Genomic DNA, 57,671 nt, shown 5'->3' on the forward strand with positions numbered 1-57,671 from the left:
ATGAGCAGTCATCCAGCGCCATCCGCGCTGCACAATGGAGATGCCCTATGGGCAGCGCTGTGCGTGCAGTTGCAAGAACAGACCACCGCCCAGCAGTTCAACACCTGGCTGCGCCCTCTTCGTGGCGAGCTGCATGGTAACGAATTGCGCCTGTTCGCACCCAATACCTTCGTCATGGAGTGGGTGCGGGAAAGGCTGATGGACCTGCTGGAAGCGGTGCTTGCCGAGCTTGCGCCAGGGATGCTGCTGCGCCTGGAACTCAGCCCCGACCAGGGGCTGTCGCCGGTCCCGGCGGGACCGGCGACGCCGTCCGCCCCTTCCACCACCGAGCCGCGCAACGGCAACCGGCTCAACCCCGGATTTTCCTTTCAGTCCTACGTCGAGGGCAAATCCAATCAACTCGCTGTAGCGGCTGCCCGACAAGTCGTAGAAAATCCGGGAAAATCCTACAACCCCCTGTATATCTATGGCGGCGTCGGACTGGGCAAAACCCATCTCATGCAAGCGGTGGGCAACGCCATCCTCCAGCGCAATACCGACGCCAAGGTGCTCTACGTGAGTTCAGAAGGCTTCATCATGGACATGGTGCGCTCCCTGCAACATAACACCATCAACGACTTCAAGCAGCGCTACCGCAAGCTGGACGCGCTGCTCATCGACGACATCCAGTTTTTTGCGGGCAAGGATCGCACCCAGGAAGAGTTTTTCCACACCTTCAACGCCCTCTTTGACGGCGGCCGGCAGATCATCATCACCTGCGACCGCTATCCCAAAGAGGTGGACCGGCTGGAAGAGCGCCTGCAATCGCGCTTCGGCTGGGGACTGACGGTCGCCATCCAGCCCCACGATCTGGAAACCCGCATGGCCATCGTTCTTTGCAAGGCGGAAGAAAGCGGTGTCGATTTACCGGAGGAAGTGGCCTTCTTCATCGCCGAGAAAATCCGCTCCCATGTCCGCGAACTGGAAGGCGCGCTGCGCAGGGTCGTCGCCCATGTCAACTTCACCCACAAGCCTTACAACCTGGATACCGCCCGCGAGGCCCTGCGCGACCTGATCGACGTACAGAAACGCATGGTCAGCCTCGACAACATCCAGAAAGTCGTAGCCGAGTATTTTCACATTCGCGGCTCCGATATGCAGTCCAAGCGGCGCAGCCGCAACATTGCCCGTCCCCGGCAGGTAGCCATGTGCCTCACCAAGGAACTCACCAACCACAGTCTGCCGGAAATCGGCGAGGCCTTTGGTGGACGCGACCACACCACCGTCCTCCATGCCTGCCGCCAGATCGACAAACTCCGTCTGGAAGATGCTCAGATGGACGAAGATTACCGAAACCTGTTGCGGATTCTTGGCGCATGATCCGATACCCGCATAAGCTGTGGATAAGCCGCTGCATAACACCTGTGCTATCCCTGTATGAAAAATGGCACAATTTTTTATCCCTGGATATACCCACTTACCCACAGCTTGTCGACCGCCAGCCAAAACCGGAAACTTCATACCGGACGATGCGTTACCACACCTTTCCACAGGCCATGTGCCCATTAATAGTATTAGTAGTTAAAAGAAAAAATATAAATTATTTTTATAAAAAGACGCCATCGATCCCTTCTCAGCCCTGGCATTGTAGGAGCACCCCCCGATGAAAATCACCATAGATCGCGAAGATCTTCTCCCCATCCTGGCCAACATGGCCAATATTGCCGACCGACGCCCGGTACAACCGATCCTGGCCCATGTCCTTATCGAAGCCGCAGGCCAACACTGCCGCTTCGTCGCTACCGATCTCGAAGTCCAGCTTTCTGCCGACCTGGATCACCCGGTAGAGGCGCCGGGCACCTGCGCCGTCCCCGCTCGCAAACTCTATGACATCTGCCGGGCATTACCCGAACACACCCCCATAGAATTTCATAAAGACGGCGAAAAGCTGCTCTTGAAGGCCGCCAAGAGCCGCTTTACCCTGCACATATTGCCATCCGATCAATTTCCGTACCTCAGTACCCACAGCAGTCTCTGTAAGGGCAACGGCAATGCCAAAACCTTTCGCGAAGCGCTCGCCGTCGTCGCCAACACCATGGCACAGAACGACGCAAGGCTTTTTCTGAACGGCGTCCTCGTCGAGGTGGAAGGTCAGGAACTGCGTCTCGTAGCCACCGATGGCCATCGTCTGGCCATGATGACCCTGCCTTTTGCCAGCAGCCTGGAAAGCGGAAGCTACCAGGCCATTCTGCCGCGCAAAGCCGTCCTCGAACTGCTGCGGATTCTCGATGACGGCGACATCGTCCTGGAAATGTCGGATGCCAGCTTTCTGCTCAATGATGGTACACAACAGTTCGCCTGCAAGCTCATCGACGCCAAATATCCCGATTACCGCCGGGTCATCCCCCAGGGACACCCCCGCTTCGCCATACTGGACCGCCAGGCCTTCAAAAGTGCCTTGCAGCAGAGCGACGTCCTGGTCAGCGACCGTAATCCGACCACCCATCTACATCTGGAAAACGACCAGATGACCCTGCGCAGCCGCAATGAGGAGCAGGAGGAAGGCGAAATCCAGATTCCCGTCGAGTATCAGGGCGACGCCCTGGACATCGCTTTCAACAGCCGCTATCTGACGGATACGACCCAGATATTCCCCCAGGAAAGTTTGCGGATGCGGGTCAAGGACAGCGACAGCAGCGCCGTTTTTACCCCGGTAGACGGCAATAATCCCCTGTATATCATCATGCCCGTCCGTCTTTGAGATGTCCCTGGAGGCGCTGCATATCCAGTCCGTGCGTTGCATAGAAACCTTGGACCTGAAAGCGGACCACCAGTGGAACTGGCTGATCGGCGCCAACGGCGCGGGCAAGAGCTCGGTGTTGGAAGCCATCCACCTGCTCGGTACGGGGCAGACCTGGCGACACGGGTTCCGCCATGTCCAGCGGGAGGGAGACGACGCCTATCTGGTCAGCGCGCACCTCCCCGATCATTTCCTCGCCCTGCGCCGACGTGGCGACGAACGAGAAATACGCTATGATGGGGAGCCGCTCGGCTCTGCCTGGCAGCTGCTGGATATTTTGCCTCTGCAAAGCCTGCACGATGACAACAGCCACTTTGTCTCGGGGACAGCGGAGGACCGCCGGCGCGTGCTGGACTGGGGCATTTATTACGCAGACCGGTATTATGGCACGGTATTTCGCCAATACCGGCGGGCGTTGCTGCAACGCAATGCCTGGCTGAAAAGCGATCATAATCATGGTCGGCAACCTTGGGACGACGCTGTCATCGTCGCCGGCGAAGACATCCAGCAGCGGCGGCAGGCCCATCTCGCCGCGGTGCAGCCCGAAGTCGTGACTCTCTGGGAACGCTGGTCCGGATCATTGACCGGGCTCAGTCTGCATTTGCACAGCGGTTGGAAGGAAGGCATGGCGCTGGGCGACTGCTTGCTGCGGGATCACGAACAGGATCGCGAGGCGGGTTATACCCACAGCGGCCCGCATCGCGCCAATCTGGCATTTCGGATACGCGGCAAACCGGCACCGGATATTCTTTCGCGGGGCCAGTTGCGGGTGTTGGGTCTGGCCTATCGTCTGGCGCAGGTGAAAATCCTGAAGCGGGCCGGGTTGCCTCTGCCGACCATACTGATCGACGATTTCGCGGCGGAGTTGGACGCTTCGGCACGGGATTGGTGGGTCAACGAACTCGATCTGCTGGGTGTGCAGATCTTTGCTGCCGTCACCACCGCCCGGCAGATTCCGGCGACGGTAGGCGGCAGTCATTTTTGTCTGGCAGCAGGCCAGCTTGAGAAGGAAACGGCATCATGATGGAAACATACGATTCTTCCAGTATCCAGGTGTTGAAAGGTCTGGAAGCGGTACGCAAACGCCCCGGCATGTATATCGGCGATACCGATGACGGCAGCGGATTGCACCACATGGTCTTCGAAGTAGTGGATAACGCTATCGACGAGGCGCTCGGCGGGTATTGCGACACCATCATCGTGACCATCCATGAGGATGAATCTGTCAGCGTCAGCGATAACGGTCGTGGTATACCGGTGGACATGCACGCCGGGGAGGGTAAGTCCGCAGCCGAAGTCATCATGACCGTGCTGCATGCAGGCGGTAAGTTCGATGACAACGCCTACAAGGTTTCCGGCGGCCTGCACGGGGTTGGTGTCTCGGTGGTCAACGCCCTTTCGGAAACGCTGCAATTGCGTATCTTCCGCGACGGCTATGTCTGGACCCAGGAGTATCACGACGGCGAACCCCAGGCACCCATCGCCCGCGGCGATGCATCACGCAAACACGGCAGTACCATCCGCTTCAAACCCTCGCCCCAGGTTTTTGCCGATACCCATTTTCACTTCGAGATCATCGCAAAGCGCTTGCGCGAATTGGCCTTTCTCAATTCCGGCGTACATATCACCCTGCTGGATGAGCGCGCCAGCCGGGAAGAAATCTTTCATTATGAAGGCGGTATCCGCGCCTTCGTAGAGCATCTCAACCGCAGCAAAACCGCCATTCATCCCAGTGTGATCACGCTCACCGGCGAGCGCGACGGCATTGTCGTCGAAGCGGCCCTGCAATGGAACGAAGGCTATAACGAGGCGGTGCTCTGTTTCACCAACAATATCCCCCAGGCCGATGGCGGCACCCATTTGGCGGGCTTTCGCGGTGCCCTGACCCGTACCTTGAACCAGTATATGGAACGGGAAGGCATCCTCGCCAAGGCCAAGGTTGCGGTGAGTGGCGAAGATGCACGTGAAGGACTGACAGCAGTGCTTTCCGTCAAGGTACCGGACCCTAAATTTTCTTCACAGACCAAGGAAAAACTGGTCTCCAGCGAGGTCAAGCCGATAGTCGAGTCCTCCATGTCCGAGGCGCTGACCATGTTTCTGGATGAGCACCCCAAAGAGGCGCAGGCCATCGCCGCCAAGATCGTCGAAGCCGCGCGAGCGCGGGAAGCCGCCCGGCGGGCACGGGAACTGACCCGCCGCAAGGGCGCGCTGGACATCGCCAACCTTCCCGGCAAGCTGGCCGACTGTCAGGAGAAAGACCCGGCCCAGTGCGAAATCTATCTGGTGGAGGGTGATTCCGCAGGCGGCTCCGCCAAACAGGGCCGGGATCGCCGGCATCAGGCCATCCTTCCCCTGAAGGGCAAAATCCTCAACGTGGAACGGGCGCGTTTCGACCGGATGCTTTCGTCCGACGAAATTGGCACCCTGATTACCGCGCTGGGTACCGGTATCGGTGTCGAGGATTTTGATGTGGCCAAGCTGCGTTATCACCGGGTCATCATCATGACGGACGCGGACGTGGACGGCAGCCATATCCGTACCCTGTTGCTGACCTTTTTCTACCGGCAGATGCCCGAACTGGTGGCGCGCGGCCACATTTACATCGCTCAGCCGCCCCTTTACAAGGTCAAGAAGGGCAAGGAGGAACGCTACCTCAAGGACGACGCCGAACTGGCCGCCTATCTGCGTGAAATTGCCATGCAGGGCGCGCAATTCCGTCCCGCGGCGGATGCCGAGCCGGTAACGGGCGAGCAACTGGCCGGCATGATGCGTCAATACCAGAATATCGAGGCACTGGTGCAGCGCCTGGAACGGCGCTATCCCGGTACGCTGCTCTGGGCCTTGGCCACGTTGCCACCCATCGCTGCGGAGTCGGCGGATAGCGCCACCTGGGACGATTTCGCGCGGCAGCTCCGCGCGGCGTTGGAAGTGAACGCCCTGCCCGCCGAACATTACACGGTGGAGCGGGTGGGTGAAGCGGAGGCCCTGCGCCTGGTGGTACGCCGCGAACATCACGGCAGCCTGGAACTGCGTTTCTTTGATCAGGATTTTTTTGCCGGTGGCGAATATCGGCATCTGGCGGACTATGCGCGGCAGATCGAGGGCAAAATCGGCGTGGGTGCGCGTATGGAAAGGGGCGAACGAGGGCTTGCCGTCAGCCGTTTCCGCACCGCCATGGACTGGCTTCTGGCGGATGCCCGCCGTGGCGTCGAGATTCAGCGCTACAAGGGGCTCGGTGAAATGAATCCGGAACAGCTCTGGGAAACCACCATGAATGCCGAAAACCGCCGTCTGGTGCGGGTGGATGTGGAGGACGCTATCGCCGCCGACGAAGTCTTTTCCATGCTCATGGGCGACGCGGTGGAGCCGCGCCGGCGCTTTATCGAGGAGAATGCGCGTTTTGTATCCCGACTCGATATCTGATCCCGGGGCGGTCTCCTGATCAATGCGCAGGGACACGGTCAGCGGATGATATTTCCATGCGGCCATCCTGAAAAGATGACAGAATCCCATATTGCCAGCAGAATATGACCGTTTCATGAATACTGTCGCAGCGCAGTCGCTGGTATGACTCGGGAGATTATAGTGCTTAATTTGCTAAACTTTGAATATAAAGAACTTTTTACTTCTGAAGGGCTCGCGCGGCTGGATGGGAAATTTCTTCGTGTCCTGGCGGAAAAAGACCAGACCCTGGTGGAAGGCCTGCGGGTATATCGTGCCGCCGGAGCGCAGCCTGCGGATAAAGCCCAGAGCGAGTTTCTGCTGCGGCTTGCGCCGCACCTGGAACTATTTGTCGCGCAACTCTTCCACCTGGAGCCGGAAGTGGCGGTGTTGCAGGCCCGGACCCGCAGCCATGATGTCGTCATGGAGTTCAAAAAGCATTTCGTGTTGCGCCGCGCGCGCCGTTACCGGGGTGAATTCCCGGAATCCTTTGCCGATCTGGATCAGTGGCTGGACAGCGAAATCCAGCAGCGCGGCTGGCCGCTGGAAGATCGCGAATGGGCCATTGCCCGCCTGGGTGAAGCATGGCTCGGGGATGAAGCGGCTCATGCCGCGGCCATCGACCGTCTGACCCGGTGGTGTGCCCGCATCCTGAGTGATCCGCAGGCCGCCCTGGCGGTGCGGGGCTGGTCCAGTTTCCGTCTGCCCCAACGAGTGGACCACGAGGCACTGGTACCCTTGAAACGCCGGGAGGATCTCCCCGGTACGCCCTTCGTGGCGCCGGACGGCACCCTGCGGCGCCGCGACAGCTTTCATCTGACCGACCTGCGCATGGACGCCCGCAGCGTCCAAAATGAAGTTCATTATTGTTTGTACTGCCATGATCACGAAGGGGATTTTTGTTCCAAGGGCTTTCCGGAGAAAAAGGGCGTGCCGGAACTGGGTCTCAAGGTGGACCCCTTGGGCGTCACCCTGACGGGCTGTCCCCTGGAAGAAAAAATCTCCGAGATGCAGGTGCTGAAGCGGGACGGATTCCATATCGCCGCCCTGGCCATGGCGATGGTGGACAATCCCATGGTTCCCGCCACGGGACACCGCATCTGCAACGACTGTATGAAGGCCTGCGTCTACCAGAAGCAGGATCCGGTGAACATCCCGCAGATTGAAACGCGGATCCTCACGGATGTGCTGAATCTCCCCTGGGGAGTGGAGCTCTACGATCTGCTGACCCGCTGGAACCCGTTGCGTGCCGTGCAATATCTGGCGCAGCCCTACAACGGGCGCAAGGTACTGGTGGCGGGCATGGGCCCGGCAGGCTTCACCATGGCCCATCATCTCCTGCAGGAAGGCTGTGCGGTAGTCGGTATCGATGGTCTGAAAGTCGAACCCCTGCCCCGGCAGTGGCTGGAGCAGCCCATCCGCGACTGGAGCCGTCTCCAGGAGGACCTCGACGAACGCATTCTGCTCGGGTTTGGCGGTGTGGCCGAATATGGCATTACCGTGCGTTGGGACAAGAATTTTCTCAAGCTGATCTACCTGACCCTGGCACGGCGCTCGAATTTCCAGATTTTCGGCGGCGTGCGGCTGGGCGGTACCATCACCCTCGAAAACGCCTGGGAACTGGGTTTTGATCATGTCTGCATCGCTACCGGCGCGGGTCTGCCGCGGGTGGTGCCCATGGGCGAGAGTCTGGCGCGCGGTATGCGGCAGGCCAGTGACTTCCTCATGGCCCTGCAGCTCACCGGAGCGGGCAAGCGGTCCAGTCTCGCCAATCTGCAGGTGCGCTTGCCGGCGGTGGTGATTGGCGGTGGCCTCACGGCGGTGGATACCGCCACCGAGGTACAGGCCTATTATGTGCGGCAGGTAGAGAAGGTGCTGACGCGCTACGAGGCGATGGTGACGCATTCCGGAGAAGAAAAACTTCGCGCCGGACTCTCCGCCGAGGATGCCGGGATTCTCGACGAGTTCCTGACCCACGGGCGCGCCGTGCGTGCCGAGCGCGAGCGCGCCGCAGCAGAGAACGAATCGCCCAATTTCGTGCCGCTGATCCAATCCTGGGGCGGCGTCACCCTGGCATACCGGAAGGGGATGCAGCAGGCACCCGCCTATACCCGCAACCATGAAGAACTCATCAAGGCCATGGAAGAAGGGATCTATTATGGTGAGGGTCTCGATCCTCTCCGGGCAGAATTAGATAGCTATGGACATATCGCGCACATGGTCTTCCGCCGGATGCGGGAGGTGGAAGGGCGCTGGCTGGCCAGCGATCAGGAGATGCGGCTTCCCGCGCGAGCCGTCTTCATTGCCGCCGGCACCGTCCCCAACACCATCTATGAAAGGGAATATCCGGGGACTTTCCAACTGGATGGGGACCACTTCCTGACCCATGTGGCCCACGATAACGGGCCGTTGCAAGCGGTGCAGGTGGCCGAGCACTGCAAGGCCCCCGAGGCCGGTCCCTTTACTTCCTACGGTGATGCGCAAGGACATCGGATCAGCTTTATCGGGGACACCCACCCGGTCTTCCACGGCAGCGTGGTCAAGGCCATCGCCTCGGCCAAGGCGACGTATCCGCAGGTCATGCAGAGCCTGGGGGCGCTGGATACCGCCGTCGATCCGGATGTGCAAGGCTTTCAGCAACGGTTGCAGCATCTGCTGAGCATGCGGGTATTGCGCATGGATCGCAGCAACCCCGCCGTCACCGAGATGTGGGTGGAGGCCCCGCTGGCGGCCCGCAATTTCCGGCCGGGCCAGTTTTTCCGTTTGCAGACCTATGAGAGTCACAGCCCGATCGTGGACGGCACCCGTTTGCAGATTCCAGTGCTGACGGTCAGCGGCGCGGGAGTGGAAGGCGACGCGGTGCGCCTCATGATCCTGCAGTGGGGCACCGGACCGCGTTTGGTGGGACGTTTGCAGCCGGGTGACCCCCTGATTCTCATGGGACCGACCGGCGCACCCACCGACATCCCCACGGGTAAAACGATTCTAGTGGTCGCCGGACGCTGGGGTGCGGCGGTGATGCTGGATATCGGCCCGGCCTTGCGGGCGGCGGGCAACCGCGTGCTCTATGTGGCGGCATTGGGCAAAGCTAGCGAACTGGATAACCAGGCGGAGCTGGAAGAAGCCGCAGATCAAATTATCTGGTGTACGGGCAGCGGCCCGTTGATCGAAGCCCATCGCCAGCAGGACCTCAGTGTCGAGGCCAGCGACATGGTGGCCTTGTTGCGGGCCTATGGGGCCGGGGAGTTGCCGGGGCAAAAGGCCCATGCGACGGAGATCGCCCTGAACAGTGTGGATCGCCTGATGGTCATGGGCTCCACCGGCCTGCTCAAGGCCTTTCAGCAGGCCCTCCAGGGGGAGCTACAGCCCTATTTCCGGGCCGATCTGGAGGCTACGGCGACGGTGGGCAGTCCCATGCAGTGCATGCTCAAAGGCGTCTGCGCCCAGTGTCTGCAATGGCAGATCGATCCGGAAACGGGACAGCGCACCAAGGCGGTATTTTCCTGCGCCCAGCAGGATCAGCCCCTGGCCTGGGTGGATCTGGACAACCTCACCGCCCGCCAGAGTCAGAATCGCCTGCTGGAAAGGATTTCCAGCCAATGGCTGGATCATGTCATGAGTGGGGGAATATGAAAAAGTTATATTATTTATCCGATCTAAATCCACTTATGCTGTGAAATTTGTGTTATACTTACATTTAGGTAGCACAATAAATGGGAGGTGTATCGTGAAATTGCTTCGGGAACAGCACAAAAAGTTATTCGTCGGCCTCAGCGCGCTGTCAACGCTGACGCTTGGTCTGTTATCTGGTCAGACCGAGGCCTCTACAGCCACTGCCACGTTTACGGTTACCGCGACCGTTGCAGCCACTTGCACGATTTCCGCCACCAACCTGGCTTTTGGCACCTATAGCGGTGCGTTAACGAGCGCCAACTCCACTGTTACCGTCACCTGCACCAATACTACACCCTACAACGTTGGTCTTAACGCAGGGACGGCCACTGCCGCAACCGTGAGCACACGGGCAATGACCGGCCCTAGCTCGGCAACCCTGTCATACGGACTCTTTCAGAATGCCTCGTACACCACTAACTGGGGCAACACCGTGGGCACAGATACGGAAACCGGAACGGGGAATGGCAGCGCCCAGGCACTGACCGTTTATGGCCAAATTCCGGCTGGGCAGTATCCTGCACCAGGAGCCTATACCGATACGATCACCGCAACGATCACCTACTGAAGGGAGGTGTGTGATATTGAGCGGCGCTGCAAATATCCGGCGACTTATTGTCGGCGTCGCGAGTGTATTTTTGATCTCGTTTGCCGTCGGCGTAGCCAACGCAGTATCCATGACCGTGCTGCCGGTCACTATTCAGATGGCGCCCGGGCAGAAGGCGACGACGTTGACGGTCATCAACCATGGGCACCGCGAGATTGCCTTTCAGGTTCGTGCCTTCGCATGGACACAGTTGCATGGCCGCAATAAATTGACGCCCACCGCCGAATTGCTGGCAAGTCCACCCCTTGGCACTCTTGCGCCAGGTGGTCGCCAGATTATTCGCATGGTGTTGCGCGGACCCCCACAGGGAAGGGAGGCCAGTTACCGAATCTTGCTGGATGAAATCCCGCCGCCGGCGGCGCCGGGGATGGTCCGGATCGCACTACGTATGTCGATCCCGATCTTTGCCGAGCCCCAGACTCGGGTGGCGCCCCATGTGCTATGGCAGGTGGAAAGACGCAACGCACAGACTTTTCTGGTCGGTATTAATGACGGTACACGCCACGAGACTCTCCGCGACATCAAACTCCAGGCCCCTGGCGGGGGAACGCTGAAAGTGGAGTCCAATATCAACCCCTATATCCTGGCGGGGGCCACAATGCGCTGGCATATCGTTACACCGTCCTCTCCACTGGCCCCCGGCGCAGTCCTGCAACTAACGGCACGCACCAATACCGGGCATATCGACCAGTCGGTCCGGGTTGTTGGCAGTCCGTGATCAATCGCGCTCCTTCGCGATACGGTTTGCCGCCGCGATCGTCGTCGCGCTGATCTTGATGGGTGCGGCACAGAGGGCAATAGCTGGCGGTGGTGAGACACTACTGCTTGCAGTAGTGGTCAACGGCTACCATACCGGCAAGATTGGCGAGTTCCAGTTGAACAAAGGCACGTTGCGCGCCCGGCCACAAGCGTTGCATGATCTTGGCTTCAAGGTTCCCAAGTCCATTCCGGTCAGGCCGGACGGCCGCATCGCCTTGTCTGAACTTCCCGACTTTGAATGGCATATTGATCAGGCCACGCAGACGCTTTACGTCACCGTGGGCACCAAACGTCTCTTGCCTCAACTCCTGCACACCGAAACAAGCCCTGCCAGCGAGCTTCCGGTGCAAAGCGGCCTTGGGGCGACCCTCGACTACGATGTCACAGGCACTTCGGTCACAGGCCAGAAACTGGGTGCCGGGCAATTCAACTTCCGGGCCTTCTCGCCATGGGGTGTCGCAAGTTCGGGTTTGTTGGCCTATGTCGGCGGCGGCCCTCAGGGCCTGGGAACAAACTCCGTAATACGCCTGAACAGCACCTATACCTATTCGGATCCCGAAACACTGCGCCGCTATCGCGTCGGGGACTTCATTACCGGCGGTTTGAGCTGGACCCGTCCGGTCCGTTTGGGCGGCATACAAATCAGCTCAGACTTCTCCATGCGACCTGATCTAATTACCTTCCCGTTGCCGGGCGTCAGCGGAACCGTCGCCGTTCCCTCGACGGTCAACGTGCTGGTCAATGGCATGCAGATGCTATCGAGTCAGGTGCGGCCCGGGCCTTTCGAGATCCCGCAGATCCCGGTAATTACCGGTGCCGGAACGGTGGTGACAACGGTGACCAATGCGCTCGGGCAACAGGTCACTACGACTCTGCCGTTCTACGCCAGTGCGAATCTACTCGCGCCTGGACTGCAGACCTTCTCGGCCGGGATCGGGTTCGTGCGGCTCAACTGGGGTTTCCTCAGCAACGACTATGGCCCATTGGCAGGATCCATCACCTTTCGCCGTGGCCTAACGGACGCGCTGACGGTGGAAGCCCATGCCGAAGGTACGCGGGGAGTGGCCATGGCAGGCGGGGGTATCGTGGTGAATATCGACAATCGCGGTGTACTGAATCTTTCCGCCGCCGGCAGTACATCTCAAGGGCACACCGGTGCGCAGTTCTCTGTCGGGGTCCAGCGCATCGGCCGTGTTTTCAGCGCTGGCGCCGCGGCGATCTTTGCTGATCCCGACTTCCGCGACATAGCCGCAATGAATGGAGACCCGGTTCCAACGCGCCAGATCAGTGCCAACGTCGGTTTGTCCCTCGGCCGTTTTGGCTCCTTTGGTATCAGCTATGCCGGTATCGACCGCAATGCCGCTTCGATGCCAATCCCGGTCTACGCTCCACCCGGTACCGTGGTGACGGAAGGCGGGGCGCCCGTAAGCGTATATTATTTCCTGCCTGCAGAACACGCACATATCCTTTCTGCCAGCTATTCGCTGCAGATTGGCCCAGTGTCATTCTACGCCACGGGCTACCATGATTTCGCCAACAGTGGCGACAGCGGTGTGCAGGTGGGCGTGACCATTCCGCTCGGCAGCCGTAGCTCGATCGGGGGCAGTCTGGCATCCTCTTCGGGAAACGGTTCCGCTCAGGTGCAACTAATGCAGTCCCCGGTTTCGATCGGGGACTGGGGCTATCAGGCCTACGCCACCACTGGCCGGACCAGCCAGGAATTCGGCCAGTTGCAATACAGGTCGCCCTGGGGACTTGTTTCGGCTGGCGCCAGCCGGATCGACCGGCAAACCATGGTGCAGGGCGAGGTGCGGGGTGCGCTTTCTTTTATGGATGGCGGATTGTTCGCGTCCAATACCATCAACAACAGCTTTGCCATCGTTGATACCGATGGTTTCGGAAATATTCGCGTCCTGGACGAGAATCGGTTGGTTGGGCGAACCGACTCGGCTGGACAACTGCTGGTTCCGGACCTGCGCTCTTACCAGGTCAATCATATCGCCATCGATCCCAATGATGTGCCGATTAATGCCACCCTACCCTATGCGACCCGCGACGTGCGCCCACCGGACCGGTCCGGTGTTGTCGTGAAGTTCCCCATACGGGCGAGCTACGGCGCGCTGTTACGTCTAGTGGATCCATCGGGCAAGAATCTTCCGGTCGGTAGCGTCGCTACACTTCAGAAAACCGGTGTCAGTGTCCCGGTCGGCTACGATGGTGAGACCTACGTAGTGAACCTGAGCCCCCATAATCTGCTGCTTGTCGAGCGACCGGACGGGCAACGCTGCGTCGTTACCTTCACCTATCATCCCATAGCCGGCACGATTCCATCAATCGGCCCCCTAACCTGCCGGAAGGACGGACCATGAAACGGAAGCTCGCTTTGGCCGCACTGCTGATTCTTGCGCCGACGGCGGCCGATGCGTCCTGCAGCGTTACCGCGACCGGCGTTGCGTTTGGAACCTATGTGCCGTCCGCCGCCTCGAATTCCACCGGTACAGTGACGGTCAGTTGCAGCGCTCTCGTTGGGCTGTTGTTCAGCTGGACGATCGCGCTCAATGCGGGCGTCAACAGTGGTGGCAGCTTTTCCAACCGACGGATGGCCTCCGGGAGCTCCTATCTATCCTACCAACTCTATACCAATTCCGGGCATACCACGGTGTGGGGAGATGGTACCGGTGGCACATCCACGGTCCCCGGCAGTTGTTTAATTAGCCTTCTGGGCTTACTACATTGCTCTGGCAGTGCTACCGTCTACGGCCAGATTCCCGCCCTGCAAAATCCAAGCCCTGGCAGTTACACCGATACCATTACGGTAACGATCACATACTGACTGGGGATCCTGAATTCGGCAGTTATCCCTGCCGCTCCATGCTCACTTCGATATTTTCCTTGTCCATCGGGATATATTTGGCGATTACCGCCAGGAGTTCTTCCTGCAATGCCGATCGTCAGCAAGTCATGGCATGAACTTACGGAGTTACCACGTCGGTTTCGGGCCACCGACCTCTTGTTGCTTATAGGTTTTGAGTTGCGCAGTGCTCAGTGCTGATCCGGGAAAAGAACGTTCAATTCCAGCACTTCAAAATCCCCCCGCCGCTCCATGCTCACCTTGATATTTTCCTTGTCCACCGGGATATATTTGGCGATCACCGCCAGGAGTTCTTCCTGCAATGCCGGCAGAAAGTCGGGGCCGTCGGCATCCCGCTCGTGGGCGAGGATCAGTTTCAGGCGATCTTTCGCGACATGGGCAGTTTTCTTGCGGGAGCCGAGGAAGTAATCGAGAAAGGACATGTCAGCCTCCAAAGAGTCGTTTGAAGAAACCCACCTTGACCGGCTGAATAAAGCGCAGAGGGCGCTCTTCGCCAAGGAAGCGGGCGACGACGTCCTTATAGGCCTCAGCCACGTCGCTGTTTTCCATGTGAATGGCGGGTATGCCTTGATTGGAGGCCTGGAGGATCACTTCGGATTCGGGGATCACGCCCAGCAGGGGGGTGCGTAGCAGCTCCTTCACGTCGCCCAGGGAAAGCATTTCCCCATCCTCGACGCGCTTGGGGGAGTAACGGGTGAGGAGGAGATGCTCTTTCACCGGTTCCTCCCCCAGTTCCGCCCGCCGCGAGCGGGCCGCAAGAATGCCGAGAATACGATCGGAATCGCGGACGGAGGAGACTTCCGGATTGGTGACCACAATGGCTTCATCGGCATGGTAGAGCGCCATGAGCGCACCCGACTCGATCCCCGCCGGTGAATCGCAAACGATATAATCGAATTCTTTGCGCAGTTCATCCATGACCGCCGTTACGCCTTCGGTGGTCAGGGCGTCTTTGTCGCGGGTTTGGGAAGTGGGCAGCACGTAGAGGTTTTCACAGCGCTTATCCTTGATGAGCGCCTGCTGCAATTTGGCCTCACCCTGGATGACATTGATGAGGTCGTACACGACCCGTCGCTCGCAGCCCATGATCAGATCGAGGTTGCGCAGACCCACGTCGAAGTCGATGACGACGGTACGATAGCCGCGTAGGGCGAGGCCGCTGGCAAAGGCGGCACTGGTGGTGGTTTTGCCGACCCCACCCTTTCCGGAAGTGATGACAATGATTTTGGCCACGGTGCTTTTCTCCAGGATTTATATGTATAAAGCCGTAATATGCAATTGCTCGTCGCGGCTGTAAATCTGTGCCGCTTTGCCCCAGAGGGGATAACCAGGTTCCAGCGTCCGGTAGAGACCTGCGACGGAAACCAGTTCCGCCTCCAGGCTCATGCAAAAAATTCGCGCCGCCTCCTGCCCGTTGACCCCGGCAAGGGCGCGGCCACGTAACGGGCCGTATACATGGATGTTGCCGTCGGCCATGATTTCGGCGCCGGCGTTGACGGCGGCAAGACAGACGAGATCGCCACCCCGGGCATAGCTGCGTTGGCCACTGCGTATCGGGTGATCAATAATCAGACCACCCGGACTTGCGGGGACGGGCTGCGCTGGCGGGAGCGTCTCCGGCTGCGGGGCGGCGTTACGCTCCTGGCCCCGTAAAACAGGAAGGTGCAGTGTTCGCGCCAGTGCCTGGTGGCCGGGCGCGGCATTACGCAAACCGACTGGGAACCAGTTGGCGGCGCGCAATACCTCCAGGATTTCAGGCAAAGCCAAAGGCGCTTCTTCGGGGATGGCACTCAGATCCAGGACCACCGGCGCATGGCGATGGAAGTCGGCGGCCGCTGGGTGGCGCCGATACTCTTCGGCGATGCGTTGGGCGAGCTGCTGTGGATCATTGCTTTCCAGATGGAGGATGGAGAGGGTGAAAACGCCCCCGGCCACGCGTAAGGGTACGCTGGATTCCGTGCCGGGGGAGCGGGGGTTAGCCATGTTTCACGTGAAACATCGCCGCGCATCGCTTCATGAGCGTCGCAGCAAAGGGCGCTTGTCGCCCTTGCCATTCCAGGTTTCTGCATCCGGCAAAGCGGCTTTTTTACGGAGGATGACGGGCCAGTCTCGGGCAAGCTCCGCGTTGATGGCGGTAAAGTCCCGCTGATCGGCCGGTACCTCGTCGTCTGCGAAGATCGCATCGGCCGGGCACTCGGGCACGCAGGCAGCACAGTCTATACACTCCACGGGATCAATGACGAGGAAATTCGGCCCTTCGTGGAAGCACTCCACCGGGCAGACCTCCGCGCAATCGGTATATTTACACTGGATACAGTTTTCGGTAACGACGTAGGTCATGAATCGCTAACACTTTTCGCGGCGCGTTTACGGGATGGGGGCGTCTTGCCTTCGCCGGCTGACGGGGCCTTGCGTTTGGAAGCGGTGGGCTTTTTTGCCGCAGCGGTCGTCGTTTTGGCTTTCGCCGGTTTTTTGGCTGTTTTCGCTGTCGTTTTGCGGGCGGGCGCGGCCTTCTTGGCCGGGGGCGCGCGCTTTTCGCGGGGCGGAGGCGGGGTGTAGTCGGGCAGCATGGCGGCGATTTCCGCGTCGCTGGCGTTCACCGGGAAGTGGAAAGCGCATTCGCTCTGTGGGCAGGCGAGTTGTTCACCGAGCCGCTTGCCGCTTTTCTCGATCATGATGGGCCAGCCGCAACGCGGACAAGGCCGCGCCACCGGTGGTCCCCAGACGGCGTAAGTGCATTTGGGGTAGGTATTGCAGGAATAAAAAACCTTGCCGTAGCGGCTGCGTTTTTCGACCAGTTCGCCCTCACCGCACTGGGGACAGGTTACGCCCGATGACTTGGGCTGGGTCAGTGGTTCGATATGTTTACACTCCGGATAGCCGCTGCAGGAGATGAAACGGCCATAACGCCCGGTTTTGTACACCAACGGCTTGCCACAATCGGGGCAATCGCGGCCTACGGGTTCGGCTGGTTCGCGCGGCCCGTCTACCGGACGGGTATAGTTGCATTCGGGATAACCGGAACAGGCCACGAAACGCCCATGGCGCCCGAGGCGCAGGAATAAGGGCTTGCCACATTGCGGGCAGGCTTCCTCCAGCGCCTCGCTGGTCGCTTCGGCGCGGCTGACGTTGGCTTTTTCGTCGAGCAGCGCGCGGAAGGGGCTCCAGAACGCGCTGAGGACGGGTTGCCATTGCTTTTCGCCGCGGGAGACGGCGTCAAGCTCATCTTCCATGCTGGCGGTGAAGCCGTAGTCCACATATCGTTCAAAGTGGTTGGTCAGGAACCGGCCGACTACCCGGCCGAGGTCGGTGGGATGGAATCGGCGCTGCTCGACGGCGACGTATTCGCGGTTCTGCAGAGTCTGAATGATGCTGGCGTAGGTGGATGGCCGGCCGATGCCGTGGGCTTCCAGGGTTTTGACCAGGGTGGCGTCGCTGTAACGGGGGGGAGGCTCGGTAAAGTGCTGTTCGGGATCGACGCCGAGCACCTGGGGTTCATCGCCGACATCGAGGGGCGGCAGGATGCGGTTGCTCTCATCCTCGTCGCCGTCGTCCTTACCTTCCTGATAGACGGCCATGAAGCCGGGGAAGGTCACCGTGGAGCCGTTGGCGCGCAGGGTCCAGTGTGTCCCGGCATCCATATCCACGGCGACGAGGTCGAGGCGGGCAGGCGCCATCTGGCAGGCGATGCTGCGCTTCCAGACCAACTCGTACAGGCGCCAGAGATCGCGTTCCAGCACCCCCTGGAGGGATTCCGGGGTGCGCGCGATATCCGTAGGACGGATGGCTTCGTGCGCTTCCTGGGCGTTCTTGGTTTTGGTCTTGTAGCGGCGCGGCGTCTCGGGGACGAATTCGCTGCCGTAGTAGCCATCGATAAAAGTACGGATCGAGGCAATGGCCTCTTCGGCAAGATTGACGGCATCGGTACGCATATAGCTGATGAGGCCCACGGTCTCGTTGCCGATATTGATGCCCTCATAAAGCTGTTGCGCAACGCGCATGGTCCGACTGGCGTTGAAGCCGAGCTTGCGCGACGCTTCCTGCTGCAGGGTAGAGGTGGTGAAGGGCGCGGCCGGCTGGCGTTGCCGGCTTTTGCGCTCCACTTCCCGGACGCGCAGTGCCCGGTGACCGAGGTCGTCTTCCATACCGCTACGAATGGCCTGGGCCTGGTCACCGTCGGCGATGTCGAACTGTTCGAGCTTTTTATTCTGCCAATGGGTCAGGCGGGCGGTAAACGTGCTGCCCGCGTGTTGCAGGCGGCTGGCGATGGTCCAGTATTCGCGGCTGACGAAGGCCTCGATTTCGTTTTCGCGCTCACAAATCAGGCGCAGGGCGGCGCTTTGTACCCGTCCCGCGGAGAGCCCCGGACGCACCTTGCGCCAGAGCAGCGGTGACAGGTTGAAGCCCACCAGATAATCGAGGGCGCGGCGCGCCTGCTGGGCGTTGACCAGATCCATGGCGATTTCGCGGGGATGGGCAATGGCCTCCTGCACGGCTTTTTTGGTAATTTCATGAAAGACCACGCGTTGCGTCGGCTTGTCACCGAGCAGGTGGCGTTCGCGCAAGAGCTCCACCAGGTGCCAGGAGATGGCCTCGCCTTCGCGATCCGGATCGGTGGCGAGCCAAAGTTTATCGGCACCGCGTAGGGCCTTGGCGATGGCATCCACATGGCGCTCGTTGCGCTCGATGGCAGTATAGCGCATGGCGAAATCACGCTCCGTGTCCACGGCGCCCTCTTTGGGCTGCAGATCACGGACGTGGCCGTAGGACGCAAGCACCTGAAAATCATCCCCCAGATATTTCTGGATGGTCTTGGCTTTTGCCGGTGATTCTACGATAACGAGCTGGTGTGCCATAGGTTAGTGGAGAATCCGTGCGCCGTTGTCGCCCAGCAGGGCATCGACCCAGAAGGCCTCGGGACCGGGGTCGTTGGCCATCACCATGAAGGTCACCCAGTCGAGGGTTTCGAGATCGGTGTCGTCCAGTTCCAGGGCGAGCAGGCGATCGATGATGCGTTCACGCATGGCGCCGTTGATGACGCCAAGCCGCTCCCAGTCGTGTAACTGCCCGCGGGCGGCCACCGAAAGATTTTGCAGTTCGTAGGGATGGTAGGCGCGCAGTGAGCGGGCGCTGGTCGCCTCTTGTTCCTCTACCGCAAAGCCTTCCATCCAGTCGAGGGCACGCTGAATATCGCCATCGGCAAAACCTACGGCGCGCAAATGGTCTTCAACCATGTCGTCGTCGAGATGGTCGAGCAAATAACTGATGATGTCTATGACGTCTTCCATACCTTGGCCCTAGGAAGCAGGTGGGAGGCGACAGAAACGGCCGCCGGGACAGGCCGCGAGGTAACCTTGTAATTCCATGTCCAAGAGGATGGCCGAAAGCTCGGTCAGCGTCAATCCGCAGCGGTTGGCGATTTGTTCCGGGGCGAGGGGGTCAAACTCCATGGCAGCCCAGACTCTGGCCTGGGCCGGATCTTCGGGCCGCCAGTCTGCGGCGGGTGCGATCGCCTGACCGTCCCGCAACACGGCGTACAGGGGACCGAGTTCGCTGAGCACGTCCTCGGCACTCTCGACCAGTTTGGCGCCGTCGCGGATAAGGCGGTGCGGGCCGCGCGACAGCGGCGAGTGGATGGAGCCGGGGATGGCAAAAACTTCGCGGCCCTGCTCCATCGCCAGCCGGGCGGTAATCAGTGAGCCGCTGCCCTCAGCGGCTTCGACCACCAGCACACCCAGGCTGAGGCCGCTGATGATGCGGTTGCGGCGGGGGAAGAGGCCACTGCGCGGGCCGGTATCGGGGGGCTGTTCGCTGAGGATGAGGCCCTGCCCGGCAATCTGGCGGGCAAGCGGCAGGTGGTTGCGCGGGTAGATGAGATCGGCGCCGGTACCGAGCACGGCGACGGTGCCGCTGTCCAGGGCGCCGCGATGGGCGGCGGCATCGATGCCGAGGGCCAGACCGCTGCTGATGATCAGGCCCGCCTTGCCCAGATTTCTAGCGAAGGCTTCGGCGGTCGCGACGCCGCTCGCGGTGGGGCTGCGGCTGCCGACGATCGCCAGCATGGCCTGGTTCAGGCAGGCGCGCTGTCCGCGTAAATAGAGCAGCAGGGGCGGGTCGGAGATATGGCGTAGCAAAGGCGGGTAGTCGCTGTCCGTCCAGCGACAGAGGTCGGTATCGGGACTTTCCAGCCAGCGCCGGTCCGCGGGCGTGAGAACGTCCTCGGGTGCCTTTTGCAGAGCGTCGATTTGCGCCGCCTGCAAACCAAGGCCCTGCAGGGCGCTGGCACCGGTTTGAAAACAGCGATCTACCGCACCAAAGCGCTCCAGAAGGGCACGTTGGCGGATCGGGCCGAGGCCGGGGATCCGACCGAGGGCGAGCCAGGCCCGGTCGGTCATCCGTTCCCTGCGGAGCTGTCGCTGGCCGTTACGGGACTCGGACTGGCCAGATGGTCACCTACCCGGATGCCACGCGTCGCCGTGGTAATCACCGCGTAGGAGACGGTGGGGAAGACCCGGAACAGCATCACACTGCCCACCTTCTGGGGTGGCAGGGCGAAGGCTTTGCCGGTCACGGCATTTTTCGTCGTTTCCGCGGCCCTTTCAATCTGCAATACATTGCCGTCGCGCAGACCGTCTTCCCGGCCCTGATCCACGATAACCACCTGACCCACCATGAGTTCGGGATAGTCACTCATCTTGGCGATGATCTGCGCCTTCACCGGGTGGGAGGGGGCGCTGGGGAAGTAGTGGGGTACAACGCTCTTCGTGGTGGGTATCAGGCGGTCGCCCAGAGAAATTTCCTTCAGGGCGTTGGTGATTTCCATAGCGGCGTGGGCGCCATTGCGACGCACGACGGCGCTGCCCAGATCGCGGAGCGCATAACCGACGGCGTTTTTGCGGCCGGGACGATAGAGCTCCGGCCCGAGGGCGACAATCTGGTAATGGGCGCCAACGGGCGCATGTGCCAGGCCGGAGGCATAGAGCTTGTCGCCGACCGCGTAGACGATATGATCACTGGCGCTGGCGGCAAGATAGGGCAGTTGGTCATAAGCCTTCTTGCTGGCGATGACACCGGGGCTGCCGAGAAAAGGCATGACCTCGCCGCGTGCGACCGTGGGCAGGGGCTCTGTGGTCATTCGGGGATGCAGTGCGATCACACGGAGTTCCGGCTGGCCGCCCGGCCCGCGGGTGATCACGATGCGGTCGCCCGGATAAATCAGGTTGGGGTTTTTGATATAGGTATTCCGGTGCCATAGCCGCGGCCATTCCCAAGGGTTCTTGAGAAAATGTGCGGCAATGCCCCAGAGGGTATCTCCGCGTTTGACGGTATAGCTGTGCGCACTGCGCAACAGTGTGCCGGACGGCGCAGCCTGCGCCATTACCGGGGCCATGGCGCCGAGGCCGAGACAAAATAGGGTGTTGCGCCAGATGTTCTTCTGCATGAATGATCTCCGCCGGACTTCCGCAGGGCATAGTATTAGTTCAAGATACGATTTTTGCCGGATTGCAATAATTGGTGACGAAATGCCCCTTTTGAAGATACTGGAGTTTCCTGACGCCCGCCTCAAGGACGTGGCTCTGCCCATAGCCAGGGTGGACAAACAGATTCAGCAGCTTGCCGACGATATGGCGGAGACCATGTATGATGCCCCGGGCATCGGTCTGGCCGCGCCACAGGTGGCCGCTGGCCACCGGATGATTGTCGTGGATGTTTCGGAAAATCGCAACGATCTGTTGACGTTGCTGAATCCGGAAATCATTGCGCGCACGGGCGAGGAAGAGATGAAGGAAGGATGTCTGTCGGTGCCGGGGGTGCTGGAAACGGTGCGCCGCGCCGAAAAGGTGACGGTACGCGCCACCACGGTACAGGGCAAAACCGTTGAATTGGAGGCTGACGGACTGCTGGCGGTTTGCCTGCAGCATGAGATCGACCATCTCGATGGCACCCTGTTCGTTGATCATCTGTCCCGCCTCAAGCAACATCTGATTCGCCGTAAGGCGGAAAAAAAGGGTGCGGCTCGGTGACAGAAAAACATCGCATTGTTTTTGCCGGGACACCGGAGTTCGCACGCATCACCCTCGCCGGACTGCGGCAAGGACCGGAAGCCATCGTCGGGGTGTTTACACAGCCGGATCGCCCGGCGGGTCGAGGGCGGGCGTTGCAAGCCAGCCCGGTCAAGCAGGAGGCTCTGGCTGCGGGCATTCCTGTTTTTCAGCCGGAATCCTGTAAAACCGGTGAGGCCCTGGAATTGCTCAGGAGCCTGACGCCGGATCTGCTGATTGTCGTGGCCTACGGTCAGATTCTTCCCCAAGCGATACTGGCCCTGCCGGCGCGCGGTGCCATCAACGTGCATGCCAGCCTTCTGCCGGCCTGGCGCGGCGCGGCGCCTATCGCCCGGGCGATCGCGGCGGGCGACAAAGAAAGCGGTGTCGCCATCATGCAGATGGAGGCCGGGCTCGACTCCGGCCCGGTGCTATGGGAGGAGCGCGTGCCCATCGCAGCTGACGATACGGCCGCCAGCCTGCATGACCGTTTGGCACGGTTGGGTGGTAAGGCTTTGCGTCACGTCCTGGACGATCTCTGGGCGGAACGGCTCAAACCCGTACCTCAGGACCCCGCGCTGGTGACCTATGCCCGCAAGCTGAAGAAGGAGGAGGCGCTGCTCGACTGGCGGCTTCCCGCAACGACGCTGGAGCGTCTGGTGCGGGCGTTCAATCCCAGTCCGGTCGCCCACACGCTTTTTCGCGACAAGGGCCTGCGGGTCTGGCAGACGCGGGTGCTGGGCGCGGGAGGTGATCAGCCGCCCGGCAGCATCAGCGCCGTGGAAAAGGACGGGGTGGTGGTGACCTGTGGTGAGGATCGATTGCAGTTGCTGGCGGTTCAGCCTGCAGGCAAGGGAGTGCTCAGTGGCAGTGATTTCGCCCGCGGTTATCGCCCGCAGGTCGGTGAAGTCCTGGGATGAAGGAAGTGCGAGCAGGGATTGAAAGGACAAAAAGTACATCGGGTGGGGCCGTGCGCAAGGCCGCCATTGCCGTATTGCGCGGCGTGGACAGCGGGCAGACGGTGGATGCCGCGCTGCTGCCGGTTTCGTTGACTGGTGCGGATCGGGCGACCTTGCAATGGTTGGTGCTGGGCACGCTGCGCGAATATCTGCCCTTGCAGGCCCTGGCCGCTCAATTGCTGCGCAAGGCGTGGCGCGAGGAGGATGCCGATCTGGGCTTTCTGCTCAGTCTGGCCCTTTTTGAGTTGCGCCACGGTCAACGACCCGCCTTTGCGGTGGTCAATGACTGGGTGGAGATGACAGAGACCGTCAAAAAACCGTGGGCGCGCGGCCTGATGAATGCCGTTCTGCGCCGTTATCTGCGAGAGCGTGAGGTTTTGGATACAGCGCTGGTCGATCGCGATCTCGGGCATCCGGCCTGGTTGGCGGCGCGCTTGCGCGCGGCCTATCCGCAGGACTGGCCGGCCATTGCCGCAGCCAATAACAGCGTGCCGCCCCTCTGGCTGCGGGTGAATACGCAGCGGGTGGACCCCGGTGCCTATCGGCGGTTGCTGGCAGAACAGGGCCGTGAGGCCGAGGGCGTGACGTGGAGTACGGCGGCCTTGTGCCTGCCCGCCAGTGTGCCGGTAGCGACCCTGCCGGGCTGGGATGACGGCTGGGTGGCGGTACAGGACGGCGCGGCACAACTGGCGGCCCACATTCTTGCGCCCCGAGAGGGGGAGCGAATTCTGGATGCCTGTGCGGCGCCCGGCGGCAAGACGGCTCACCTGTGGGCATTGGGGGCAACGCGCCTGGATGCCCTGGACCGCTCCGCGGAACGCCTGAACCGGGTGCGTGAAACGCTGAAAAGACAAGGCGGCGAGGTGCATTTGCAGGCGGCCGATGCGGCGGAAACCGCCACCTGGTGGAATGGTGAGACCTATGACGCCATTCTCCTGGATGCACCCTGTACCGGCACCGGGGTCATTCGCCGCCATCCCGATATTCGCCTGCGTCGCCAACCGGAAGATGTGGCCGAAGCCGTGGCGCAACAGGCGCGTCTGCTGGAAGGGTTGTGGCCTTGTCTGCGCCCCGGTGGTCGGTTGCTCTATGCCACCTGCTCGGTATTGCCAGAGGAGAACGAAGAACAGATCGTCGCCTTTGTTCAGCGGCATTCCGATGCGCGCCGCTCGGCGCATCCGCTGACCGGACAACGCCTGCCCGGCCAGGGAGATATGGATGGTTTTTACTATGCCTTGCTGGAGAAGGACGCGTGCGCCTGAGCAGCACGTTGCGCTTACCGACCGGCAGAATCGGGCAGCGGCTGTTGGTCGTCATACTGCTCGGGCTAGGCGGTATTTTTTGCGCAACCGGGCTGGCAGTGGCTGGTCCGGCGTTTCACGTGGAACGTATGCAGGTAATCCCCCATGCGAATGCTGTCGAAATCGACGCCAGCGTGCAGTTGGGCAAGGAAGCACTCCTGCAGCAGGTGCTCGACCAGGGGCAGACGCTGACTTGGGTTGTGGAGGCGGAGTGGCGGGAGCCCGAGCCCTTCTCCTTCATTCCCGGTATCGGCGTACATGCACGCCGGGAACAGCGCTGGCACATCCGTTATTATCCCCTGACAAACCAATATGCCATCGAGGATCAGCAGGGCGTGCTTACCTTGTACGCGCACTGGAGTGAGGTCGTCACAGCGCTGACTCGGGTGCGGAACTTCGTGCTCCCGCTGGCTCACGGTGCGGCGCGGGGTCAGGTGGCGTTGCGGGTGTATGTCGATAGTCAGGCCTTACCGCTGCCGTTGCGTTTGCGATCTTTGCTGGACCACTGGAAACTGGAGTCCCCATGGACCGTCGTACCCCTTCCCCGTTGAAAAACTGGTTGCGTGCCCTGAGCACCGGAACCGCAGGGGAGCAACTGCGGGTGGGACCGCGCTGGGACGCCGTTCTACTCCTGCTCGCCATTGTGGCCTTTTTGGGGATCAACTTTTTCACCAGCGCCGGGGGGCCGCTGAGCCATTATTTTGTGCCCATGCTGGTGATTTCGGCGGGGATCGTCCTCTTTCTGCTCTCCCTGGTACTGATCTCGGTGGTGGCGCTGCTGTTGCGACTGCGGCGCGGAGAGGTGGGCAGTCAACTGGCTACCCGTCTGGTGGTCATCATTACTCTGCTCAGTTTTTTGCCGGCAGCCGTCGTTTTCGGTTTTTCCTGGCAGTATCTGAATCGGGGCGTGGACTCGTGGTTCAGCAGCGCTGTGCAGAGTGCGCTGGATCAGGCCCTGAATGTGGCCAAGGCGGGGGTTGATCGCTACCGCAATTCCACGTTGCTGGCGGCGGAAAACATTGCCCAGGCGCTGGTGGGGGAGTCGGACAGCAGCGCCGTAATCACCGTGATCGCCCTGCGCGATCAGTATCGCCTGAGCAGCGTAACCCTCTTCTCCAGCGACAACCGGATCATCGCCACCAGCAGTGATAACCTCAGTCTGGCCCCACGCTTGCCACGCCGGGAAATTCTCGCCATGGAAGAGGGCCATCCGACCGCCACCATCGAGCCGGAACCCAAGGGCGGCCTGCTGGTAAAGGTGCTGATCCCGGTGCTGAGCCCACACTTGGGGGAAAGCAACCGCATGCTTTACGTGGAACAACCCATCCCCGAGCAACTGACCCGGGCCGCAGAGGCGGTGCAGGTGGCGTATACCCGGTATCACCAGTTGATGCTGATGCGCGAACCGATGAAAACGGCCTTCCAGCTCAGCCTGGCGGTGGCCTTGCTGCTGGCTGTGCTGTCGGCGGTGTGGATGGGGCTGCTGCTGGCGCGACGACTGACCGCGCCCATTGCGCGCCTGGCGGCGGGAACCCAGGCGGTGGCACGTGGCGAGTTTATTCCCTTGCAGACCGTGGCAAGTCACGACGAGCTGGGTGTCCTGATACATTCGTTCAACAATATGACCCGACAACTGGCGCGGGCCAAGCAGCAGGCGGCGGCGGCGCAGGAGCAGGCGGAGCAGCGGCGGTTGTATCTGGAGACCGTGCTCGGACAGATTTCCAGCGGCATCCTGACCTTTGACGGCGAAAATCATTTGGCCGAAGTCAACGCGGCGGCGACCCATATCCTTCAGGCGGATCTGTTCAGAGGCAGTGCTCTGGATGACTTGCATGACGGTACCGCGCTGGAGCCCCTATGGAAGCTGGTGGCGGATTGGGTGGAACACCCCCGTAACGGGATGCAGAAAGAGTTGCAGATTGAGCGCTCCGACGGGCCACAGACCATTATCGTGCATGGCGCGCATTTTGCGGATGACGCTGGTAGTCGGGGTTTCGTCCTGGTTTTTGACGACATCAGTACGCTGGTCGCCGCCCAGCGCAGCGCCGCCTGGAGTGAAGTGGCGCGGCGTCTGGCCCACGAGATCAAGAACCCGCTCACCCCCATTCAGCTCTCCGCCGAGCGGCTGCGGCGCAAATATCTGGAACGCCTTGGCGATGAGGGGGAGACCATGGATCGTGCCACCCGTACCATCATCCACCAGGTGGATGCCCTCAAGGTGATGGTGGATGCCTTCTCGGAGTATGCCCGGCAGCCGCAACTGGAGTTGCGCCCGCTCGATCTCAACACGCTGGTTCAGGACGTGCTCGACCTGTATCGTGGGCAAGAGAGCGGGGTGGAGATTCGGGCGGAGCTGGGTGCGGGCCTGCCCCCCCTGCGGGCCGATGTGCATCGCCTGCGCCAAATCCTCAATAATCTTCTGCGCAATGCCCTTGACGCCTTACAGGGTGGCGTAGAATCTTCTGATGGTAAGCATATCCTGATTCGCACCCGTTTGGCGGACGCCAGCCCCACAAAGATGCTAGAGTTGAGTGTGTCAGATGATGGGCCCGGCTTCCCGGCCGAGTTGCTGGCGCGGGTTTTCGAGCCCTATGTTACCAGCAAGGTGAAGGGTTCGGGGCTGGGTCTCGCTATCGTCCGGCGTATCGTTGAGGAGCACGGCGGGCAGATTATTGCCGATAATCAGGGTTTGCGGGGCGGTGCGCGCATCGTTATGGATTTTCCGTTAGGTTGAGACAGGTGTTCAGGAGGCGGCATGGAAGATGCACGATTGAATATTCTGGTGGTGGATGACGAACCCGATATCTGCGCGACCCTGGCAGAAATTCTGGAGGACGAAGGCTACAGCGTGCATACCGCCGGTAGTGCGGAAGCCGCCGAAGTGCTGCTGCGTGATCAGATGGCGGACCTCGTCCTCCTCGATATCTGGATGCCGGGTGAGGACGGCGTCAGCCTCTTGCGGCGTTGGGCCGAAGCGGGTCTGGAGCAGCCGGTGGTGATGATGTCCGGGCACGCCACCATTGAAACGGCGGTGCAGGCGACCAAGCTCGGCGCCTATGACTTCATTGAAAAGCCGCTATCGCTGGACAAGACCCTGCTTACCGTCAGTCATGCCCTGGAATCCAGTCGCTTGCAGCGCGAGAACCGGGATCTGCGTGTGCAGGCGGGTTGGGTGGAGCGACCGAGCGGCGACAGTCCGGTCATCCGCCAGTTCCGCGAGCAGTTGCAGCGGGTGGCGGCAGTGGATTCCTGGGCGTTGCTGCTGGGCGAGCCGGGCAGCGGCAAGGAAGTGGCCGCGCGTTATCTGCACCGGCAAAGCCGGCGGGCGCAGGGGCCTTTCGTGGATCTGCGTGCCGCCGCCATCGCCCGCCCCAACGTTGCGGTCGAACTGTTCGGCAGCGAGGAGCATGGCAAGCTGACCCGCGGGCGTCTGGAAGTCGCCCATGGCGGTACACTCTTCATCGACGAAATTGCCGATATGGATCTGGAAACCCAGGCGCGCCTGTTCTCGGCCCTGCAGGAGCGGCGCACCATCCGGGTGGGCGGGACGACGCCCGTGCCCGTGGATGTGCGCGTTATCGCCGGAAGCGCGCAGGATCTGGCGCACGCGGTGCAGAGCGGGCAATTTCGCAGCGATCTCTACTACCGTCTCAGCGCCCTGCCCTTGAAGGTGCCGCCGCTGTCGGCGCGGAGTGCGGATATTCCGACACTGATAGAAGAATTCGTACGGTTTTATGGCGCCCGCGATGGTCTGGCGGCGCGCCGTTTCGCCCCGGAAACCCTGGAGGTGCTGCGGCATTATCCGTGGCCGGGCAATATCCGGGAATTGCAGAACCTGGTGGAACGCCTGCTGATTCTGGCGGAAGGCCCGGAGATCAGCGCGGAAGAGGTGGAGGGTGCTCTGGGACTGGATAATCGACTCGTCCTCGCCAACAGCAATTTCGACGGAGAAGATTTCGGCGGTACGCTGAAGCGCGCGCGGGAGCGCTTCGAGCGCGCCTTCCTGGAGTACCATCTGGCGCGTAACGAGTGGAATATCGCGCGGACGGCGGAAGTGGTGGGGCTGGAGCGCACGCATCTCTATCGCAAGCTGAAGAACCTGAGTATCGCCCTGAAGGGCGAGCGGCGGGCGGGCGAGGATGGGGATGAGGGGGAGGAGTGATCAGTAAGCGCGGTACACGCCGCCCTTCGGTGGCGCCATATTGCCGGTCTCACGTCAACGACGAATGTTGTCTATACTCTCAAAAGTTGACGGCGCGCTTGTTCTCCGGATACCGAAGCATGGACTTTTACTGCTAAGAGCCTTCCACCCTGCTGGCGTCAGGCTTCGCGCCAATGTAGGTAATGAGCCCCCGTCAAATTATGGGGACGGTAACTATCTGACAAAAGCCAGACCGGTTGGTTGCCAATTGAAAAGGAGGTTTTACTCATGGGGTATAAAATACGTTTTATCGTAAGCCTGTTGTCGACATCCGCCTTGCTCTGGTGTGTAACCGCCTCGGCGGAAACATCGACAAGCGCAATGCAAAACGCTATCAAGTATGGCTCAACGCTTTTTGCCTCAACATCCCTGGGGAGTCGCGGTAATTCCTGTATGACCTGTCATCGTGGAGGTGGACGTAGCGAAGGAATGTTACCAAACGGTAAATCCATACCCAGCCTCATCGGCGCCGCGGCTACCTTTCCCCATTATAACAAGCGGGCTGGTCGGGTGATTACCCTTGACATGCAAGTTAACTCATGTATCAAAAACGCGCTTCTGGGTAAAGCGCTGCCTTATGACAGCAAGAAAATGGTAGCGCTCGTCAGCTATTTAACTTCTCTATCCCAAGGCAAGAAAATTGACGTAATTAAGTAATGACAAATAATAGGTTATATAACATCTGACTGCTGACCTCTACATGAAGCATAGAACGAAAGTTCCGCGACCGGATAAAGCGGGAGCGGCTTGACTTCAGTGGAAACTGAAGTATTTTTGGAGCATGCAGAAGGTTATAGCCCACTGGCGGGGTCCTTTCTTGGTTGGAAAGTGACACTCGCCCAACGGGTGCGTTTGTTCAAGCTCTGTGAGGGGGTTTACCCCTTGCCCCCCACGCTACGTGACCGTCAGCGCATCCAAAACCATCAATATCTTTGACTGTACTCAGCAAGTCAGATCCGATTCCACGAACTCAAACCACATGGGCATTCAAAGATACGCACCAAGGTTTGCAACCAACCGTATCTATCGGCGCAGTCAGTTTCAGACTACGGCCCTACGCTAGCATACCCCCTACTTCTTGATTGGGGCGCAGCACTTCAGAGTGGATGCCCCCGTCTTTAGATACCCCTTCCATCACCTTCGTGCTGAGGGTGCCTGGCTTGGTGAGATCTTGGCATGTCGATTTTTGGACCTCTAGTGATCACGGCCTATAATTAAACGGCATGGTTAACATGATAAAATAACGTTAGCACATAATTCTTTTCTTATGTTCGTTATTTACTTTATTGCATTTTACTGGATCGATATTCTGGCAACTATGCGCAAAATATTGATTATAAAAGCATTATAGTTATGACCATCGAGGCGATCGCGAGATGCATGGATGAGGTAGCCATGCATTTTAATGAGCGCATAAAAAGATGTTGCAAAGCATCGCGGTTTGTATTAAATAGAACGTGTGGGTATTGTTAACAACGCAACAACATTGGTTAAAGGTCGAGGCTAATTGGCATCGCGTTGTTGTGGTTTGGTGTTACCAGCCTGGCAGGAAGACCGGGCGCATGAGCGTATTTTGTTTATCTAATATGCCTGAAAGCGCATACCGCTATGGAGGGGGTTATGGTGTCATCGTCCGTTGGTTTTAAAAAGAAAAGGTTGATCGTAGCATTAGCAGCAGTTGGTGGAATGGCGTTATCTTCCAGTGCCTGGGCACTGCCATCCTTTGCGCGCCAGACCGGTTGGTCGTGCGCCGCCTGTCACACATCCTACCCGCAGTTGACGCCCATGGGCAGAATGTTCAAATTGCTCGGGTTCACGACCACAAACCTGCAACGGCAGCAGAAGCTCCAAGCCAAGTTCGGGAACAGCGTCGGTCTGCTCATATCCCGCGTGTCACAATTTTCTATCTTCCTGCAGGCCTCGGCGACCAATGTTGGTGGCGGGCAGGCGGTGTTTGGTTCTGGTAACTCTAATGCGAATGCTTCTCCCAACAATAATGTTCAGTTTCCACAACAGGTGAGCTTGTTCTATGCCGGTGAAATCACTCCGCATATCGGCTCGTTTCTGCATATCACCTACTCGGGCGGCGGCAGTGGTACCGGCGGCGGAGGATTTAGTTTTGACGACTCCAGCATTGTCTGGGCCCATCCATGGAAGTTGGGCACCAACAATCTTTTGGTTACGGGCGTAGACGTCAACAATACCCCGACTGCTATGGACTTGTGGAATACCACACCTGATTGGCAGGCACCATTTTTCTCCTCGGATTATTCGTCTTGGGGCCACGTACCTCAGCCATTCATTGAAAGTTCAGCGGGCGCGGGTTACCCATTAGCGGGTGTTGGTGTCTATGGGGCGGATATTTTTGGGCCAAACCGGGCAAACTGGCTGTACGCAGACGCCGATGTCTATACCAACGGTCAAGGAACCCAAGTCAACCCGGTTGGCGGTTTTACTGCAGCTGGCCCCCAGGGCAGGCTTTCAGGGGGCGCTCCTTATGTTCGTCTTGCCTATCAGCACGATTGGGGTGACTGGAACTGGGAGGTCGGCACCTTTGGCATGTGGTCCAGCGTGTACGATAACACCCTAAATAATCCTCTCAATAATATCAGCAAAGCAGGCGGCCCCATTGATACCTTCGATGATTATGATTTAGATACTCAGCTCCAATGGCTTGATACCAACGACAACAATAACGTGACGATCCGTGCCGCATGGGTAAACGAGCAGCAGCAATTTGGAGCGGGGAATATCATATCTTCGAACTCCTCCGGTAACTTAAATTTCTTCAATGTTAACGCCACCTACTGGTATCATGACCACTACGGCATTCAGGGCGGATACCGGAATGTGTGGGGGTCCGCTAACCCCGGTCTCTACACTACCACATACACTAATAGTGGTTCTCCAGATACCAGCAATGAATGGATAGAGGCTTCCTATCTGCCGTGGTGGAATACCCGCTTCTCCTTGCGATATGTCGTATACAACAAGTTCAATGGCGTTGGTTCGGCGTCGTCCAACAACCTTGGATATGGGGCGTCTGCGTATAACACCCTTGAACTGCTGGCCTGGATATCATACTAGGAGCCGATGCCATGACGACATACTTAAGCCAAGACCGGTTGCGCAATAAAGAGAACGACACGATGACCTATCAACATAGCAAGATGTATCAGTCGAGAACCTTCCTTCTGTTCAGCGCACTCTTGCTGGTGGCCGGGCAGGCGAGTGCTGCAGTCGGCAGCGCCGACGCGCCGGCACCATACCGCGTCTCCAGTGATTGCATGGTATGCCACGGGATGACGGGCCGTGACACGCTCTATCCGATCGTCCCCCGCCTGGCCGGACAGCATAAGAGTTATATGGAAGCGCAGTTGAAAGCGTATAAGGATCACTCGCGTGCGGATCAGAATGGCGAGATCTACATGTGGCCCGTGGCGCAAGCGCTGGACAGTGCGAAAATCACGGCGCTGGCAGATTACTTCAACGCCCAGAAGCCGCCGATGCAAAGCAGCGGCATCAAGCATGTCGGTGCGAAAGAAGGAAAGGCCATATTCAACCAAGGGGTTACCAACGAACAAATCCCTGCCTGTATGGAATGCCACGGATCGGATGGCCAAGGGGCGGGCCCGTTCCCCCGGCTGGCGGGCCAGCGTTACGGCTACATCATTCAGCAGTTGACCTACTTCCACAACGGCACACGGGTAAATACCCTGATGAACCAGATTGCGAAGAATATCACCGTGGCGCAGATGAAGGATGTGGCGGCTTATCTTTCATCGCTGTAAGCGTTGTAATTGGTCAATAGAAGTTTTCCTGGCAGGCTGAAGTTTATAAAAATGGGTCTGCCAGGCATTTGCACCGTCAGGTTTATGTGCTTCTCAAAGGAGGTAGAGGTATGGCAGCAAAAAAAGGTATGACTACGGTGCTTGTATCCGCCGTGATATGCGCGGGGGTAATTATAGGTGCCCTGGAGTGGGAAAAAGCGGTAGCCCTGCCCAATCCTTCCGGGCAGGTCATTAATGGGGTACATCATTATACGATCGATGAGTTCAACTATTATTATAAACCGGATCGCATGACCTGGCATGTCGGGGAAAAAGTGGAGTTGACGATTGATAACCGATCGCAATCAGCGCCCCCGATTGCGCATCAGTTCTCCATCGGCAGAACGCTGGTATCCCGGGACAATGGCTTTCCAAAATCACAGGCTATCGCCGTGGGATGGAAAGATAACTTCTTTGATGGTGTGCCGATTACCAGCGGGGGACAGACAGGGCCAGTACCGGCGTTTTCCGTCAGCCTCAACGGTGGACAAAAGTACACCTTCAGTTTTGTGGTGCCCAATAAGCCCGGAAAATGGGAATATGGGTGTTTTCTGCAGACGGGTCAACACTTCATGAATGGGATGCATGGTATTCTTGACATACTACCTGCTCAGGGAAGCTAATTTAGGGAGGGCATATGAACGCAGCAAAAGAAAACTTATGGAAAGCTTTCCGCGGCTTGGTGGTGGTCTGGATTATTGGCCTGGCGATTTTCGAAACGCTGATGGCCTGGGGTATCGGTAACTGGCCAATTTTGGGGAGTATTCAGGCGCATATTACCGCAGATGCCACCACATACCTGTTGTGGCAGGCCGTAGTCATCTATGTGCTGGTCGGCGGTGCGATTGTATATAGCGCATTTCGTTTCCGCGCATCGTCCATGTCAGACACCGCGGCGCCGGCTTATCAAAAACGGACCTGGGCGCCTTTCGTGGTGACCTGGCTGGTTTTGGCCATAGGCATCAACCTGGCAAATACCATTTATCCGGGTATGGTGGGTCTGGAACAACTTTGGGGTATCCAGTTAGATACGAAGAACCCATTGGTGATCGATGTTACCGCGCAACAGTGGAAGTGGACGTTCTCTTATCCTAAGCAGGGCGTAACGGATGTGTCACAACTGGTGGTTCCCGAGGGCCGCACCATAGACTTCGTTCTGCGGACAAAGGATGTCATGCACGATTTTTGGGTGCCTGCCTGGGGTGAGAAAAAAGATGTGATCCCCAATGAAGTGCGGCACTTGTTTATTACACCCACCATGTTGGGGACAACCGCTACAAACCCCATGCTGCGTGTACAGTGTTCCTTGATTTGTGGCAACGGACATCCGTTGATGCGCGCTCCGGTGAAAGTGGTAACGCCAGCGGACTTCAAGGCTTGGGTGGCAAACAATAGCTTCTAGTAAAGCCAACGGAAGGCTTGCCAGCACCCAACGTTAAATGTACTAAGGAGTAAGTAATGGCAACTAACGAAATTCAGGAAAATGCGTTGAACAATACGGGAGTGGACAAGACCCCATTTGCGGCCAGCATGCTGTTTCCGCTGTTCCGTGCGACGCTTTGGGGACTAACCGGCTATTTTGCTGCGGCATGGATCACTGCTTTATTGCTCCACACGGTAATCGTAAACCCTTTACCCGCGACAGTGGGTTATGTGGCCGGCTTGGTCTGCTGGCTGATGGGCAGCGGTGTATGGGAGGGATGGATACGACGCGCATTTGGAGGAAAAGAAGCTCCAACTTACACGGGTATCGAACGTTATTTTCGCTTTGGTCCCGATTCAAAATCCACAGCCGTACGCTACGTAATCTTAAATATACTAACGTTCTTCTTTGCCGGCATGGCCGCCATGGCGATCCGCATTGAACTGTTGACGCCAGACTCCACCAGTTGGTGGCTGTCAGAAATCCAGTACAACCAAACGTTCGGTATTCATGGATTGATGATGTTGTTGGGTGTGGTGGCCTCTGCCATCGTCGGCGGTGTTGGCTACTATCTTATCCCGTTGATGCTTGGCACGAGAAATGTAGTATTCCCAAAACTTCTTGGCCTGAGTTGGTGGCTTTTGCCACCGGCGACCTTCGCTGTTTTTATGAGTCCTACGATTGGTGGGTTTCAGACGGGATGGTGGGGATATCCGCCGTTGGCGCAAAACAGTGGTAGCGGTATTGTGTGGTATGTCCTCGGTGCCGCCACCATTCTTGTTGCGTCGCTACTTGGAGCCATCAATATCGCCGGAACCATGGTGTACATGCGCGCCAAGGGCATGAGCTTGGGTCGCGTTCCGATTTTTGTGTGGGGTTTATTTGCGGCAGCCACCATTCTCGTCGTAGAGTCGCCAGCAACCTATACCGGCGCGCTCATGGACTTATCCGACATGATCGCCGGATCGCATTTTTATACCGGTCCCACCGGCCACCCGTTAGCGTATCTCGATCAGTTCTGGTTTTTGTTCCATCCAGAGGTCTACGTTTTCATTCTGCCCGCTTTTGCCATATGGCTGGAGATTCTTCCTGCCGCGGCCAAGCGGCCGTTGTTTGCTAGGGGTTGGGCCATCGCCGGACTGGTTGGCGTTTCCATGTTGGGTGCAATGTTGGGTGTCCATCACTACTTCACTGCGGTGAGTGACGCGCGTATGCCCATATTCATGACCATAACGGAAACTGTATCCATTCCGACAGGGTTCATTTATTTGTCCGCCATCGGAACGATATGGGGTGGTCGTTTAAGAATTAATGCTGCGGTATTGCTCGTATTGATGGCGATGATGAACTTCCTGATCGGTGGGCTGACGGGCATATTCAATGCCGACGTTCCCGCCGACCTTCAGCTGCACAACACCTACTGGGTTATTGCGCATTTCCATTATACGATGCTTGGTGGAGTGATCTTTACCTGGATTGCCGCGCTATACTGGTGGTTTCCCAAGGTTACTGGACGGAAGATCAATGAATTTTGGGGAAAGTTTCACGCATGGTGGTTTTTCGTATTCTTCAATTGTACGTTCTTTCCCATGTTTATAGCTGGACTCGATGGAATGAACAGGAGAATTGCGATATATCTTCCTTACCTGCATGACATCAACCTGTTTATGTCTATTTCATCCTTTTTCTTGGGCGCAGGGTTTCTCATTCCGCTGGCCAATCTTTTATACAGTTGGCGCTATGGGCCAAAGGCCGAAGCTAACCCTTGGGGCAGCAACGGCCTGGAATGGCAAATAAAATCGCCAACACCGTATGTGCCATATCCAGCAGGAACGGAGCCAGAGGTTGTGGGCCCGAACGATAACTACGCGGCGGAAGCAAAAGACCCCTTTATTTGGGTGTCTACGCCCAGCAAGTAAATTAGAAGGAGTTGAACCATGACAGACAACAGTTATGCCAAGCTAATGGATCCGGCCTCGGAGCGTGCAAAAAGGGGTGCGTTCTTTTTCCTGATGCTTTTTGCAGCCATCATTTTTGCGATGTGGGACCTCGCGCGTTTTCTGTGGGGGGGCACTGCGGTGCCCGCTACATTGAGCATGGGCGTGGGTGTTGCGCTGACTGTTCTGATGCTCGTCAGCCTGGTGCCGGTGATGACGGCCCGCAAAAAACTGGATCAGGGCGATGATGCCGGTATCGTGAGCAGTCTGGCAACCCTGATGGTGGTCTCGTTGGTGATGGCGGGTGGAATCGTCTACAACTGGACTACCTTAACCATCGGTAGTGGTTATGGCGGGATTTATGACATCACCAGCTTGTGGTTTCTGGTACATTTCGTGGCGGCCATCCTGGCGCTGCTGGCGAGTATCATGAAAATCACTCGCACTCCAGAGCGCGCGAAACGCGAGCGATGGGTGTCGTATAACGTGTTAACCTTCTGGGGCGGTGTGATTGTTCTATGGGTTGCATTTTTTATTGTTTTCTATATTGCGTAATGCAGTTTAGAAGATTCTCTAATGGAGTGAGGGTTAGATAATGGATATGTCACATTTATCGTTCGTTATCCCGTCTGGAGCTGATGATCCGACGTTTTTCTGGCTGACGGGGTACATTGGGTTTCCTGTGGTGTTTCTGAGTGCATACTTTTGGTGGGTATTAAAGGAGGCAAGCAAGGAAGATCGGCTGCGTATTCTAAAAAAGGGAGAAGACGGCGCATCTGGAAACGCATGATGTTCCACGGATGGTCGTGCGAGTACCGGGCGGCCATCCGGAGTTGTTTTGCGTTTTACTGTTGCGACGTCGTTATCCATGCTTCAAAGGAGGTAAATCATGAACAAGGAAGGCTGTTTAATTTCTCACGATGATCGCGATGATGGCGCATGGGATGGAAACATCGTGTTGATCATAGGATTATTGTGGGCTATTATTGCTCTGGGTGGCTATTATGTTACCCTTAGAGTGCTGTTTTGAGACAATTCCCCGGCTGGATAGGGCGATGAATACCATGTAGTAGCATATTAAAATGCCAGAGGGCCCGGTGATGGTTTTGTAGGGCGGCTGGTTCTACTCAGGTTAAACGTTAAGGAGAAGGGATAACTTATGTATACACAGAACACGATGAAAAAGAACTGGTATGTGACTGTTGGTGCGGCTGCGGCTCTGGCGGCAACGGTCGGCATGGGTACCGCGATGGCCGGCACGCTGGATACCACATGGAAAGAGGCGACGCTTCCCCAAGTTAAGGCCATGCTGGAGAAAGATACCGGAAAAGTCAGTGGCGATACAGTTACCTACAGCGGCAAGACTGTACATGTGGTCGCGGCGGCCGTGCTCCCGGGATTTCCGTTCCCGAGCTTTGAAGTTCATGACAAAAAGAACCCGACCTTGGAGATTCCCGCAGGGGCAACCGTAGACGTGACCTTCATTAACACCAACAAGGGATTTGGTCATAGTTTTGACATCACTAAAAAAGGACCGCCTTATGCGGTTATGCCGGTGATTGACCCCATTGTCGCAGGAACTGGATTTAGCCCGGTCCCAAAAGATGGCAAGTTCGGATATACGGATTTCACCTGGCATCCGACGGCGGGTACTTACTACTACGTATGTCAGATACCGGGGCATGCCGCCACCGGTATGTTTGGTAAAATCATTGTCAAGTAAGTCCTGGATGGTTGTTGTCTGGGCAGCTGTGCTTTGCTAGTGTAGGTCCTGGTGGCCAGGGCAAATGGTTATCTTGCCCTGGCCATTGGTATTTATTATAAAATACGAATTTCATGTATTGCGTTATGCTTTGTATGATGTTATGAGTATGTTTGCATGCAACATATGATGATTGATCTAGTTTATTAATCTATGGACCACGAAAACACGCGTGCCTCGGTACATATATTAATTCATTCAGATAAAGTCCCAAACTCAGATATCCTGACGTTTCTTCATTTAAGGTGGTAAATATGCAGCACAATATTCATCAGGAGGTATCGGACGGGGTTACATACCAGGGTACGAACGGCATTCCCCACGCCGTGGAAGGGGAGATGACGCCGGTAGTGCGGGTGATTGGCAGGCTGATTACCGGGATGCTGCTGGCGGCGGTGCTGGCCGGGTTGTGGCGCGGCATGAACAGCCACCAGGGTTTTATAGCGGATGTCGTCAACGGCCTCAAAGCCAGCGAGGTGGGTTTTGCCATCGCCCTGATCTTGCTCGGCAGTATCGTCGAGGGTTTCGGCTACGGTCTGTCCTTGGGGACCCGCTGGCCTTACACGCGCAACATCGCGGTACTGATGGTGCGCGGTGATCCTGAGGCGGCACATCGCCTGGTAGCGACCCTGGTCGGCCTGGTGGCCCTTGCGCTGGTGATACTGTCGCCAAGTATCACTACGATCAGCGGGTTGTCCCTGATCATAGTTACCGCCCTGTTCGGTATGGGCACTCTGTATGTCCTCGCCGGCAGGGCCCCGGCGTTCGTTCACGGCACTCACGGCCTGCTCGCCTATGGGGTCTTCCTCGTTTACCTGACCGGTCTGGTCTATCCGGGGCTCGACTTCTGGAGCTACCTCCGTGCCGTAGGCGCTCTGCATGCCCTGCTCCTCGCCGTATTTCTCGGGGGTATGACCACCGGTCAGCGCGGCTTCGGCACTCCCATCGACCCCTTCGTCAAACCTCAGAAGGCCTCACAGTGGACCATCGCTGCCCATGTCAGTGCGGCCTTGCTGCTGGTCGCCACGCTTGGCTGGATGATGCCTGCCTATCCTGTCGCTTTTTATCTGGCGGTAACCCAGGTTGCGGTTGGGTTTTTATTGTTTCATGCGGTGAATCTCAAACCCCGGGATCCTGGCGTCATGGTGGTCTTTCACCAGTCCATGGTCCTGCTCATGTCTCTCGCCATTGTTCTGCAGTGGCGTTAACGAGGTCCTACGTCATGTTAAAAGAAGGAGTACATAGCGGCGGCATTGGCGGTCTTTCTGGTCCCCGGGTTCGGCCGTCTTTTGTTCGCGATCTCTGGGTGTTGGCCAAGGCGCGGGTGGTATCGCTGCTGGTATTTACCGCCGCAGTGGGCGAGATCCTCGCCCCCGACGCCGGGTTGCACTGGGAGTCGGGGCTGGCGGGTTTGGCGGGTATTGCGCTGGCCGGAGGGGCAGGAGGGGTACTCAACCAGATTGTCGAGCCCGGCCTTGACCAGCACATGCGACGCACCCTCCACCGGCCGCTGGCCGAAGGACGCATCAGCCGTGGTGGTGCCATTGCCTATGCCATGACACTGATGTGCGCCGCCATTGCCGTACTGGCCTGGGGCACCAACCCGCTGACCCTGGTACTGACCCTGGTAGGCACCGTCGGCTACGGTGTCGTCTACACCCTCTACCTCAAACCCAGCACGCCCTGGAACATCGTCTGGGGCGGTCTTGCCGGAGCCCTGCCGCCACTGATCGGCTGGACCGCCATCACCGGCAGTCTCGCCGCGCTGCCGCTGGTGCTGGTCCTGCTGGTATTCGTCTGGACCCCGGCGCACTTCTGGCCGCTGGCCATCTGTTGTCGGGAAGACTACGCCAAGGCCTGCATTCCCATGCTGCCGGTGACCCATGGCGTCGATCGCACGCGCCGGGAAGTGCGGAACTACGCCCTGCTCACCTGGATCGTCAGCATGGTGCCAGCGCTACTCACCGGCGACTGGTTATATGGTGCCATCGCCGGGCTCTCCGGCGCATGGTTCGTGGGCATGGCCCTGCGTCTCAAAGGCCTGCCCGAAGGCCCGGAGATGAACCGCTACGCGCGGCGGATGTTCGCCTACTCCATCTCCTACCTGTTTTTACTCTTTACCGCCCTGATCCTGGGCAAACTGGTGATGGGCTATGGCTTCTTCTGAGGCCGCCAAAGGCCCGCCCATGAGCCCGTTTGAAAAGCGGGCGGTAGCGGGACTGAGCTTCATCTATGTCGCGCGCATGCTCGGTCTGTTCATGCTCATGCCGGTACTGGCCCTGGACAACGACCAGCTTCGTGGCAGCACCCCGGTGCTATTGGGCCTGGCCATTGGTATTTACGGACTGGCCCAGGCCGCCCTGCAGTTTCCCTTCGGGGTGGCCTCCGACCGTTTCGGGCGCAAGCGGGTACTGGTCTTTGGTCTGCTGATCTTCGTCCTGGGCTCCCTGCTAGGGGCGGTCAGCCATAACATCTGGGGCATCATTCTCGCCCGTCTGCTGCAGGGTGCGGGCGCCGTCTCCTCGGTGCTGCTGGCCACCGCCGGGGATCTCACCGGGGAACAGCACCGCACCAAGGCCATGGCCGCCATCGGCGGCAGCATCGCCATCGCCTATGTGCTGGGGATGGCGCTGGGACCCGTTTTTTACGGTCTCTCCGGGCTGACCGGGGTATTTCTGGTGGCCGCCGCACTCGGTGTCCTCGCGCTGTTACCGCTGTGGAAAGGGATTCCCCCCATCCCCCACAATCTACAGCAACGCATGGGGACCTGGCGTGACGCCCTGAGGATATTCCGATACCCCCCGGTTCTGACCGCCAGTGTCGGCATCTTCATCCTGCAGATGGTGCTGGGGGCCAGTTTCGTGGTGCTCTCCCCGGAACTGGTCAAGGCCATGCACATTCCGGGCAGTGCCGTCTGGGAAGTGTATCTGCCGGTGATGCTGCTCTCGGTGGCGGGCATGCTCTACCCGGTGATCCACGCCGAAAGGCACAAACAGCACGGACAGATGCTGGTCTTCAGTGGTCTTGCCATCGCTGCGGGGGCGCTGTGCATGGGTTTGCTCGCGGGTCACTTCTGGCCGGTGGCGGTGGGAGCGGTGATTTTCTTCACGGGTTACAACGTGGCCTCGGCGATTCTGCCCTCGATGATGAGCCGCAGCACTACCCAGGCACAGCGGGGGGCGGCCAGTGGTGTGTACTCGCTGATGCAGTTTCTGGGGATATTCGCAGGCGGTGTGGTTGGTGGCTGGGGGCTGGGCATGGCCGGCGAGCAGGGTGTTTTTTATCTCCTTGCCGCCGTCGGATTGCTCCTCGCCTTGCAAAGCTGGAACGGAAAACGCGTGGCACTATTGCTGGAACCGGATTATTCGCAAAAATTATAAAATGAGTGCGCCAGATGATGTTGAGCAAGACTAGCGAATATGCCCTGCGGAGTCTGATTTATCTGGCCGCCCAGCCATCGGGAAGGCCGGTGCTGAGCCGGGATATTTCTGACTATATAGGAGGCTCCGCGCCATGCGTTACCAAAGTACTGCGCTGGTTGGCCAAGCGCGGAATCCTGTACTCCGTAAAAGGAAAGGGCGGTGGCTATATGTTGCGCCCTGGTGCCGAGTCCTTAAATATTATTGACGTTATTGAGATTACCGAAGGGCGCCCGCTGGAGATACGTTGCATACTAGGCCATGACTGCGATACGAATACTACGCCTTGTCCTCTGCATCCACAATGGGAGGCTATCAAAAACCGTGAAATAGGCTTTCTCAGGGGGCAAACTGTTGGCGCGATATCACGGGCAATGTTTTGGGTTGATGGCGGTGACAGCTGCCGTGCAGTGCTAGGTCCAGATGGGTGCGCCGGATTCCGTTCTTTGGCGGCCCGCTTTTCTGTTACCTAGAGCAACGCAGGTACCCATGAAATCATGGTGGAGAAAGCATCCACTGATAGGAGTTCATTATGACAAAGATTTTACGATTGATAACGATAGGACTAGCACTGGCCGCACCGGTGGCGGCACGGGGTGCACCGGCAACCCCGATGGAAGCATTTTATGATTGTGTATTGCCCCCGACCCTGGCAGTTTATCACGATGCAGTGTTTGCATCTGGACATATGGCCACGGATGTAAGTTTTTTTAAAAATAAAAATCCGGGGGCATCTTTTGATGAGACCAGTTGGCTGTATGCACTTTACGCAAAAAAGAATCTGTCGCAATGCAAAAGGCCGACCGATTCCACGGACGCCAAAAAGTCGCAATCCATCATGAACGCGGCAAGAGATATAATAGATGGGTACATCGCATTTACATGGTCACCAACACCTATGAACCTAGCCAAGGAGTGGCCGCAAATAAGATCAGGATACGATAGCATTCGCGCCTCTATAGGTAACGAATACTATAGAGTCAGTGTTCCCAAGGGAGTGATAAAAACAGATGGCAAGTATGAGGCGATGATCCACATGCAGATGGGTCCCATGCACTGAAAATACGATGCCTTATCTCGGTTGCCGGAGGATATCGCTGGTCCGTGGGCATGACGTGTAGGCACGGGGTATGCGTTAGTTCTGGTTTACATTCGTCTTGACGCCCGCCGTCCTGGCGACACCGGGATGCGTGGAAATGGGCGTCACTGTTATGGAAATAATCCAAACTATGGCTGCTGCTGCCAATGTTGCCCCGCATCTGTTGGAGATATGGCATGGAAGTAAAAATACTTTCTGTGAACGACACCATAGGACTGGTGCACTTCAAGGGGCTTTTGAGCCTTGACGAATGTGCCGAATTGATAGCGATTGGCAGCATGTCTGACGCGAAACCTTCGATGGTGGTGAATGGTGCTTCCGAGGCTGCATATGAGACCTCTGGGCGCTGCAGTACGGTAGTGGCGCCATCGGCTGATGCGCATCCAATCATTCCGGAGATACGGCGGCGTATCGAACTGTTTTCCGGGGTCGCGCAGGAACATCAGGAACCGCTGCAGATTCTGCATTATACCCGTGGCGGAAAGTATGACATACACTACGATGCCTTTTCGGACGGATCTCCCCAATTGAAGAATGGTGGCAACAGGGTGTTAACGGTACTGCTGTACCTGAATGATGTGGAATATGGTGGCTGGACACAATTCCCGCACCTCATGGCGAATATCGTGCCCAACGCGGGGTTCGGTATCCTATTCAGGAATACAGACGCGCAGAACCGACAGTTGCGGGAGTCCCTACATGCAGGTTTGCCGGTTACCGATGGAGAAAAATGGATAGCGAGCATCTGGATACGAGAGAACCCATATATAATGCCGTCTGCCGATCGGGCGGATCAGGTCGTCCGTAGAAAACTGTGACATCCGGCGGTGAACCGTCCTCACTGACGTGCCCAATAATTATAGGCACATTCAATAGTCAGTGGCGTACGGGGTGCTTGTTCATCTTGCGTTGTAAAGATCTTCGGTGCATTCCCAGGCGGCGAGCGGCAGCCGATATGTTGCCATTACACTCCATCAGTACCTTGCTGATATGCTCCCATTCAACTCTGCGCGCTGATAATAACTCGTTTTTGACCGGAGCCGCAGGGTTGCCATCCTTCTCATATAGCCTGGCGATAATCTCATCTGCATCTGCTGGTTTTGTCAGATAATAGACCGCCCCGAGCTTTATGGCCTCGATCGCCGTTGCTATGCTGGCGTAACCGGTGAGCACGAGGATTCTGATGTCCGGGTTGATGTTCCGTAGGGGACTTATCATTTCCAAACCGGAAACCCCCGGCATTCGCAGATCCAGAACTACGGCGTCCGGCATGTAAAGTTCCGCGACCGCGATTATATCGGCGCTATCATGCACAGTGCATACTTCAAAACCACGCCTGGAAAACGCATTTGACAGTACCCGGCAAAACGTTACGTCATCATCCACAACCATAATGTTAGAAACCGGTGTGGCGGTGATATCCGCACTATTGTCCATAGTTCTTATGGTCATTAGTTATTGGTACTTATGAGCAATGAGGTCAGAGGAAATACCACACGGGTACAGGATCCTCCCTCTCTCCGACTGAACAAGGAGACGCTCCCACCCAGACGGTTTATGATGGTAGTCGCTAAAAAAAACCCAAGACCAAGCCCATCTTCTTTTTTCGAGAAAAAAGGTTGCCCAGCATCCCTGGCTATCTCCGGGGTGACTCCGCGACCAAGATCACAGACATCGATGACGACATCGTGATCGCTACAGTGTACATCTATTTCTACATAATCAGGCGATTCGTCGGCGGCGTTATTGAAAATGTTGGTCAGCGCCTGAGTCAAGGTATGCTCCGCAACAATTTTTGCAGTCGATCCGGCGCCATCTGAACGAAACTCGACATGAATACCAGGACGAGCATCGCCCCATTCAGTAATGATATTATGGAGGTATTCTTCGATGCGTAGCTGACACCCGCTCGATGCCTGCAACTGGCCGGCGGAAGCGGACATTGTGCTGAGGATGCGTTTACATCGTTGCAACTGTTCATACAAAATACCCAGACTTTCCGAAAGATTTTGGGTTTCTTTATAGTCCTGCTGCAGGTCCTTGGCTATAATCGTCATCGTCGCAAGAGGTGTTCCCAGTTCATGGGCAACACCGGCTGCCAAAGCGCCTAGGTCAACAACGCGATCCATCATCAATTTTTCTTCGCGCGCATGGGCGATAGCCTGATCCCGTTCCTGCAGGCTGTCGCTCATGCGCTTGACGAAATAGCTGATAGCTCCGGCGATTATAATAAATTCAAACCACATTCCCCATATGTGCAATTTCATTTCGTAAGTGGCAAGCGCATGTAGCGGTAGCGGTACGTAAAAAGCCATCAATCCTGAATAGCACATTACGGTTATCGCCGCCATTGACCACCCATATATTTTTGGAAGGGTGGCAACGGCGATAACTAATGGTAACAACAGTAAGGCAATAAATGGATTGGTAGGGCCCCCGGAAAAATATAGGAGGGCTACCAGAATGGCAACATCGGCCAGGAGTTGCGTAAAGAACTCATGATTGCTGATAGGCCTAGGGGAAGTAAGACGGACGGTGGTGGCGATTATTAGGAGTATTTCAACAGCGACTACTGCCGCCAAATGCCATATGGGTATGTGCCATCCGAGAATGATCGTAACCACGGCTATGGTCATGCCTTGGCCGATGACAGCTATCCCGCGCAGCAGCAAAACGCGTTGGAGGTTTAAGGCACCATGAGACATGGCGTGGTTAGTGGAATGCATATTAAAAATACACCATAAGTGACTGATTATGAATCGTTATAAAACATACCAAAAGTAGGTAAACAATGTCGCGAAATATCCCTGCCCACCAGGATATAAAAGACTTATAGCCCATTTGACGGCGCAATAACGCCTGACTCGTGCAGCATAGCGCGCTATCTCCAGCAAGGCCAGGGTGCTCCACAGGGGAACGAACTAACCCAGCTATACGAGGGATCATCATATCAGGTGTTATCACCCAGTTACAAATCTGTCCAGGTTACAGAGGCGCGCATTAAAGCCAGCGCCAGTTAAACATACGGAATAACAATACATGCGAATAATATAATATTCTCTGCCACAAACATTGCGATCAGCGAGCAAGCGTTGCGACGCGGTGTTGTTTTGCCAGTCTGTCGTGATTACCCCATCGGTTATCCGACATCCCTAATCAAATCCATGCATCGGATGGCCCTTGCCGTCCGGAGTGTGAACTTGGGGTTGCGTGACGGGATAAGACACCCAGGCTCCAAATGGAAGCTGTGGGCATTTAGGCAAGACTCCTGCTATCATGGTTAAGACAGCTGGCGTCTGGCAACTCACGGGGGAATTCATATGATATCCCAAGCTGAAAATGCGCAAATGCGACACATCGCGGCTCTTGAATCTGCGAAAAGGGCTAGAGAAACCCTCATCCGTATTCGCAGAGCACACGAACGGAAAATCAAAGTTATCAAGTGCAAGGGGCGCAATCACAAACGACTTATGGTTGGCGGTCTGGCGGATATAGCGGGGATCCTGGAAATGGATAAAGAAACACTCCTAGGCGCATTTATGGCGCTTGCCGGGATTTTTAATGACTCCGCCGAGAGCGCTACGACAGCGGGCTGGAAACTGACCGGCGCTAGTGAGTTGGCGCAACACGGGGCTACGCGACTAAAAAAATGAATAGTGGATGTCCTCCCAGCCCACCGCCTACGGCTGCCGCTCTCCAGAGCGGGAAGGGCGCGGGGTTCCCACACCGCAAGGCATGGGCTTTTTCGCCCATTGAGGGCGGCGCATGCCAAACTGTTTCGCAATGGCAGGGAAATGACGGCTTGGGTGGGAGTGGCGCCCGGCAGTCCAGTTCCGGGGGGAAACCTTCTCGGGCGTATCAGGGAGCTATGGTCCTGATCCGTCACTTGGGAGTAACCGTCTAATCAACCCACCTTCCCAAATTTTCTGACTTGGCCGACCCAGCTCTGCATTCAGCGAGGAGGGATATCGAAGCGCTGATTACCTAGGGCGACCAGTGGGCCGGCAAACTGGATGATCAGGATGACGGCAGGATGTCAAAGCGAGGTGCTGTATGCCCTCCGGGTAAAAAAACAGCCGCTTCTCAGCAACTGACGCTGTTGTAGTGGAGTGTTTTGCAATCGATGTTGGCAATATCAATGAGTTGCAAGATTAACTGTCGAACTCGGGGGCCAGAACAATATATCCACAAACAGGCCAGATTCATGTGTGCAGCCGACCTCTTCTCCAAAATTATGACATCTTGCAAAATCGAGGACGTTCATACAGGACGCTTACCGCTGGTAAAACGCTGGGGACGGTAGGCTTGTTGGTGTTCTCGCCCGGCCAGCGCGCCTGTTGCTGTGGGTTTTGCGAGTGGCTGTGGAAACCCATGAATCGCAGCCCAAGCTAAGGTCGCCAGCGCCGCACATGCACGTTGCACGGCGCTGGCGGGATGCCTTCGTCACTCCGCGCCACTATATGCAGATTTGCGGGACGGATTAGGCGACTTTGTCTAGTGGCCATTCAGGGCTTGGAACCGCCCGGCAGAATCACTATCTCCAAGAGTTTCTCTGTTTTTGCATCAATGGAGATAGTGTACATCAGGTCTTCGCGACTAACATCCACAACATAACGCAGGCCACTGCCGCCGGGGGCTTTTTCCAACTTCATACCGGTGACCTTGGCAGTATTCGGGGGGCAGGTCTGTTTGGCGATGGTCTTTGCCTGCAGAGGATGAAAAAAGCCCTTGCTTAGTCGAAATCCGCAGGGCCTACTGGCGTTCATGGCGATGGTCTCCGCCTTGTCTGGGCTGATGCGTGCCTCCTGAGCATACTGCTGACCCTCATAGGCCCAAGCGGCGGTGCTGCTTATCAAACCGATGGTGCCAGCGAGTAAGGTGGTAGCGAAATAGCGTGACGTGAGTTTCATGATGCCTCCTTGTTTACCTGCAGTGTGATTATAACATCATCCTTTATTCCTTGGAGCGTAAATATAAGATCAACCCACCGAACTTTTAGTATAGTAGGAAAATTTTCAACGTAAAGAGCGGATCGCGGCGTTTTCTGAGGCGATTTTACCCAGAGATGCACTACATTCCGACGAATGTTGGGCAATTAGTCATGCTGCCGTGGTAGGTAATGCGTATATGCAAAGGCCACTACCAAGCCCTGCCTTTCAACGTTGGATGCGGTCACCAGAAAATGATCGGCAAAGAGAAGGGCTCAGGATGGCAAACCATGGGTGTAGTATAACCGCGTGTATGGTTGTTGCTAAAATCCTCGGTGGAGGGGTCTGCCCCGGCACCGAAAATAATCGCTGATACGTCGTGGCGATACAATACGGCTGTGCATTCTTGTTGACGATATAATTATACAGTAAACCCTTATGGATTGCGGCCATCAGGCCTTTCGCCATTACCAGATCACACAAAATCATGGACCGCGCCCGAGCGCAAAACGACGAAGCTCATGGCGGTGCCCGTGACATCCGTGGCGGTCCTGGGGAGGTCGTACAGCGGTCGAAGTCGGCCCCACATCTTGGCGGGAGAACAAATGCTGTTCATAATGGTGCTATCAGGGAATAGCTGTGACATTGCCAGCAGAGAGGGTGGAAGATGGTGCGCTGGTTTCTTACTGCATTGGCGCCACTGATTAGTGCATCTGCCCCGACTCTGCGCCGGTATGGAATCTGGGCGATTATCGTCATCCCGCTTGTTGAACGCAGTGAAGCAGTAATGGACATCATGCGGAACATGTACAGTCGGGTATATCCATAGTATGGGAGGGTGAGCAGGTGATCAGGATGCGTTTTATTGTAGCCATATCGCTATGGGCTTGGCTCGGAAGCGCGATGGCTGCGCCTCTTTTGCTTTTTGGCGTTCCACTGCAGGACGCGACGCGCGCGACGCTGACGCCCGCTTTAGAGAAAGCGGGCCTTCCCCCTATTCCGAATGGTCCCCAGCAATGGTTCGATACCTACCGAATAAACGGGCAGATGCCACAGCTGCAAGGCGCAAGCAAGTTTTCTGTGAAGTATGACAGACACAACCGGTTTGCGCTTGCGGAGTATAAATTTCCCAGCTTCGGGGACACCAGGCAGGTCCAAGATATTATCGCCATGGTTACATATAAATACGGACCGCCCAGCAGTATAATTGGCGAGATCAACCATGGGCCAGTCGTGGCACGCTGGAAAGAGGGCGGCAGCATGGAAATCAAGGTCTGGCGAGGGTGGCCGATAACCACCACGTACATGGATTTTGAGAATGTCGCCATTGTTAATGCGATGCGCGCGGAAAGACGCACCGGTATGCATGGTTCATTGCCTGCCCGGATGGATGCAGCGCCCATCAATGAAAATCAAGAATGGGAACCCCCGTCACCGGTGGAACAGGTTGCGCAGGCCAACAATCAAACCGTTCCGACGTGGCTCGTATGGGGGATCATTGTGTTCTTTCTCGTGCCCGCGGTGGGGATGGTCATTTTCGGTCATTTTCTCGCCAGGGTGACCCGCATCCCGCCCTTTGTTGTGGCCGCACGCGTTTTCTTTGCCCGGCTGGTCCAGTTTTTTCGCAGGCCTGGGTGGTTTCTGAAAGGACGGCAGGGCCGCTAACCGGTGTTATGTCTTCTTACAAAAGACTCATCGTCGTCTTGGTTCGTGAGTTTATGTCGGGTCGGAGCTGCGGCCCTGGAAAGTGTTTAGTCATAGTTTCAACCCAATGATAATGCCCCAAAGAAGACCATTCGCTGCCGCCGCGAGTATGTCCAGAGTATCATGAGATAATACCAGATAGGCAGCACTGCCACAGAGCACCGCACCGGCGACCCCGTAAGCCGTCAAGTCACGCAACTCTTTGGCGCCAGGAGTGAACGACCAATTCCATATTCTGCGCGCTATGGACCAGAGGTATTGGATCAGGCCGCAGCGCATGCGCAGATCCCTCCATAAGGGACGTTAGATATCCAGCATCTCCCCATATTCAGTGGGAAAGTTCCACAACGGCGCTCGCGATAAAAACACTCCACATGCCTAGTCTGAGCGTAATGACCCGAAAGGTATCATAAGCTGATCGTAGCCTTCTGGACAGGAGGATGTCACCTTTTCTCCGTTGAAGCCACCTCGGCACCTGCATGCCTGTGATCGCCGCTGTCACGGTGCCGCATCCGGCGCCCGCCGATCTACGTCAACCACCTTGTTCAACCGGTCAGGATTAGTATATCATGATCGATGGTTGGTAAATTTAGTGCATACGGTCAGCCAGGTATGACATGTTAATAAAAATTAATGTTGGTGATATTAGTGGAGGCGTTACCGGGCTGGACAAATCAGAGTAAGGGCACGAATCAAACAGTGAGGATATGACCATGGATATATTCAGCCTTCCACATTTGATTATTTTGTTGTTGATTGTCATGGCACTTTTCGGGACATCGAAAATAAAGAATATAGGAGGAGATCTAGGCTCCGCCATAAAAAGTTTCCGGCAGGCGATGAAGGATGAAGAACAGCAGCAGGGATCGCCAAAAACCGCCGGACCCATGCCTAAGGCAATCGAGCACGGCGCAGATGCAGAGACAGGAGAAACCATCGCAAAAAGTCTTCATAGCAAATCATGACATAGTAGCTAAACGGTATAATTCACCATGTGGGTGATCAGCGCAAGATACGGAGTCACGCATGCGCAGGGGGGCGTCCATACGAATTGGGCACAGTGGCGGCAAGCCTCGCCCAAGCGCTCGCAAAACATTCTCGGAGAGCGTTTTTTCAGCGATGCATCTGCCAAGGGTACGCATGGCGTGCTTCCTCCGGCAGTTGAGGATGGATTCTGTTGCTTTTTAGTAAACAAGCGGTGACACTTCATGCGCTAACACTACCGCCTCGGTAAAGGTGGCTGGGCGAGTACCCGGGCTGATAACAGGCCGCCTGCTGAAACCTGACCGGGCGCCCGGTCAGGTTATAGATTACCCACGGAATAAGCCATGGAAAATGAAAAAGTAGTCGTGAACCATACTGAGTCCGCTGATGAACGGATAACCCAACATAGTTGGAAAGATATACTGGAACCGCCGGCAAAAGGCAAAAACAAGGCGCGATATTTTATTACCCCGGTCATTATCGGACTTATTGTTGGGATACTATCTTTAGTTTTTATTGACATAATGGACTTTTTTACACGATGGTCTTTGGGTATCGTTGCGCATTTCATCCCGCCGCGTTCGTCCGGTTTTGGTGGTGGTGGAGCCCAGGCGCCCTATACCTCCGCTCCAGGCTATCCTTTCATGATTCCTCTGGTCGAAGGAATGGCCGGGTTCATTTCCGGCATACTGTCTTATTTTATGATTAAAAAGCCGGGGAGCCTTGGTGCTAACAAAGCGATTCGCGCTTACCACGAAAATCCGGAATCCCTCACTTTAAAGGAGGCGTTTACCACGCTTTTTACGTCAGCTATGGTTCTTGGTTCTGGCGGGCCTTCTGGCCGCGAGGGCGCGGTAAGCATGGTGGGCGGCAGCGTCGGCGTATTCATTGCCAAGCTGCTCCGGCAAAAACCCCACGAAGTGCGCGAAGCTTTGGCCATAGGGGTCGGCGCCGGGCTGGGAGCGATGTTTAAGGCGCCTCTCGCGGGGGCAATTGCTAGTAGTGAGATATTTTTCAAGCACGATTTCGATATCGAAACGATCATCCCCGCGTTTGCCGCATCAGCCGCAGCTTACCTGGTGGTAGCCACCAAGGTAGGATTTTCGCCGCTGTTCCGCATAGGTGTTTTGCCAGTACACAGCTTTGAGTTGAGATATATTCTGTGGTTTTCCATTTTTGGTATTTTTTCCGGTCTGATTGCCCGCTTTCTGTTGTGGGTGTTTTATTATATTTCTGATTTGTTCAAGAAACTGAAACAGCCGATCTATGTCAGTGCCCTGATCGGCGGTGTCCTGGCCGGCTGCATTGGTTTGTTGTCTTCTTATGCCATAGGCAACGGCTATGGCTGGTTGCAGCTGATCATGGACCACAAAATCTCCCCTGGGGTATCCGAATTAACGCTAGGTATAATCTGTGTCATTCTGGCCATGTCTCTGATTGCCGGCTCGGGGGCATCCGGCGGGGCCTTTAGCCCAACGGTGGTTATCGGTGGGCTCTCGGGCGCCTTGTTCTGGCATTTTGCGAAGGTGGTTTCCCCTGACGTCAATATACCCATTGCCATGTTTGTGGTGGTCGGCATGATGGCGGTCTTTTCCGTAGCGGCCAACGCGCCCTTGTCTACTATCGTCATGATCACCGAAATGACGGGGAGCTATGGTGTACTTCTGCCCGCCATGCTTACGGTAGGAATAGCAATGATGTTTGGCGGTGAGCATTCATTATTCAACGCACAGCACGACCACCGGTCAGCGTCAGACCACGCCAACTCATAATGTGACGAATTTATAGCGCTATATCCGTATATCAATAGCGTTGTCGCTAACCGTATGGACATGCGATATGTTGGCAGACATTTGGGATGATAGATTCTGCTCATAGTATGAAATGGCTTCGCGGTCATCACATATCTGTAAGGTGATGGAAACGCTTCCGGTGATGGCTGCATGTATCGGACATTGGTGTAGCATTCTGATCAGGATCACTTTATCATCAGGTGATAATTGCAATGGTAATGTCAATGTAATATTGATCCCATCAATCCGCACCGCGCCAGTGGTTTTTACAGTTGTGCAGATGCTCATCAGGCAGGTTGCCCTTAAGTCCCGTCGTTCCAGAAACCGTAACGTGAGTTCCACAAGACATTGGCCAAGCGCCGTGTTGAGCAAATGCAATGGGGTGAGTTGTATATCTGGCAAGCAAAAGTTTAAGGATATATTCTCAGAATCGTCTAGCCGGCATGCCGTAATATTGCGCTCACCGTCCTTGAAAATATGAACTACAGTTTCTTTTCTGCTCATTGGATGCTCCTGGTTCTCGTAATAAAACATCAGGTCAGAGCAGTCAACGCCGCCCGCAACACCTCTTCATTGAGGCCCAATGGCCCGTCCATACGGATGTGCATACCGGGAATCATCACCGCATCAACCAGACGCGGAAGGTCTTCCCGGAGATGGCGCCCCCGGCTCCAGAACAGAGGGGATATTCTGAAATTTCTGATACCGCGGCCATATTCCTCGTGAATGGCGTCCGTTAGCATGGGGTGCCACAGTTCCAAGTAACATAGGCGGATAGGGTGCTCCGGATGGATTGCCTTCAAGTCGGCCGCCAGGATCTCAAACGGAAGGCGCCATTCCGGGTCACGGGACCCATGCGCAAGCAGCAAATGGGCTTCCATGGTCATGCACTGCCAACCGCGGATAAATACCACTGTTTTTGGCCAAAGGAGTCATCGGAAGCGGGGTTCATTCCGTGTGATAACTGTTGCGAAAGGCGTACCGCCTCACCCACAATGAGGATTGCCGGGCTGCCCAGATCTGCTTCGTGAATGGCATCGGTCAGATCGCTTAATTTGGCGTACACATGGCGCTGCTGCGGCAAAGTTGCCCATTGCATGGCCAGCACTGGCGTATCCGGGTGCCGTCCACCGGCGATCAAGGCGTTCTGAATCCCTGTTATGCGGGCTATTCCCATATGGATGACCAGGGTGTCTGCTGCCTTTGCGATATGATGCCAGTCCACCGGTGGGGCATCCGCGGCTTCGTGCCCCGTTACGAACAGGACGGATTGGCTGATGCTGCGGTACGTCAGCGGTACGGCGGCACAGGCTGCCGCCGCAAGGCCGCTGGTGATGCCGGGCACTATTTCGTAGTCGATGTCGGCCGTCCACAGTGCCATGCACTCCTCACCACCGCGTCCAAAAATAAACGGGTCACCCCCCTTGAGGCGCACTACACGCATACCTTGCCGCGCGGCGCGGATCATCCGCGTCTGAATGCTCACTTGAGAAGCAGAAGGCTTGCCGCCCCGTTTGCCTACATCCACCAATTTGGTGTCCGGCCGGGCCATGTCCAGAATGCGTGGATTGACCAGGGCGTCGTGAAAGATGATATCGGCCGTACCCACAAGGGCGGCCGCCTTCAGGGTCAGCAGGTTGGGGTCACCCGGACCCGCCCCGACAATCCAGACTTTCCCGCTGTTACCAAAGCTTCCTCTGCTCACAGCTGGGGCCCTCCGGCGATCAGCCGCCGCCGTTGGCCGGTTGATCCGGCATCTTGCGCGGAAGGTCGCGCCAGCCTAGGTCCCATACCCCGGGAAACCGTATTTTTAACGTTCGGATACATGCCCCACCCCGGAATCGTCGAGACGGATCATCCCAGCCGCAACAGTTTGATGTGTCACTTCGTCGATCAAAATAAACGCTCCGGTTGCGCGAATGGCGTCATATGCATCAGCGGCAAGCGGCTGCTGCACATTCAGCGTGATGCTGGCGATATCGTTCAGCTGCAAGGCATCGGCCGGACGCTTCTGTTGCGTGTTGATATCGAGCAACGCATGGATTTCTACGACGCGCGCGGTGACTTGCCGGGTTGTGTGTTTCAGCCAGTACTTGCGATGCAGATCAAGCGGATCCTCCGACAACCAGCAGACATCGGCGGTGACGGTTTTGAGCAGGTTGGCCGGACGATCGGCGGACGCGAGCATGTCGCCACGCGAAATATCCAGGTGTTCCTGCAGCAACAGCGTTACCGATTGGCCGACGACGGCCGATTCCAGCGACTGATCGAGTATCAGAATGTCTTTCACGGTCGCCGCCGATCCTCCTGGTTGCACCACTAGCCGATCGCCCCTGCGGACTTTTCCAGCTTCGATACGGCCCATGTAACCGCGGAAGTCGTTGGCTTTGTGGCCGTTGTGGCGCGCCACCAGTTGTACCGGAAAACGCAGCGGTTCGTCATGGCATGCGTCATAGACGCTCAGGGATTCGAGCAGCTCGATCAGCGTTGGCCCCTGATACCAGGGCATCCTATCGCCCGCAGTGACCACATTGTCGCCCACCAGGGCGGACAACGGAATCGTGCGGATATCCTTCAGGCCCAGCCGTTGCGCGAATTCCCGGTATGCCTGCACGATGCGGTCATACACCGCCTGGTCGTAATGCACCAGATCCATCTTATTGACCGCGACCACGACATGTTCGATCTGCAATAGGTGGGCGATGGTCGAATGGCGCTTGGTCTGCACCAGCAATTCCACGCTGCCATCGTCGCCCATCTTCACTTTCGAGACATCGATCAGGATGACGACAGCGTCAGCGGTGGATGCTCCGGTCACCATGTTGCGCGTGTACTGTTCGTGACCAGGGGTGTCGGCGATGATGAACTTGCGCCGGGGCGTGGCGAAGTAGCGGTAAGCGACGTCGATGGTGATGCCCTGCTCGCGCTCGGCTTCCAGGCCATCCGTCAGCAGCGACAAGTCGATCGTGTCGCCGATGGTGCGCCGGTGCCTGGCATGCGATATCGCGTCCAGTTGGTCGGCAAAAATACCCTTGCTGTCGAACAGCAGACGGCCGATCAGCGTGCTCTTGCCATCATCCACCGAACCGGCAGTAATGAAGCGCAGCAAGCCGCGCTCTCTCGTCAGCTCCGGAAAAAACGGTTTGGGAATGGTCGCGCTCATCAGAAATATCCTGCCTTCTTGCGTTGTTCCATCGATGCTTCCGATGTCCGGTCATCCATCCGGGTTGCACCGCGTTCGGTGATTTTGGTCATGGCGGTCTCGGCAATGATCGCCTCGACGGTAGCGGCATCCGACGCCACGGGGCAGGTGCATGAGATATCGCCGACCGTACGGAAACGCACGACTTGGGTCTCGATCACCTCGCCTTCTTTGGCCGGTGTCAGCGTGGTCAGTGGCACCAGAAAGCCGTTGCGCGGAATGACCTGGCGCTCATGGGCAAAATAAATCGGCGGCAGTGCCAGTTTTTCGCGGGCGATGTATTGCCAAACGTCCAGCTCGGTCCAATTGGAGATCGGGAACACGCGCATATTTTCGCCAGGATGAATGCGGGTGTTATATAAATCCCAGAGTTCCGGGCGCTGCGCCTTCGGATTCCACTGCCCGAACTCATCGCGGAATGAAAAAATCCGCTCCTTGGCGCGAGCCTTCTCTTCATCGCGACGGGCGCCGCCGATGCAGGCAGCAAACTGAAATTCAGCAATGGTCTCCAATAGCGTGACGGCCTGCGCCGCATTACGCGAATCGCTTGCGGGATTACGCAGACGCACGGTGCCACGCCGGATCGACTCCTCGACTGAGCGCACGATCAGTTGCTCGCCCAGTTCAGCAATGCGTCGGTCGCGGAATTCGATGACTTCAGCGAAGTTGTGGCCAGTATCGATATGTACCAGCGGAAACGGGAACTTTCCGGGGCGGAAGGCCTTCTCGGCGATGCGCAGCAGCACCACCGAATCCTTGCCGCCGGAAAACAGCAGCGCCGCTTTACCGCATTCGGCCGCAACCTCGCGCATAATGTGAACCGCTTCTGATTCCAGCCAGTCCAGATGGTGATTGCTAGCGGCATCGAGAACAAGTTTTTCGGCTGTAGTAGGCATCATATTTGTCCTGAAGTTTTTTGTGGTGTTGCTGGCTTGGCGCGGACCAGTTTGCCGCCAACGACATGCAGGCCACACTCTCTGGTGGCCGGATTCTCCCACCACCAACGACCCGCGCGGATATCCTGGCCGGGGGAGATGGCGCGCGTGCAGGGGGCACAGCCGATGCTGGGGTAACCCTGATCATGAAGACGACTGTGGGGCACCTCAAAACGACGGATATAGTCCCAGACTTCTTCGCCATGCCAATCGGCCATGGGATTAAACTTGGCCAGCTCGTGGGCCGCATCCCATTCCCGAACGGCGAGGTCTTGCCGCGAAAGCGCCTGCTCCCGGCGCATTCCGGTCACCCAGGCCCTTTTACCCCGCAATGCCCGCTGCAGGGGTTCGACCTTACGCATATGGCAACAGGCCTTGCGCAATTCCTGGCTTTCATAAAAGGCGTTGGGCCCGTGTTCCCGGACATAGCGCTCCACTATCCCGTGTTCCGGGAAATACACCTGGATGGGGAGGTCGTAATGCTCCCTGGTTTCCTGCATCAGTCGGTAGGTTTCCTCCGGTAAACGGCCGGTATCGAGGGTGAATATCTCTATCCATGGCGCATGCTTCGCAATCAGGTCCGTGAGCACCATATCTTCCGCCCCAAAGCTGGTGGCAAAAGCCGCCGGTGCGTATGGCGCGTTGCGCAATTCCCCGAAAAGGAGGAGCACATCCTGTATCCTGGTTCCTAGACTCATGGATTCCTCACCGTCTCCCTGTATGCGGAAGGCCTGGATCTGGCGGCAATAAATCCTGTCGCCGGACAAAGTCCCCGAATGTCTCGCCGGCCCAGCGCTGGCCGGCAAAGCGCTTCAACAGGGGGCGCAGGGTATCCAGCAGAGCTGCTTCATCCAATGCCTCCCGGTAAAGTGCATTCAGGCGCATGCCGGTCCGATCGCCGCCCAGATAAAGATCGTAAAGGCCGGGCGCTTTGCCGACCAGGCCGATCTCCGCGAGATAAGGCCGGGCGCACCCGTTGGGGCATCCGGTCATCCGCACCGTCAACGCTTCTCCTTCCAGACCGGTCTCGGCAAGCAACGCCTCGATGCGATTCAGAAAAACCGGCAAATAGCGCTCGGCCTCGGCCATCGCCAGGGGGCAGGTGGGCAGTGCCACGCATGCCATGGCGTGGGTGCGGACGGGGGCGAGATTCAGCAATCTGTCAAGCCCGAATTCAGCAAGCAAGGTTTCGACAGCCGGGCGTTCCGCGGGGGAAATGCCGGCGATCAGCAGATTCTGATTGCAGGTCAGCCGGATTTCGCCATGGTGCAGGCGTGCGAGTGCATCCAGCCCGCTGAGGAGCGGAATATCACCATCGGTAACCCGGCCACCGGGTATGAAGAGGGTAAGACAGGCTGTTCCGTCATCATTTTCGAGCCAGCCGAACCGGTCTCCCGAAGTCTCGAAGTGGAACGGGCGCGGCGGGGCCAACGGAAATCCGGTGTGTTGCTGCACCTCTTCCATGAAGCGGTCCAACCCCATACGGTCTACCGTGTATTTGAGGCGGGCGTGGCTTCGATTGCTTCGGTCACCGTGGTCACGCTGGGTAATGAGCACGGCTTCGGCTATAGCCAACACCTGCTCGGGGGCGCAAAATCCGCAGACATCCGCCAGCCTCGAGTAGGTGTCGGGTTTGTTGTGGCTACGACCAAGGCCTCCCCCAACGCAAACATTGAATCCCGCCAGTCGCCCCTCCTCGTGTATGGCGATGAACCCAAGATCCTGCGTGAACACGTCGACGTCGTTGTGCGGCGGCACAGCGATGGCAATCTTGAACTTGCGCGGCAGATAGGTAGGCCCATACAGGGGATCCTCCTCCGGTGCAGTTATCTGTTGGCCGTCCAACCAGATTTCATGATAGGCCTGGCTCTGCGGCAGCAGGTGCTCGGCAATTTTCTGCGCCCAACCGTATGCCTCGGCATGGAAGGCGGAGATCTGAGGGGCGGAACTGGCGATGACGTTGCGATTAACGTCGCCGCAGGCGCTGACCGTATCGAGCAGTTCCCGGTCGAGGGCTTGCAG

54 protein-coding genes and 1 pseudogene (1 of these 55 running past the window's edge) are annotated in these 57,671 nt (G+C 57.4%); 35 read left to right on the forward strand and 20 right to left on the reverse strand.

Translation table 11 applies throughout. The features are described from left to right. The 9 genes from dnaA to F6A13_RS00045 all read left to right on the forward strand — a co-directional run bounded on the left by dnaA (position 1) and on the right by F6A13_RS00045 (position 14,091). The gene (dnaA, locus tag F6A13_RS00005) at positions 1-1,359 is read left to right on the forward strand and encodes a chromosomal replication initiator protein DnaA (RefSeq protein WP_126604725.1); all 1,359 of its coding nucleotides are present in this window, start codon (positions 1-3) and stop codon (positions 1,357-1,359) included. Between the two features lie 283 nt (positions 1,360-1,642). Further along, positions 1,643-2,740: a DNA polymerase III subunit beta gene (gene dnaN, locus F6A13_RS00010; protein WP_126604724.1), complete on the forward strand. Its 1,098-nt coding sequence runs from the start codon at positions 1,643-1,645 to the stop codon at positions 2,738-2,740. A gap of 1 nt (position 2,741) precedes the next feature. Further along, positions 2,742-3,803: a DNA replication/repair protein RecF gene (recF, locus tag F6A13_RS00015; RefSeq protein WP_126604723.1), complete on the forward strand. Its 1,062-nt coding sequence runs from the start codon at positions 2,742-2,744 to the stop codon at positions 3,801-3,803. Continuing rightward, entirely contained in the window at positions 3,800-6,202 is a 2,403-nt protein-coding gene (gyrB, locus tag F6A13_RS00020; RefSeq protein ID WP_151527927.1) for a DNA topoisomerase (ATP-hydrolyzing) subunit B, read from the forward strand. Before recF ends, gyrB begins: the two co-directional genes overlap by 4 nt. A 144-nt stretch (positions 6,203-6,346) precedes the next feature. Continuing rightward, the gene (locus tag F6A13_RS00025; protein ID WP_151527928.1) at positions 6,347-9,853 is read left to right on the forward strand and encodes an FAD-dependent oxidoreductase; all 3,507 of its coding nucleotides are present in this window, start codon (positions 6,347-6,349) and stop codon (positions 9,851-9,853) included. A gap of 94 nt (positions 9,854-9,947) precedes the next feature. Then, positions 9,948-10,460: a spore coat U domain-containing protein gene (locus F6A13_RS00030; protein WP_151527929.1), complete on the forward strand. Its 513-nt coding sequence runs from the start codon at positions 9,948-9,950 to the stop codon at positions 10,458-10,460. 70 nt (positions 10,461-10,530) lie between these two features. Beyond that, positions 10,531-11,217 carry a molecular chaperone gene (locus F6A13_RS00035; protein WP_225981875.1) on the forward strand — a complete coding sequence of 229 codons (687 nt, stop codon included), beginning with the start codon at positions 10,531-10,533 and terminating at the stop codon, positions 11,215-11,217. Beyond that, on the forward strand, positions 11,201-13,627 hold the full coding sequence (locus F6A13_RS00040; RefSeq protein ID WP_225981876.1) for a fimbria/pilus outer membrane usher protein: 2,427 nt from the start codon (positions 11,201-11,203) through the stop codon (positions 13,625-13,627). The genes F6A13_RS00035 and F6A13_RS00040 overlap by 17 nt, the downstream gene beginning before the upstream one ends. Continuing rightward, positions 13,624-14,091 (forward strand): spore coat U domain-containing protein, encoded by a 468-nt coding sequence (locus F6A13_RS00045; RefSeq protein ID WP_151527930.1) that lies wholly within the window; start codon positions 13,624-13,626, stop codon positions 14,089-14,091. The genes F6A13_RS00040 and F6A13_RS00045 overlap by 4 nt, the downstream gene beginning before the upstream one ends. Before the next feature lie 22 nt (positions 14,092-14,113). Here the strand turns inward: F6A13_RS00045 and F6A13_RS00050 are convergent, their stop codons facing one another. From F6A13_RS00050 to F6A13_RS00090, 9 genes are all read right to left on the reverse strand, one after another. Then, on the reverse strand, positions 14,114-14,200 hold the full coding sequence (locus tag F6A13_RS00050) for a cell division topological specificity factor MinE (protein WP_151528403.1): 87 nt from the start codon (positions 14,198-14,200) through the stop codon (positions 14,114-14,116). Positions 14,201-14,300: 100 nt separating this feature from the next. Further along, the gene (minE, locus tag F6A13_RS00055; RefSeq protein WP_113527360.1) at positions 14,301-14,552 is read right to left on the reverse strand and encodes a cell division topological specificity factor MinE; all 252 of its coding nucleotides are present in this window, start codon (positions 14,550-14,552) and stop codon (positions 14,301-14,303) included. 1 nt (position 14,553) lies between these two features. After that, positions 14,554-15,363, reverse strand: coding sequence for a septum site-determining protein MinD (minD, locus tag F6A13_RS00060; RefSeq protein WP_126604709.1), 810 nt, complete (start codon positions 15,361-15,363; stop codon positions 14,554-14,556). Between the two features lie 18 nt (positions 15,364-15,381). Then, entirely contained in the window at positions 15,382-16,113 is a 732-nt protein-coding gene (minC, locus tag F6A13_RS00065; RefSeq protein ID WP_151527931.1) for a septum site-determining protein MinC, read from the reverse strand. 30 nt (positions 16,114-16,143) lie between these two features. Next, on the reverse strand, positions 16,144-16,470 hold the full coding sequence (gene fdxA / locus F6A13_RS00070; protein WP_151527932.1) for a ferredoxin FdxA: 327 nt from the start codon (positions 16,468-16,470) through the stop codon (positions 16,144-16,146). Beyond that, on the reverse strand, positions 16,467-18,986 hold the full coding sequence (gene topA / locus F6A13_RS00075) for a type I DNA topoisomerase (RefSeq protein ID WP_151527933.1): 2,520 nt from the start codon (positions 18,984-18,986) through the stop codon (positions 16,467-16,469). Before topA ends, fdxA begins: the two co-directional genes overlap by 4 nt. Positions 18,987-18,989: 3 nt before the next feature. Next, on the reverse strand, positions 18,990-19,418 hold the full coding sequence (locus F6A13_RS00080) for a DUF494 domain-containing protein (RefSeq protein WP_151527934.1): 429 nt from the start codon (positions 19,416-19,418) through the stop codon (positions 18,990-18,992). Positions 19,419-19,427: 9 nt separating this feature from the next. Next, a complete protein-coding gene (gene dprA / locus F6A13_RS00085; protein ID WP_151527935.1) occupies positions 19,428-20,525 on the reverse strand; it encodes a DNA-processing protein DprA in 1,098 nt (365 codons plus the stop codon). Next, entirely contained in the window at positions 20,522-21,571 is a 1,050-nt protein-coding gene (locus F6A13_RS00090) for a LysM peptidoglycan-binding domain-containing protein (protein ID WP_151527936.1), read from the reverse strand. The genes dprA and F6A13_RS00090 overlap by 4 nt, the downstream gene beginning before the upstream one ends. 82 nt (positions 21,572-21,653) lie before the next feature. Here F6A13_RS00090 and def point away from each other — a divergent pair, with 82 nt between their 5' ends. From def to F6A13_RS00195, 21 genes are all read left to right on the forward strand, one after another. Next, positions 21,654-22,154 carry a peptide deformylase gene (gene def, locus F6A13_RS00095; RefSeq protein ID WP_151527937.1) on the forward strand — a complete coding sequence of 167 codons (501 nt, stop codon included), beginning with the start codon at positions 21,654-21,656 and terminating at the stop codon, positions 22,152-22,154. Beyond that, the gene (gene fmt / locus F6A13_RS00100; RefSeq protein ID WP_151527938.1) at positions 22,151-23,092 is read left to right on the forward strand and encodes a methionyl-tRNA formyltransferase; all 942 of its coding nucleotides are present in this window, start codon (positions 22,151-22,153) and stop codon (positions 23,090-23,092) included. Before def ends, fmt begins: the two co-directional genes overlap by 4 nt. Beyond that, positions 23,089-24,393, forward strand: a complete 1,305-nt coding sequence (rsmB, locus tag F6A13_RS00105) for a 16S rRNA (cytosine(967)-C(5))-methyltransferase RsmB (RefSeq protein ID WP_151527939.1) — start codon at positions 23,089-23,091, stop codon at positions 24,391-24,393. Before fmt ends, rsmB begins: the two co-directional genes overlap by 4 nt. Beyond that, positions 24,384-24,983 (forward strand): DUF4390 domain-containing protein, encoded by a 600-nt coding sequence (locus F6A13_RS00110; protein WP_151527940.1) that lies wholly within the window; start codon positions 24,384-24,386, stop codon positions 24,981-24,983. The genes rsmB and F6A13_RS00110 overlap by 10 nt, the downstream gene beginning before the upstream one ends. Beyond that, a complete protein-coding gene (locus F6A13_RS00115; RefSeq protein ID WP_151527941.1) occupies positions 24,956-27,166 on the forward strand; it encodes a sensor histidine kinase in 2,211 nt (736 codons plus the stop codon). Before F6A13_RS00110 ends, F6A13_RS00115 begins: the two co-directional genes overlap by 28 nt. 21 nt (positions 27,167-27,187) lie before the next feature. Continuing rightward, complete coding sequence (locus F6A13_RS00120) at positions 27,188-28,594, forward strand: sigma-54-dependent transcriptional regulator (RefSeq protein ID WP_151527942.1); 1,407 nt, start codon at positions 27,188-27,190, stop codon at positions 28,592-28,594. 267 nt (positions 28,595-28,861) lie between these two features. Next, positions 28,862-29,290, forward strand: a complete 429-nt coding sequence (locus tag F6A13_RS00125) for a hypothetical protein (RefSeq protein WP_126604700.1) — start codon at positions 28,862-28,864, stop codon at positions 29,288-29,290. Positions 29,291-30,253: 963 nt separating this feature from the next. Beyond that, complete coding sequence (locus F6A13_RS00130; protein WP_113526413.1) at positions 30,254-31,720, forward strand: cytochrome C; 1,467 nt, start codon at positions 30,254-30,256, stop codon at positions 31,718-31,720. A gap of 11 nt (positions 31,721-31,731) precedes the next feature. Beyond that, complete coding sequence (locus F6A13_RS00135; RefSeq protein WP_151527943.1) at positions 31,732-32,424, forward strand: c-type cytochrome; 693 nt, start codon at positions 31,732-31,734, stop codon at positions 32,422-32,424. 110 nt (positions 32,425-32,534) lie between these two features. Then, positions 32,535-33,086, forward strand: a complete 552-nt coding sequence (locus F6A13_RS00140) for a hypothetical protein (RefSeq protein WP_113526415.1) — start codon at positions 32,535-32,537, stop codon at positions 33,084-33,086. 14 nt (positions 33,087-33,100) lie between these two features. After that, on the forward strand, positions 33,101-33,865 hold the full coding sequence (locus F6A13_RS00145) for a cytochrome c oxidase subunit II (protein WP_113526416.1): 765 nt from the start codon (positions 33,101-33,103) through the stop codon (positions 33,863-33,865). A 56-nt stretch (positions 33,866-33,921) separates the two neighbouring features. Continuing rightward, positions 33,922-35,805 (forward strand): cbb3-type cytochrome c oxidase subunit I, encoded by a 1,884-nt coding sequence (locus tag F6A13_RS00150; RefSeq protein ID WP_113526417.1) that lies wholly within the window; start codon positions 33,922-33,924, stop codon positions 35,803-35,805. A gap of 18 nt (positions 35,806-35,823) precedes the next feature. Further along, complete coding sequence (locus tag F6A13_RS00155) at positions 35,824-36,378, forward strand: cytochrome C oxidase subunit III (protein WP_113526418.1); 555 nt, start codon at positions 35,824-35,826, stop codon at positions 36,376-36,378. 334 nt (positions 36,379-36,712) lie between these two features. Continuing rightward, positions 36,713-36,853, forward strand: coding sequence for a hypothetical protein (locus F6A13_RS15285; protein WP_172959349.1), 141 nt, complete (start codon positions 36,713-36,715; stop codon positions 36,851-36,853). A 129-nt stretch (positions 36,854-36,982) separates the two neighbouring features. Beyond that, positions 36,983-37,546 carry a rusticyanin gene (locus tag F6A13_RS00165; RefSeq protein ID WP_113526420.1) on the forward strand — a complete coding sequence of 188 codons (564 nt, stop codon included), beginning with the start codon at positions 36,983-36,985 and terminating at the stop codon, positions 37,544-37,546. A gap of 293 nt (positions 37,547-37,839) precedes the next feature. Further along, on the forward strand, positions 37,840-38,793 hold the full coding sequence (locus F6A13_RS00170) for a cytochrome C oxidase assembly protein (protein WP_192796474.1): 954 nt from the start codon (positions 37,840-37,842) through the stop codon (positions 38,791-38,793). A gap of 14 nt (positions 38,794-38,807) precedes the next feature. After that, a complete protein-coding gene (locus F6A13_RS00175) occupies positions 38,808-39,752 on the forward strand; it encodes a heme o synthase (RefSeq protein WP_113526421.1) in 945 nt (314 codons plus the stop codon). Positions 39,753-39,771: 19 nt separating this feature from the next. Further along, entirely contained in the window at positions 39,772-40,965 is a 1,194-nt protein-coding gene (locus F6A13_RS00180) for an MFS transporter (protein ID WP_126605688.1), read from the forward strand. A gap of 17 nt (positions 40,966-40,982) precedes the next feature. Further along, positions 40,983-41,477, forward strand: a complete 495-nt coding sequence (locus F6A13_RS00185) for an RrF2 family transcriptional regulator (protein WP_225982031.1) — start codon at positions 40,983-40,985, stop codon at positions 41,475-41,477. Between the two features lie 59 nt (positions 41,478-41,536). Further along, complete coding sequence (locus F6A13_RS00190; protein ID WP_126604697.1) at positions 41,537-42,064, forward strand: hypothetical protein; 528 nt, start codon at positions 41,537-41,539, stop codon at positions 42,062-42,064. A 215-nt stretch (positions 42,065-42,279) separates the two neighbouring features. Beyond that, positions 42,280-42,921: a prolyl hydroxylase family protein gene (locus tag F6A13_RS00195; RefSeq protein ID WP_126604696.1), complete on the forward strand. Its 642-nt coding sequence runs from the start codon at positions 42,280-42,282 to the stop codon at positions 42,919-42,921. A gap of 58 nt (positions 42,922-42,979) precedes the next feature. Here the strand turns inward: F6A13_RS00195 and F6A13_RS00200 are convergent, their stop codons facing one another. Both F6A13_RS00200 and F6A13_RS00205 read right to left on the reverse strand, forming a co-directional pair. After that, complete coding sequence (locus F6A13_RS00200) at positions 42,980-43,540, reverse strand: response regulator transcription factor (RefSeq protein ID WP_225981878.1); 561 nt, start codon at positions 43,538-43,540, stop codon at positions 42,980-42,982. Between the two features lie 14 nt (positions 43,541-43,554). Then, positions 43,555-44,829 (reverse strand): ATP-binding protein, encoded by a 1,275-nt coding sequence (locus tag F6A13_RS00205; protein ID WP_225981879.1) that lies wholly within the window; start codon positions 44,827-44,829, stop codon positions 43,555-43,557. A 594-nt stretch (positions 44,830-45,423) separates the two neighbouring features. On the opposite strand from F6A13_RS00205, the gene traD reads away from it, so the two are divergent. Together traD and F6A13_RS15925 are read left to right on the forward strand one after the other, a co-directional pair. Further along, the gene (gene traD / locus F6A13_RS00210; protein ID WP_113526425.1) at positions 45,424-45,756 is read left to right on the forward strand and encodes a conjugal transfer protein TraD; all 333 of its coding nucleotides are present in this window, start codon (positions 45,424-45,426) and stop codon (positions 45,754-45,756) included. Between the two features lie 114 nt (positions 45,757-45,870). Continuing rightward, positions 45,871-45,995, forward strand: a pseudogene (locus F6A13_RS15925) (transposase); the annotation flags it as partial. 613 nt (positions 45,996-46,608) lie between these two features. Here F6A13_RS15925 and F6A13_RS00220 read toward each other — a convergent pair. Beyond that, positions 46,609-47,013 carry a PepSY domain-containing protein gene (locus tag F6A13_RS00220; RefSeq protein WP_113526427.1) on the reverse strand — a complete coding sequence of 135 codons (405 nt, stop codon included), beginning with the start codon at positions 47,011-47,013 and terminating at the stop codon, positions 46,609-46,611. An 873-nt stretch (positions 47,014-47,886) separates the two neighbouring features. On the opposite strand from F6A13_RS00220, the gene F6A13_RS00225 reads away from it, so the two are divergent. Next, the gene (locus tag F6A13_RS00225) at positions 47,887-48,696 is read left to right on the forward strand and encodes a hypothetical protein (RefSeq protein ID WP_126604692.1); all 810 of its coding nucleotides are present in this window, start codon (positions 47,887-47,889) and stop codon (positions 48,694-48,696) included. A gap of 90 nt (positions 48,697-48,786) precedes the next feature. Here the strand turns inward: F6A13_RS00225 and F6A13_RS00230 are convergent, their stop codons facing one another. Continuing rightward, positions 48,787-49,014 carry a hypothetical protein gene (locus F6A13_RS00230; protein ID WP_113526429.1) on the reverse strand — a complete coding sequence of 76 codons (228 nt, stop codon included), beginning with the start codon at positions 49,012-49,014 and terminating at the stop codon, positions 48,787-48,789. 434 nt (positions 49,015-49,448) lie between these two features. Here F6A13_RS00230 and tatA point away from each other — a divergent pair, with 434 nt between their 5' ends. After that, positions 49,449-49,700, forward strand: a complete 252-nt coding sequence (tatA, locus tag F6A13_RS00235) for a twin-arginine translocase TatA/TatE family subunit (protein WP_113526430.1) — start codon at positions 49,449-49,451, stop codon at positions 49,698-49,700. Between the two features lie 363 nt (positions 49,701-50,063). Beyond that, a complete protein-coding gene (locus F6A13_RS00240; protein ID WP_113526431.1) occupies positions 50,064-51,491 on the forward strand; it encodes a chloride channel protein in 1,428 nt (475 codons plus the stop codon). Positions 51,492-51,509: 18 nt separating this feature from the next. Here the strand turns inward: F6A13_RS00240 and F6A13_RS00245 are convergent, their stop codons facing one another. The 7 genes from F6A13_RS00245 to cysI all read right to left on the reverse strand — a co-directional run. Further along, positions 51,510-52,016, reverse strand: a complete 507-nt coding sequence (locus F6A13_RS00245; RefSeq protein WP_151527944.1) for a hypothetical protein — start codon at positions 52,014-52,016, stop codon at positions 51,510-51,512. A 29-nt stretch (positions 52,017-52,045) separates the two neighbouring features. Continuing rightward, complete coding sequence (locus F6A13_RS00250) at positions 52,046-52,399, reverse strand: sirohydrochlorin chelatase (RefSeq protein ID WP_113526433.1); 354 nt, start codon at positions 52,397-52,399, stop codon at positions 52,046-52,048. Next, entirely contained in the window at positions 52,396-53,217 is an 822-nt protein-coding gene (gene cobA, locus F6A13_RS00255) for a uroporphyrinogen-III C-methyltransferase (protein WP_113526434.1), read from the reverse strand. The genes F6A13_RS00250 and cobA overlap by 4 nt, the downstream gene beginning before the upstream one ends. 105 nt (positions 53,218-53,322) lie before the next feature. Continuing rightward, on the reverse strand, positions 53,323-54,675 hold the full coding sequence (locus F6A13_RS00260) for a sulfate adenylyltransferase subunit 1 (protein WP_126604690.1): 1,353 nt from the start codon (positions 54,673-54,675) through the stop codon (positions 53,323-53,325). Continuing rightward, entirely contained in the window at positions 54,675-55,613 is a 939-nt protein-coding gene (gene cysD, locus F6A13_RS00265) for a sulfate adenylyltransferase subunit CysD (protein ID WP_197722486.1), read from the reverse strand. Before cysD ends, F6A13_RS00260 begins: the two co-directional genes overlap by 1 nt. Next, a complete protein-coding gene (locus tag F6A13_RS00270) occupies positions 55,610-56,347 on the reverse strand; it encodes a phosphoadenylyl-sulfate reductase (RefSeq protein ID WP_126604689.1) in 738 nt (245 codons plus the stop codon). The genes cysD and F6A13_RS00270 overlap by 4 nt, the downstream gene beginning before the upstream one ends. A gap of 7 nt (positions 56,348-56,354) precedes the next feature. Further along, positions 56,355-57,671, reverse strand: the 3' portion of a protein-coding gene (cysI, locus tag F6A13_RS00275) for an assimilatory sulfite reductase (NADPH) hemoprotein subunit (RefSeq protein WP_113526438.1). Its footprint extends 375 nt past the window's final position; 1,317 of the gene's 1,692 nt are visible here — the last part of the coding sequence; its start codon lies beyond the right edge, outside the window; its stop codon occupies positions 56,355-56,357.

This window comes from Acidithiobacillus sp. 'AMD consortium' (assembly GCF_008926505.1).
GTDB classification, from domain to species: Bacteria; Pseudomonadota; Gammaproteobacteria; order Acidithiobacillales; family Acidithiobacillaceae; genus Acidithiobacillus; species Acidithiobacillus ferridurans.

Bases quoted from the DNA above. Each gene is read 5' to 3' on its own strand.
- F6A13_RS00125 (WP_126604700.1), top strand. From the start codon at position 28,862: ATGGGGTATAAAATACGTTTTATCGTAAGCCTGTTGTCGACATCCGCC.
- cysD (WP_197722486.1), bottom strand. From the start codon at position 55,613: ATGATGCCTACTACAGCCGAAAAACTTGTTCTCGATGCCGCTAGCAAT.
- traD (WP_113526425.1), top strand. From the start codon at position 45,424: ATGATATCCCAAGCTGAAAATGCGCAAATGCGACACATCGCGGCTCTT.
- F6A13_RS00240 (WP_113526431.1), top strand. From the start codon at position 50,064: ATGGAAAATGAAAAAGTAGTCGTGAACCATACTGAGTCCGCTGATGAA.
- F6A13_RS00170 (WP_192796474.1), top strand. From the start codon at position 37,840: ATGCAGCACAATATTCATCAGGAGGTATCGGACGGGGTTACATACCAG.
- F6A13_RS00245 (WP_151527944.1), bottom strand. From the start codon at position 52,016: ATGAGCAGAAAAGAAACTGTAGTTCATATTTTCAAGGACGGTGAGCGC.
- gyrB (WP_151527927.1), top strand. From the start codon at position 3,800: ATGATGGAAACATACGATTCTTCCAGTATCCAGGTGTTGAAAGGTCTG.
- F6A13_RS00180 (WP_126605688.1), top strand. From the start codon at position 39,772: ATGAGCCCGTTTGAAAAGCGGGCGGTAGCGGGACTGAGCTTCATCTAT.
- F6A13_RS00140 (WP_113526415.1), top strand. From the start codon at position 32,535: ATGGCAGCAAAAAAAGGTATGACTACGGTGCTTGTATCCGCCGTGATA.
- dnaN (WP_126604724.1), top strand. From the start codon at position 1,643: ATGAAAATCACCATAGATCGCGAAGATCTTCTCCCCATCCTGGCCAAC.
- F6A13_RS00130 (WP_113526413.1), top strand. From the start codon at position 30,254: ATGGTGTCATCGTCCGTTGGTTTTAAAAAGAAAAGGTTGATCGTAGCA.
- F6A13_RS00135 (WP_151527943.1), top strand. From the start codon at position 31,732: ATGACGACATACTTAAGCCAAGACCGGTTGCGCAATAAAGAGAACGAC.
- F6A13_RS00230 (WP_113526429.1), bottom strand. From the start codon at position 49,014: ATGCGCTGCGGCCTGATCCAATACCTCTGGTCCATAGCGCGCAGAATA.
- F6A13_RS00225 (WP_126604692.1), top strand. From the start codon at position 47,887: ATGCGTTTTATTGTAGCCATATCGCTATGGGCTTGGCTCGGAAGCGCG.
- dnaA (WP_126604725.1), top strand. From the start codon at position 1: ATGAGCAGTCATCCAGCGCCATCCGCGCTGCACAATGGAGATGCCCTA.
- F6A13_RS15285 (WP_172959349.1), top strand. From the start codon at position 36,713: ATGAACAAGGAAGGCTGTTTAATTTCTCACGATGATCGCGATGATGGC.
- minC (WP_151527931.1), bottom strand. From the start codon at position 16,113: ATGGCTAACCCCCGCTCCCCCGGCACGGAATCCAGCGTACCCTTACGC.
- F6A13_RS00175 (WP_113526421.1), top strand. From the start codon at position 38,808: ATGTTAAAAGAAGGAGTACATAGCGGCGGCATTGGCGGTCTTTCTGGT.
- rsmB (WP_151527939.1), top strand. From the start codon at position 23,089: ATGAAGGAAGTGCGAGCAGGGATTGAAAGGACAAAAAGTACATCGGGT.
- F6A13_RS00190 (WP_126604697.1), top strand. From the start codon at position 41,537: ATGACAAAGATTTTACGATTGATAACGATAGGACTAGCACTGGCCGCA.
- F6A13_RS00120 (WP_151527942.1), top strand. From the start codon at position 27,188: ATGGAAGATGCACGATTGAATATTCTGGTGGTGGATGACGAACCCGAT.
- F6A13_RS00195 (WP_126604696.1), top strand. From the start codon at position 42,280: ATGGAAGTAAAAATACTTTCTGTGAACGACACCATAGGACTGGTGCAC.
- F6A13_RS00045 (WP_151527930.1), top strand. From the start codon at position 13,624: ATGAAACGGAAGCTCGCTTTGGCCGCACTGCTGATTCTTGCGCCGACG.
- F6A13_RS00150 (WP_113526417.1), top strand. From the start codon at position 33,922: ATGGCAACTAACGAAATTCAGGAAAATGCGTTGAACAATACGGGAGTG.
- tatA (WP_113526430.1), top strand. From the start codon at position 49,449: ATGGATATATTCAGCCTTCCACATTTGATTATTTTGTTGTTGATTGTC.
- F6A13_RS00260 (WP_126604690.1), bottom strand. From the start codon at position 54,675: ATGAGCGCGACCATTCCCAAACCGTTTTTTCCGGAGCTGACGAGAGAG.
- topA (WP_151527933.1), bottom strand. From the start codon at position 18,986: ATGGCACACCAGCTCGTTATCGTAGAATCACCGGCAAAAGCCAAGACC.
- F6A13_RS00205 (WP_225981879.1), bottom strand. From the start codon at position 44,829: ATGCATTCCACTAACCACGCCATGTCTCATGGTGCCTTAAACCTCCAA.
- F6A13_RS00025 (WP_151527928.1), top strand. From the start codon at position 6,347: ATGACTCGGGAGATTATAGTGCTTAATTTGCTAAACTTTGAATATAAA.
- F6A13_RS00090 (WP_151527936.1), bottom strand. From the start codon at position 21,571: ATGCAGAAGAACATCTGGCGCAACACCCTATTTTGTCTCGGCCTCGGC.
- F6A13_RS00270 (WP_126604689.1), bottom strand. From the start codon at position 56,347: ATGAGTCTAGGAACCAGGATACAGGATGTGCTCCTCCTTTTCGGGGAA.
- fdxA (WP_151527932.1), bottom strand. From the start codon at position 16,470: ATGACCTACGTCGTTACCGAAAACTGTATCCAGTGTAAATATACCGAT.
- def (WP_151527937.1), top strand. From the start codon at position 21,654: ATGCCCCTTTTGAAGATACTGGAGTTTCCTGACGCCCGCCTCAAGGAC.
- dprA (WP_151527935.1), bottom strand. From the start codon at position 20,525: ATGACCGACCGGGCCTGGCTCGCCCTCGGTCGGATCCCCGGCCTCGGC.
- F6A13_RS00220 (WP_113526427.1), bottom strand. From the start codon at position 47,013: ATGAAACTCACGTCACGCTATTTCGCTACCACCTTACTCGCTGGCACC.
- F6A13_RS00165 (WP_113526420.1), top strand. From the start codon at position 36,983: ATGTATACACAGAACACGATGAAAAAGAACTGGTATGTGACTGTTGGT.
- F6A13_RS00155 (WP_113526418.1), top strand. From the start codon at position 35,824: ATGACAGACAACAGTTATGCCAAGCTAATGGATCCGGCCTCGGAGCGT.
- F6A13_RS00200 (WP_225981878.1), bottom strand. From the start codon at position 43,540: ATGGACAATAGTGCGGATATCACCGCCACACCGGTTTCTAACATTATG.
- F6A13_RS00185 (WP_225982031.1), top strand. From the start codon at position 40,983: ATGTTGAGCAAGACTAGCGAATATGCCCTGCGGAGTCTGATTTATCTG.
- F6A13_RS00080 (WP_151527934.1), bottom strand. From the start codon at position 19,418: ATGGAAGACGTCATAGACATCATCAGTTATTTGCTCGACCATCTCGAC.
- recF (WP_126604723.1), top strand. From the start codon at position 2,742: ATGTCCCTGGAGGCGCTGCATATCCAGTCCGTGCGTTGCATAGAAACC.
- F6A13_RS00115 (WP_151527941.1), top strand. From the start codon at position 24,956: ATGGACCGTCGTACCCCTTCCCCGTTGAAAAACTGGTTGCGTGCCCTG.
- F6A13_RS00250 (WP_113526433.1), bottom strand. From the start codon at position 52,399: ATGACCATGGAAGCCCATTTGCTGCTTGCGCATGGGTCCCGTGACCCG.
- minE (WP_113527360.1), bottom strand. From the start codon at position 14,552: ATGTCCTTTCTCGATTACTTCCTCGGCTCCCGCAAGAAAACTGCCCAT.
- F6A13_RS00145 (WP_113526416.1), top strand. From the start codon at position 33,101: ATGAACGCAGCAAAAGAAAACTTATGGAAAGCTTTCCGCGGCTTGGTG.